The organism is Paenibacillus sp. EB106-04-04-XG159 (assembly GCF_058791835.1).
Genome location: NZ_JBYTDY010000005.1, coordinates 135405 through 193075 on the forward strand (window position 1 = coordinate 135405; position 57671 = coordinate 193075).

Consider the following 57671-nt stretch of genomic DNA (forward strand, 5'->3'; position numbering starts at 1 on the left):
CGTGTGTCCGCTAACTGCCCCCTCGACGCATCAAGCTACTTTCGGCTGTAGTTACTAAGATGGCAGCATAACTGCAAAGGCCATGCAGCCCACTCGAGCGGACATAGGAGCCGCTATTTCATGTTTTCGAGGTGTTTTTTGGGGTTTCGCGGACACAGGGGACGCTATTTGCTTCAAAACTTGCACTAAATTGCTTATTTGAGTCAAATAACGGCTCTACTGTCCGCTAGTATGCCGAAATAGTGGTTTTTGCTGCAAATAGCGGATCGTGTGTCCGCTAACTGCCCCCTCGACGCATCAAGCTACTTTCGGCTGTAGTTACTAAGATGGCAGCATAACTGCAAAAGGCCATGCAACCCACTCGAACGGACACAGGAGCCGCTCCCGGCCTCCTATACCCATCAAGCTCCCATCGGCTGCCACTCATACAGCCGATGGGAGCTGTCTTCTCCCGCACAGCTTCGCGGCAACACAAAAAGTCCCCATCGCATACCCTCTGCGATGGGGACTTCTATGCCAACAACGCTTTAGATCCCTGGTATCATCGAGCGCTTATGCTCCGTCTTCTTATACTGACGCTCAATCTTCTCCTGCGCCTCATCGGAAACCGGCTTGCCTTCGAGATAATCGCTGTTCTCCTCATACGTGATGCCCAGCTCTTTCTCATCGGTCTGCCCTTCCCACAAGCCTGCGGTCGGCGCTTTATCAATGACGCTCGCCGGAACGCCCATGTAACGAGCCAATTGACGTACCTGGCGCTTATTCAGCGAGCTAAGCGGCGTGATGTCCACCGCGCCGTCGCCCCACTTCGTATAGAAGCCTGTCAGCGCTTCTGAAGCATGATCTGTCCCGACGACGAGCAGGTTCAGGTCGAAGGCAAGCGCATACTGCGTTACCATGCGCACACGAGCCTTTACATTTCCCTTGCCTGGGATGCTGATATGGCGATAATTCTGCATCTGCTTGAAAGCCTGCTCTGTTTCAAGCACGACCTCATTAACAGCATCTTCAATATTCGTCTCCACTGTATGCTCCAGGTTGAATGCTTTCGCGGTCGCATAACTGTCTTGAATGTCCGCTTGCTCTCCGTAAGGCTGGAACACGCCCAGCGTCATATAGGGCTGTCCAGTCTCTGCTGTCAACTCATCTGTGGCAAGTTTACACAAGCCAGTTGCAACTGCACTGTCAATTCCGCCGCTGATGGCAATCAACAATCCCGTTGTACCGGACTGCTTCACGTATTGCTTCAAGAAATCAACTCGGGTGCGAACCTCCTCCGCCTCATCGATCTGCGGCTTCACGCCAAATCTCTTCACTATCTCTTCCTGCATGCTCATCATTCCACTCCTCCTATTGCTTAATATATATATCACTTGTTAGACAAGTCGAATAGCTCTTCTATGTATAACCCCGCCGCAGCATGGATCAATCATGCTAACAGCAGGGCACTGCTCTCTTCAGACAACAAACATTATTATACTCATATGCAGATGCATCATAATGGCTTGGATTTCTCCTAAGGGCCGAATATGCCCGATGGCGCAGCGAGAGGCTGCTCCATTCTTGATGGATGCAGCCCCCGGCTTCCTATTCCTTATCTTAACGGCAGAAACGATCGTAAGCTGCCGTCAGTTCAGCTGAGATCTCTTCAGCGGAACGGTTTTCTATACCGTGACGCTCGATAAAGTGCACGAGCTCTCCATCTTTCATCAGAGCGATGGAAGGAGAAGAAGGCGGATACGGCGCGAAGTACTCACGAGCCTTAGCTGTAGCTTCCTTATCCTGCCCAGCAAATACAGTAAACAGGTGATCAGGTGTCACCTCGAACTCCAGCGACTTGCGCGCGCCCGGACGGCAAAGTCCCGCCGCACAGCCGCATACAGAGTTAATCACAACAAGCGATGTACCTTTAGCTGTTGGAAGCTTCTCTTCCACTTCTTCAGGCGTCGTCAACTCGACAAAGCCCACTCTCGTCAATTCATCACGCATAGGCTGTACCATATCGCGCATATATTGCTCAAATGACATCGACATCTTTATTCACTCCTAATAAATAATATCCGATAGTAGACAGAACGCCCCTCCCGTTCTCTATCGTTATTATTGTATCTAGGCCAAGGAGGGAAATCAAGCAAACAAAGGGCTTTTTCCTAGGTGGAAGGACGGTTAGGTCCGTTCAGCTTCTTATCGACAGAACCGCCGCTGCGGTTAGCGGCGCCTGGTTTCTGCTTCTGCTGGCGCTGCTGTGCCTTTGAATCTTGAGACATGGGATTGCCTCCTTTCCGTCACATATTCATTCGTATTATGCGTACGGAAAGATTCCTTTATCCCATATGATTCTCTGCGTTCTCCAGCGGATCCGATATAGCTGGACCTTCTGCGGCGATCTGCTCCTTCGAGCGCAGAATGATATAACCGATCAGAAGCAGAGATACATAGCCCCACTGCAGCAGGGACAAGCCTAACCACAGTGATTCCTGCGCCGTTGCATAACTCAGCAGCATGCCGATCGACCCAACCGAGAGCGTGGTAATCAACGCATCCGAGTAGGTACCGATAGGACGTCTGCGAATCCATAAGCCCATAAGCAGCAGCAGAGCTAGGATCGACTCTACTGCCGGCAGCGACGCCTGCATCGTTGCCGGCAGCGGCACCGGCGTTAGACCAGGGGTCGGCGATCCCATGTAGGAATAGAAGAACCCGAATCCTGCAAGCCCCATCAACAGTCCATGCGACACTGTATCTGTGAACTCTGATATGGGGATGCGCGATCTTCGAATATACGATGCCGTCCAAGCCAGCAGTCCGATTGTTAACAGTACATTACCGCTCATCGAGGTTCCGCTCAAGAATAACAGCGCCTTCGGCTGCTCCCATATAACAGATGGACTCTCCCATAGATATCCGAACTTCAGATTAAGGACCAATACAATCATAACCGTAAGAGTCCAATCCAAGATCTGCCGCGGTGACTTGCTCTCCAGCTTAAGACGAAGCGCCATAGCAACAGCTGCTATGAGCACGCTCGCAATCACTGCCAATAAGTCACCCTGCAGCGTAAGCGGCCCTAGTTGTATTACATTCATGCATGATCCTCCGTTTATCCATCAATGATGCGCCAAGCTCCAGAACTTGCCTTTATTTTACCATAGTCCGATCATGTATACGTAACCTCACTCTGACACTAAGAACATATACTAGAGCCGTATGAAACTCCATGATCCTAATGAGCGTGAAATAAACTAAACGGTATGCGCCTGAAGCTGCAACAATTCAAGGTCGCCGCCAGCCGCCTCCACCTGCTGTTTACTCGTTCTAAACGCAACGATGAAACTAGTTCCCTTGCCAAGCTCCGATTCCACTCGTATCGTCCCATTATGCCGCTCTACTATACTTAGACACAATGGCAATCCAAGACCCGTACCTTTCGTCTTCGTCGTGTAAAATGGCTCGAACAGCTTCTCTCTGATCTGTTCTGATATCCCAGAGCCGGTATCGCTCACTATTAGCTCTACTGTGGACAATTTCTCATCGTATTGGGTGGCAATCGTCAATACGCCCTTTTCTGGCATGGCTTCCATCCCATTTCGAGCCAGATTCAGGATGAGCTGCTTCATTTCCTTCGGATTCAGCAACAGCTCTGGAACAGAATCTCCAAGCTCCAATACAATCTCTTGACCGCGAAGATGGGCATCCGCCCACAGCAATGGCGCTACATGGTGGATCAGCTCATGAAGCTGAGTCTCCTCTTTCTTGACGATGCGATCCTGAGCAAGCGACAGGAAATCGTTAATAATTCCGTTTGCCCGATCCAGCTCCTCCATCACGATGTTATAGTACTCTTCCATATGCCCGGGATTCTTCTCCTTCATTAGCTGAATAAAGCCGCGTACGACAGCCATCGGATTGCGAATCTCGTGCGTTATGCTGGCTGCCATCTGTCCAACGAGGCTGAGCCGTTCCATATTGCCAATCTCCGCTCGAAGCTGAGTTAGTTCTGTAATATCATGCAGCATCCCCACTGCGCCTACGATCTCTTCTGTCTCTGGATTCTTCATGGAATTCGTATGAACAAAATAGGTACGATCCCCGATAATGCGCACCTCACTCTGCTGCGGCTCTCCTCGAAGCACTCGAAAGATCAGAAGGTCATCCGAATCCCAAAGTCTAACCTTCTTGAATATATCCCGATATGACTGACCAATGAACTCTTTCAGCTCATATTGACCGCTATGTTCCTTAATAATATTGAGAAGTGTCTGATTCATATTGGTGATCTCGGCATTCGCATTGACTGCGATTACACCTAGAGGGGTTGTATCCATTACATGGTTCAGCTTCTGCATCTCTTGGCGATACTTATGCGACATATTTAAATATCCCAGCTGAAAATAAGCCTTCTCCCGCATACTTTCAATAAAATAAACGATAGAGCAGGCCGCAATCATAAATACGAAGCCAAACATAGCCATGAACAGAAATACGTTGGATTGAAAATGAATGTTGTTCTCCCATAGCTCCAAGGAATAGAAGGCGATATACAAGACCATTCCAAGCAAAGCGAAATTCATGATAATATAAATCCGCATGCCCAGATTAGAGGTTCGGAACCGATTAATATAGAAGAACAGGACTAGCGTAATATACAGCAACGGGTCTGTCCAAAGAGGCTGTGTGAGCTGCGCATAATCAAATCCATACAGGATGAGGATGTATAACAGTACGATACCCGCTCCTATACGATAACCGCCATACAAGATCCCTATAGCATACGGAATTAACCGAAAGTCGAAGGGATGTGCAGTGGTTTTATAATAGTAGAAAGAGAACATCATACACAGCAGCACAGAAATAACGGAGAAAAAACCGATGTAAATATGAGCCTTCGTAATTCGAGACGGCTTCATTAAATAAATCTGACACGCAAATGCTGGGAGGCAAGCGATAAAAACTTGCAGCAATGTTTCCTTCAGTGCAACTAACACGATCGCTATTCCACCTTCCAAATATGTCCACTATGCCTAGATTAAAACACAGAATAGAGTCGGAAACAATCGGTAACGGTCATATTTTCTCAAATATTATGGATCTACGGTTGCAATAGGATTAGTTAGGGCTACAATGATACAATCTATATTAAATACAATCGCTTAGGAGTTTATACTATGAAATATGATGTAATTGTAATAGGCGGAGGCTCGGCTGGATTAATGGCCAGCATCTCAGCCAGCAAGAGCGGCGCCAGTGTTCTTCTCTTGGACAAAGGCGACAAGCTGGGTCGTAAGCTGGGGATCTCCGGCGGCGGCAGATGCAATGTGACGAACAATAAAGAACTCGATGATCTCGTGAAGCATATCCCTGGCAACGGGAGATTCTTATACAGCACACTCACTCAATTTGGCAACAAAGAAATTATCCAATTCTTCGAGAATCTAGGCATTAAGCTGAAGGAAGAAGATAACGGACGCATGTTCCCTGTCTCTGACAAGGCCAAGACAGTGGTTGATACCCTTGTGAATCAGGTGCGCAAGCAGGGTGTGAAGATGATGCTGAACGCCCCTGTCGACAAGATCATCTATGAGGATAATCAAGTAGCTGGCGTGCGGCTTAGAAATGGGGATGTGATACGCAGTAAGAACGTCATCGTCGCTTCCGGAGGAAAGTCCGTCCCTCAAACAGGTTCAACCGGCGATGGTTATAAATGGGCTGAAGCAGGCGGTCATACGATAACGGAGCTATTTCCCACTGAGGTCCCTCTGACGTCCAACGAACCCTTTATTCAGAGCAAAGAACTGCAAGGGCTGTCACTTCGAGATGTATCGCTGTCTGTATGGAACCCTAAAGGGAAGAAGCTGATTGAGCATCAAGGCGATATGCTGTTCACTCACTTCGGAATATCGGGACCTATTGCGTTAAGATGCAGTCAGTTTGTCGTAAAAGCGCTGAAGCAGTTTCAGGTCGGCAATGTAGAAGTATCGATTGATTTTAAGCCGGATATGAGTGCAGATGAAGTCTATCAGGAGACGCTGAAGCTCACGAAGCTAGAGCCTAAGAAAGCGATCAAGAATATATTGAAGGTCTATCTGCCGGAACGAATCGTGCCGATTCTGCTGCAGCAATCCGGGCTGGACGAGCAGTTGACGTACGATCATATTCCGAAGCAAGAGTGGCTGCAGCTCGCTAAGCTGATGAAGCGATTCCCCATCCGGGTGTATGGGACGCTATCCATTGAAGATGCGTTCGTCACTGGCGGCGGTGTCAACCTGAAGGAGATCGATCCGAAGTCGATGCAGTCCAAGCTTATTGAAGGACTATACTTCTGCGGAGAAATACTGGATATACACGGCTACACAGGCGGCTACAACATTACAGCGGCATTCTCAACCGGATATGCTGCAGGCAAGCATGCATCCACTAAGCAACTATAATATGGAGCTGCTCTAGAATAGCAAGAAGAGGGACCCCTTTCTTAGGAGAAGGTGTCCCTCTTGCACTTCCGCTCGTGAATCAGATATGCACGCCGCCAGGAAAATGATTCGTGCTTTCCTCATCGTTCCATCCTTCGGCATCCTCATCCCGCAGCGATAGATCGTCAAAGGCAGCTGTCGCTCTGGCATATCCATCATCCTCCGCCCAATCCTCATTGACGAGATGAGCGGGAATTGGGATTAGATCCAAGCCATATGCTTCATCGTAGATCATTTGTTCGTTGACTTCTCCTTCCTCAACCAGCGAACCGCCATAAGCTGCGGCAATTTCCAGAGCGGAAGTTAAATCTTGACGATTCAGATGAATATGAAAGACATGGTCACCCGTTTCCATAACCGGCGTATAGTTCAATTCCCGCATCATCTCATAAGCTAACTGTGCATTTCCCGCATCTTCGAAACGGAAACGAATAATTGCTTCGCGCATGGTTGACACCTCCATTCTAGAGCATTCATTGTTAATATGCCCTAGAATGAGCCAATCAACCCAACTCGATGGTTTCTTTGACTTTCCAGCCTCTCATTTTCATGACTCGCGCGCATACCCAGACCGTTACGGCAATCCCTGCGGCAAACACTAACAATTTATCGCTAACCTCAGGCATCCAAACAGCAGCAGAGAAGGACCATATAATTGCGGGAACAACTGCATTGATTCGTATAAAATGAACGGCCCCCTCATGCAGATCAGCAGCTGAAAATACGTATAGGCTCCATGCCTCGCTAGACAGCAATTCACGCCAATAGCTGTTGAGCCAGTATCCGAGCACGACGCCCATCACAGGCAGCACGAGATATAATAGCGGCGCTGCCTTAAGCGTGCTGATTATGATCGCCGCGGCCCCTACCCCGGTCAACTGCAGGTAGAAGCTAATATGCGCTCCGCTGCGCCATAAGGTCTTGACCGCGATGGCTCCGATCGTGACGCCGCTCGTCTTCGTTTCCATTAGATAACCCGATTTGCGGAACAATAGAGGGCGTTTCCCTTTCCTCCTGCGCGGAGGCTTCTCCACAGCTTGAGACAACAGAAGGTTCGTCAGCTTCATCTTATAATCCGTCTCTAGATCGATATCGCGCTCGAAGGTATACGAAGCGCGCGTCCGCCATATGCAGCAAGGAATAAGCGCTCCTGCAAGCAGGATGACTGCCGTAGAGGTGCCTAATATCGTTTCACCTGCTGGTACCAACAGGAGGCGGAAGATGACTATCGCCAGCATCACCGTTAACGAGCTCGCAATCTTCATGGGCCAGCCGTGGAATCGAACTTGAATCTGGTTGACTGCCATCGCCTTCAAGCATGACCATAACCATGCCAAGAATGCCGTGCTTATCACAACAGCGGGAGATATGCCGAACGCCTTGAGCATCCATGGGAGCGCCGCGAGGGTCAAGAGCAGAACGATCAGCGCTTGTCGAAGCATCATTTCCACGATGCCAAAACGAATAAAGGAGCGCCACCATGCAGGCAGCTGACGCAGAAATAAGATATCCCCCGCTTCTTGCCAGGTTCGCAAGCGAGACCAGAAGATAGGCAGGAGAAATAGGTATACCCACAATTGCATTTCCTGCAGCATAGGCGGCACTTCCAACGGCTTAAGCCACCAATCGGCGTAGAACTTGCCGCCCAAGAGAAGCGCCGGCACGATGAAGTACAGCATCACCGTCCAATCAAGCACCGTGCTCGCCGTCTTCCACTGAAATGTCATATTGTGACGCCATCGGCGCAGCGCTAACCCTGCCGGCTTCACGTCAGCACCTCGAAGCAGTCCATCAAGCTTCCCTGCGGCAGCTCGCACTGGTTACGGATATCCTCGAAGGTTCCCTGAGCGACAATTCCACCTTGATGGATCAGAATGAATGTATCGCAGATCCGCTCGGCGGTATCCAATACATGCGTGCTCATTAACACACCTGCGCCCTGCTCTCGGGCGGCCTGCAGCATGTCGAGCAAGCGCCTTGTCGCACGCGGATCGAGACCGATGAACGGCTCGTCCACGATGTAGAGCGACGGCTTCAGCATGAAGGCTATGATCAGCATCAGCTTCTGCTGCATCCCCTTCGAGAAGCTTGTCGGATAGTGATGCACCACTTCCTCAAGCTGAAAGCGCTCGAGGAGCTCATGCGCCCGCCGTTCAAATACGTCTCTCGGCAGCTTGAAAGCCGCAGCCGCAAGCTCTAGATGCTCCCATAGCGTCATCGTTTCATAGAGCACAGGCTGCTCAGGCACGTATGCATAGCCGCCATCTCCGCCGACTCGAATCGTGCCTTTTACATGCCGCATCACACCCATTACCGTCTTGATCGTCGTGCTCTTACCTGCACCATTGGGTCCAATAATACCAACTAATTGCCCTGGTTCTACTTCGAACTGTATATTTCTAATCTTGATATCACCTTGATCATAGCCAGCTTCTTCTATGTTTACATCTAATACAGACATGCCTTTCCCCTCTCTTACGACAGCCGACCTGCAGTAGCTTTACTAGTTAATGCATTAATATAATCATCTTGCCGATGTTAAGATTGGCCTCCATTCGCTTATGAGCTTCGTTCGCTTCCTCCGCATCCCATACCGAATCAATAACGGGCTGCATCGCTTCAGACTTGAACAGCGGCATCGCCCACTGCACAAAGCTGCGCGTCAATTCCACCTTGCGCTCATGAGGCAATCCCCGCAGCGTACTAGCGATAATGTGAATTCGCTTGATCATAGCCGGCATGATGTCCAATTGTTCCACCTTCGAACCGCTTAACGCCCCAAACAAGATGATGCGACCGTCTACCGACAGCACGTCCATATTGTCCTGCCAGTAAGCTGGACCTACCGGATCCATAATCAGCTGCACGCCTTCGCCCTTCGTCAGACGAAGAACTTCCTCGCGGAAGGATTGATTCTGATAATTGATATCCGTATCAGCTCCAAGTCTGCTTACGACCTCGCATTTTTCATCCGTACCGGCAGTTGCGATCACGTAGGCTCCGACAGCTTTCGCGATTTGGATTGCCGCAGTGCCTACACCGCTTGCCGCGGCATGAATCAGAATTCGCTCGCCCGCCTTCAGCTTGCCAAGCTGAATCATATTGAGATAAGCCGTCAAGAACACCTCAGGGATTGCGGCAGCTTCTGTTAGATGGATCTTATCAGGAATCGCAATCGCCATATCCTCAGGAATGACAACATATTCAGCATAGCCCCCGCCATTCAGCAGCGCAGCTACATGATTGCCTGCTTCCCAGTTCTTGACGCCTTCTCCGACTTCCTCAATCACACCGGACATCTCGAGCCCCAGAATAGGAGATGCGCCCTTAGGCACTTCATACTTCCCTCTCTTCTGCAGCAAGTCTGCGCGGTTTACCGCCGTTGCATGAACTCGAACTAGAAGCTCGCCAGGACCGCACACGGGCTTCTCCCAAGTTCCTATGTACAATTTCTGTTCATCGTTCACTAATATTGCCTTCATCTGATTAGTCATCTCATTCGCCTCCCTTATCCTTACTAACAAGCTTACACAATACAAAGTTTTTAAAAACTTCAATTTTAATGCGTTCAAGCTTTCACAAATGTGATTAATGACATGTTATAAATTACAATTCCATAATATCATGAAATCATTATCACAGATTGTGACTAAAAAAGGTGGGATCAACATGCAAGAACGTGTAGATCATGAAACAGAAGCCTCCATGCACTTGTACCGCGTCTTGTCCAAAGCGTTCAAGAGCGTATCCGATCACTCTGCTGCCAATTGCAAAAATGAAGGCTTCAATCCAACAGACTTTGCGGTACTCGAAATGCTATATCACAAGGGTCCGCAGCCAATTCAACAAATTGGATCAAAACTGCTGCTGCAAAGCGGCAATGTTACCTATGTTATAGACAAGCTTGAGCGCAATGGCTATCTGCGCCGTCATCCTTGCAACAAGGATCGTCGCGTCATCTATGCAGAGATGACGGATGAAGGCAGAGACATCATGGATCGCATCATGCCTAGTCAAGCCAGCACGCTGAACCGTGCCTTAAGCGGACTGACGACAGAGGAGAAAGAACAAGCGATCAACTTGTTAAAGAAGCTTGGGATTCAAGCGGAGCGTTTATGTTCCAACAAAGCATCTCAATAAATGCTGCGAAATAGGGGCAGCCAGTTCAGGTTATGGACATCGTCTATAACACACAAGATTCACGTACTGTCTGGATTACTGTTGCAAGTTGTGGCAGGTACTCCCGCGTGGTTGCCCCTAACCTCCAATCTATTAGTCCACATGAAACTCCTCCCTCATATTGAGCTATATTGCGCTTACTATCTTCCCATTAGTCAAATAGTCAAAAAACCGACAGCACGAGACTATCGGTTCTTCAAGTTACCCTATAAAGTTATGAGCCTGTATTCTCTATCGATGCCTCTTGCGGTTTGCGTACTCCTTTAGGCATCAGCAGCGTGGACAACATGCTGACTGCAGCAATAATCGCCATCAGCACGAAGACACTATGCAGCCCGCTCTCCAGGAATCCACGCAGATGATTCATAACATCGGGAGCCAACTGCTGCGTCATTTCAGGATCGAGCAGCTTATTGAGGTCTTCCTTCCCGATCTTGCCTGCCACCTCTGGCCCGGCCTGCCGCGCCGCAGCCGCGATATGAGAGTTCAGATAGGTGCCAAATATCGCAATCCCAATCGTCTGACCGAGTGTCCGGATGAACGTGTTCAACGCTGTTGAGGCGCCGCGCACATTCCACGGAACAGAGGACTGCACGATGATCGTAAACGCCGTGAACGAGAATCCGAAGCCCAGCCCTGCCAAGGTCATCAGCAGTATAATCATCCAGACTGAAGACTGTCCTGTTATCAATGCCAACCATGTAGCACTGATCACGATAAAGGATGTGCCAAATGCCGTAGTCAGCCTGCCTCCACTCTTAAGAAGCATGCGCGCGCCGATAATCGAGCCAATAAGCCAACCAATGGACATTGGCGTAAGCGAGAGCCCCGAGCTCTTCGCGCTCTGTCCAAGAACGCCCTGTATCCAGAGCGGAAGATAAGAGTTAATTCCCATCAGCACTGCGCTTGCCAAGAATCCCACCAAGTTCGATACCGCAATATCGCGAACCTTAAACAGCTCAAACGGCACCATCGGTTCCGCCGCGCGCCGTTCAATGAACACGAACCAAGTCAAGAACACGACCGCAGTTGCAATCAATATATAAATAACCGGCGAATTCCACGGAATACTCTGTCCGCCAGCAATTAGAATGAATAGAAAGGCGGTCATCCCGACCGTAAAAGTCGCTGCCCCCGCATAGTCTACAGTCTTCTTTTTCCGCTCCACATTTTCATGGAATAATACTGCGATCATCCACACCGATATAATGCCAAATGGAACGTTGAAGTAGAAGATCCAATGCCAGGATAACGAATCAACGAAGAATCCCCCAACGAGAGGACCAACTAGTCCAGCAATCCCCCAGATTGAACTGAACAGCCCTTGAATCTTGGCTCGCTCCTCATAGTTATAGATATCTCCGACGATTGTAAAGGTGACGGGCATTAAGGCCCCGGCGCCTATCCCCTGAATCGCCCGGAATATGATCATTTGCGTCATATTTTGCGATAATCCGCACAGCATCGATCCTAACACAAACAGCACAGAGCCGAAGATGAATATATTTTTCCGACCGAACAAATCAGACAGCTTGCCGAACAACGGCGTAGATACCGCAGTCGTAAGCAGATAAGAGGCATATATCCAGCTAATCAACTCTAGACCGCTGAGATCTGCCACGATCTTAGGCATCGCCGTACTCACAACCGTAACCTCAATTGCCGCTAAAAATGTAGACAGCAGGAGCGCCAAAGTAACCATCTGCCGCGCTCGGCCAGGACGCATCGTTGCGCCATGTCCCTGCAGAGCCTTCTTATCGTCCATCTTGTCTATTCCAGCTCCTTCCCGCTGTTTATTATGCTTCATCTAGTGTCATCCCTCCTAGTTTACACGGGCTGAATCGATCCATTCTCAGCATGCCATTGCTTCCACATCGCATCCCCAAGCCATAGAGGGTCATGGGTTACGGCAATCACTGCCGCCCCTCGCGCACGTTCACGGTTGCACCATGAGATCACCTCTCGCGCGGCGATCTCATCTAGACCTGCTGTCGGCTCGTCTAAGAGCAGCAGTACAGGTCGATGAACAGCGGCAATCCAGAGACTCAGCCTGCGCTGCAAGGAAACGGATAAGTCATGCGGATGATAATGAGCGAACTCTTGCAGTCCCATGGCCTGCAGCTGCTCCAAACACCATGCCTCACCATCTATTTCAGATATAGCCAGCTCCCGATATACATCCATACACTCATCTACTACCCGTTCGGTCATAAATGAGGCAGCAGCACGCTGCGGTACATACCCGATCAATCCTGCCAGTTCATGCGGCTTGAGACGCTTCAAGTCTTGTCCGTGAATATGTATAGTTCCTTTATATTGGCGCAGGGCTCCGCTTAACACCTTCAGCAACGAGGATTTACCCGCACCATTGCTGCCGCGGAGTACAATCCCATCTCCAGGCATCGCCAGTCCATGGGCGTCTCGAAGCGCCATATATCCATTGCGATAACGCGCGGTTACTCCGTTGAATTTGAGAATTAGCGTTCCTGCAGAATCCGAAGTTATAGCGGTTGTAGGCAACAGTGCATCCCGTTCCGCATCTAACCGTTCAACAATATTATCAGCAGTACCAGCATCAACAGCAGAAGCGGACTCCATTTTACTCGGCAAATGCAAGCGACCGTCTTCCAATGTCCAATGCTCCGCTCTTTCCCAGAGTGGATGACTTGCATCCAGATCCGACTTGCGTGCCGTAGATACGATCAACGTCCTTGCTCGTAACCCTGATGGATCGCTGTGTGTTCCATTGAACCAACGATAGACAGCATCGGTGAAACGCAGTCGTCCATCCGTGTCCAATGCGCTCCATGCATCGTCTATTATGAGTACTTCCGGCTCCATTGTCCATACGGCGGCGGCAGCCACTCGCTGCTGCTGTCCCCCAGACAGATGCTCAACACGCTTGTCACGATAGCGCACCATGTTCACAGCATGAAGCTCGCGTTCTACCCGGCGATCGATCTCCTCTCGCGCCAAGCCAAGATTCTCCGGTCCGAACGCCAACTCATCCTCAACGGTGCCGATGACAAACTGCTGCGCGAGCTCGCCCCCGATATAGCCAATCAGTGGCTTGGGATCATCGCCCCGATGCAACGACCCGCTTATCGTCCCATCTAGCGGGGTCATCAGATCAGCTAACAATCGACACAGCGTCGACTTGCCGCTGCCATTGCGGCCGCTGATGATAACGACAGCTCCTTCCCATACTACACCCGAACAACAATCAAGAACAGCTTTAGTTTCACCAACATAGCTAAAGGTCACGCACGATAAGTGCATGACCTTCTGATTGGCATCCGTATGAAGCCGCTCCGTCTGAAGCGTTTGCTGTTGATTACGTTCCATTAGAGCGTCACCTCTCGATTACAATAATAGGGTTAATTAAGCCTAAATGAATGATTCAATCTTTACTTAAGTGTTGACCGATTGCAAATGAACGCACATAGCGTGTACCCGCAAGTCGATCTCCCAGCCACTTCGTCAACGCTCCACACAGCAGCATTCCGCTCAAGCAGCGTACAATTAACGTAATGACGAGCACACTCGGCGCATACGCAATATACCCGAACATGAAGGAAGCAACTATAAACCAGAGCGGCACCATCGCTGTTCCGATGAACATCATTCGCGTCCAAGTCAGTTGACGATATTTGTATAAGTAGAATAAGGGTTCCGCAACTACCGCATAACATGCTGCCGCTGCAATCGCAGACCAGGCGCCGTATGCATTTCCCATCATGATCTGAATAAGTGCTCCAATCGCATATGTAAACAACGATGCGCCAGGCTTACGAATGATATACATAGCCAGTACACCGTACACCACATAAACACCAACTATTGTTGACGTAAGAATAGGTCCTCCCCATACATTCAGCAGCTTATTGACATAGGCCAGCAAGGTGGTAGCTGCACCATTAGCCGCCGCCAGCAACGCCATTAGAACCCATTCGTTCATCGTAAAACGCTGTATTATTGAATTCCGACTATTCATTGTTCACCTATCCTTTATATATTATGGTTAACAATATATAAAATACTAGGTGCCATGATAAAATGCAAGCATTAATTGCTGGGCTGGATGAAGGCTAAGCCCATCACAGCATCCAGATCGAAGCGGCGGCGGCCAGCATCGAGGCCGCCGCCAGCCCGGCGCCCAGCGGCATAATGCGCAGCTGCCGCCACACGGTGCGCCGCCCGGCCGTGCCGAAGCGCTTCGCCTCCATCGCGGCGGATACGCCGTGGACGTGGCGCAGCGCGGACTGGGCCACGGCCGGCAGCAGTTGGCGGGCAGCGCTGAGCCGCCCGCCAAGCCCGCGCAGCGGCGTCTTGCGCCGCAGCCGCTGCGCGTGGCGAATCTCTTCCGCTTCGCCGATCAATAGCGGCACGAAGCGAAGGGCGATGGCGGCGGCATAGGCGAGCCGTTCCGGCACATGCAGCCGCCCCACCAGCGCGGCGACCACATCGCGGGGCTCCGTGGTTGTCGCGTACAGGATCGATGACGCAAACAGGGTCATCGATCTTAGCGTTAACGCCGCCGAGGCGACCATCGCCTCCTCGGTCAGCACCCCGCCGGTTACATCCGGCCATACTGCCGTTTCACCCGGCAGCACCAGCCATTGAAAGACGAAGAGCGGCACACCGAAGCCCAAGATCCATAGGCCGAGCATATTCCACTGCCGCCGGGACCATCCCGCGCCGCTCAGCGCCAGCAGCACGACCGACAGGAACCACACCAGTTGACCGAACAGCGACATCGTCAACATGACCGCCAAGCCCGTGCTCAACAGCCAGATCCCTTTCGTGATCGGGTCGATTCTAGTCAACCATGTCCACATGCGCATTCTGCCACCTCCTTCCTTATCATGTATTCCGGTTCAAGCTATGTATTCTTCCGCTTGTCTTGTATACAGTCAAGAGGCCTCCGTCATATTCATGGCGGAGGCCTCTCTGTCATTCATCTTATGATCCGCGTTTCATATAAGTCGCATGCCATAAGGCAAATACGTACAGCACCCACAGTTTGCGCGAATAATCGCCTTGTCCTGCCTTGTGCATGCGGAACATATTTTCCACCCGTGTCATATTAATGATCGGATCAATACCGCTCGCTGTCATCTGCTCCCACATAATATCCGCGCGCTCTGTCTTCAGCCAGTCGCGCATTGGCACAGGGAAGCCCAGCTTCGGACGGTTCAGCACCGAATCTGGAATGATGCCCTCCATCGCTTTGCGCAGCGCATACTTCGTCGTACCGTTGGCAATCCGATATTTCATCGGGATCGTGCGCGCTACTTCAAACACCTTGCGGTCGAGGAACGGCACGCGCAGCTCGAGCGAGTGCGCCATCGTCAGCTTGTCCGCCTTCATCAGAATGTCGCCCGGCATCCACAGATTCATATCGATATACTGCATACGGGACACAGGGTCCAGATGAGCTGTTCGATCATAATAGAGCTTCGCTTTATCAAATGGTTTCGTAAACGACGCCAGCTCCTCCGCACCAGCGCGCAGCAGCACCGGCTTCGCGTCATCCGAGAAGATGTTGGCGTTGCCCAGGAAGCGCTTCTCCAGCGGCGTAGTGCCGCGCAGCAAATAGTTGCGGCCGTAGAAGTTAGGCAGCTTGCGCAGAATCGCGTTCAACGAGCTCTGCATCCCCTCCGGCATCCAGGATAGGTAGCGCAGTGATTGCGGCTCACGATAGATCCGGTATCCGCCGAACAGCTCGTCCGCGCCTTCACCGGACAAGACGACGGTGACATGCTCCTTCGCCAGACGCGCTACTTCATACAGCGCAATTGCCGATGGGTCCGCAACTGGCTCATCCAAGTGCCAGATCGCACGTGGCACCGCATCAAAATACATTTCCTGCGTAATCATCCGATCATAATGCTCCGTATCGATCTGACGGGCTGTATCGCGAGCGATAATCGTCTCATTGTTCGCTCCCTCGAAGCCGACGCTGAACGTCTTGATCGGCTCCATCGAACGCATCAACGTTGAAGTAATTGTCGAATCAATCCCGCTTGACAGGAAGCATCCGCGCTCCACCTCGCTGTGAAGATGATTCTTCACCGAATCATGCATCACATGGCGAATCTCATCCAGCACTTGTTCCAGCGGACGATCCACAGGCGCAAACATCGGGTCCCAATATTTGCGGAGCTGCGGCTTGCCTTCGAATGGAATCGTGATGGAATGAGCTGGAGGAAGCTTATAGATGCCAGCGTACATCGTCTCTGGATCCGGAACATATTGGAACGTCAAATAATTGTACAATCCGTTCATATTAATGTCGCGAGGCATGCCTGGCACTGTCAGCAGGCTCTTGATCTCCGAACCGAACACAAACATATCTTGATCATAAAAATAATATACCGGTTTAATTCCGAAATGATCGCGCGCAATAAACAACTGCTGCTTGTTGCGGTCCCAGATCGCGAAGCCAAACATCCCGCGAAGATGATGCACGCACTCTTCTCCGTGCTCTTCATACAGATGTATAATAACTTCCGTATCAGTATGGGTCTTGAATTGGTGGCCGCGCGAGATCAGATCCTCACGAAGCTCCAGATAGTTATATATTTCTCCGTTAAATATAATCCACACGGAATCATCTTCATTGCTCAATGGCTGAGCGCCTACTGCCACATCAATAATCGACAAGCGTTTAAAGCCTAGTCCTACTCGATCACCAATCCACAGCTTACCGTCATTCGGTCCGCGATGGTGAATGATGTCCATCATGTTGCGAACAATATGTTCAGACGGCTGTTCGCCGTTGAAGTTTAATATACCAGCTATACCACACATGCGTACTCCAATCCCTTCGCTACATATAAGTCAGAGTGATACAAGTCATTATATACTTATTTTACACAAAACGACACATCTCACAGTCTGTTAACTAGCTATCCTCCATCATATAATAGATAGCTCCATCATTTCCACCATGATTATTACCAGTTGTAGGGCAGATAATGGAATCATGTCGATGCGTAAAATGAAGAATTGCGGAGCAACCTACTGTCACTAATGACAAATAAACCTCAAAAGCGATTGGAGGGATTAATTTGATTGCATGGATGTCAGCAGGCATATTATTATTTCTGGCGCTGTCCTTGTGGGTAATTCCGGTTTACGGCGTGCATCGGATGACACTCAGCAAGCGTCAATCGTATAAGAAATGCTTTGAATTAATGGAAGAGTTTCAAGTATTCACGAAGCAGGAATTTGACGAATTGGATAAAGAGGATGTACACATCAAGAGCAACGACGGTTTGAGACTGTATGGCACATATATCGAGAAATACCCTTATTCGAATCGAGTGACTATCATCGTCCATGGCTACACTGCTGCAATGCCCTGGTCATCGCAATTTTCTGGAATTTTTATGAATAAAGGCTTCAACATCCTGCTGATCGATCAACGGGCGCACGGTCAGAGCGAGGGCAAGTACGCCACTTTCGGCTACAAGGAAAAATACGATATCCAAGCCTGGGTCGATTGGGTCGTCGAGCGCAAGGGCGAAGACTGTGTCATCGCACTGCACGGCCAATCGCTTGGCGGCGGGACGGTATTGGAATATGCGGCTATCCACCGACCACAAGTAAGATTGATCGTTGCGGACTGTCCGTATTCTGATCTCACCGAGCTTGTTCGATATCAAGTAGCAAACCTCAACTTCATCCCTTCATGGCCGTTTATCAACCTGATCAATCGCAGATTAAAGACTAAGGCCGGCTTCAGAATGGAGGATGTAAGACCTATCCAAGTGATGGAAGCCTGCAAACTTCCTATTATGTTTGTGCATGGCGGGGCTGATCTATTCGTCCCGACGAAGATGAGCGTCGATCTGTATAATGCTAAGCTTGAGCCGAAGCGATTGCTTATTGTTGACGGCGCAACGCATGGCGTCGCTCATTGTCGGGATCGTGAGCGTTATGTTACAGAGGTTTGTGACTTTGTGGAACAAGTCGTCGGACCTGCAACAGCGGAGGATATGATCACTTTGGGTGAGGAAAGGGAGTTAGAGCATATCTCTACTACTGATAACACCGTGTTGGAGCCTCAATCAGCGCTGCTGAGCGGCGAACTGATCGCTCAGCCGTAGAATACAGCAAGAGGATGACGCTTGCCACAGCCATCCTATCGGTCTGTGGGTTCGACGTCATCCTCTGTTAGGTTGCAGCTTATAAGTGCGGCTCGTCCTTAAAGCTAATCGCGTTGCCCGCTTCATGCAGCTCGAATAGCACGATGCGATTAACGCCCCGCTTCAACAGCGGAGCAGGTACATACAATGACTGCGTCGGTCCCGCTTCCCAATATCGGCCGAGATTGAAGCCGTTGGCGAATGCCACGCCTTTCTTCCAACCGTCCAGATGCAGGAACGTATCTGCCGGTTCGTCTTCGATCGTCAGCTCCGCTTCATAGAACGCAGGCTGTTCTTTAAGCTGTTCATCTGTAGAATCCAATGCCGCTGTTGCTGAGATATCATAATTTACAAGTTCGATTGAATCTAGCGGTATGGTGCGTACATCCCAATGATAATGGAACTGGTAGTCGAGTCTGACTCCTTCTGTTATACCTTTTCGATCAGAAGCAAGCTTCGGTCCATAATTGATTCGTCCCATATTCTCCACTAAGATATCCAGCCGCGCTCCACCTTCTGGAATGTTCAATTGAAGCTCTTGCGGGTTCGTTCGCTCCACCACGCCTATATATTTCTGATCGAGATAGACAAGCGCGCGATCATGCACGTCTTGAAGCGTCAGGCTGCAAACTCTCTGCGCATATGGCAGATTAGAGGAATACATAATAAAGCCGTAATTTTGACCGTAGCTCTCCATAGGTTCAGGAGTCACGCTATGATGAAGCGTGGAGATGCTCGGAAGTGTATCGAACAGTTTCACACTCCGGCTGACAGGTATGTCGCCATAAGCTTGTTTGAGTGTGTTGGATGGCAATTCATCATTTGGTAGCTCCGTGTACTTGCTAATTACTTCACGGAACGCATGGAACTTAGGTGTCAGATCGCCCGCCTCGCTGATGGGAGCATCATAATCATAGCTGGTGACAGTCGGATCATATTGCTCGCCGTGATTGGCTCCATTCATGAATCCGAAGTTAGTTCCGCCGTGAGCCATATAGAAATTAACGGATGCGCCTTGTGCCAATATCTCGTCCAAGGCTTGTGCAGCATCCTCGCTGCTTCGAGTATGGTGCTCTTCTTTCCAGTGGTCAAACCAGCCATTCCAGAATTCCGCGCACATCAGCGGCGCATCCGGTTGATACTCAAGCAGCTTGTCAAACCCTTCCTCAGCGCGCGAGCCAAAGTTGACTGTCGCCCATACTCCTTCCGCCATGCCGCCTCGCAGCATCAGATCCGTCGGACCGTCGGAGGTGAACAGCTGCACATTTACACCCTGCTGAATTAACATGCTTCTTAACGCTTGCAGATACTTCTGATCATTGCCGTAGCTGCCGTATTCATTTTCAATCTGCATCGCAATAATAGGTCCGCCGTTCGTTATCTGCAGCGGTGTCAGCAGCGGCAGCAGATGCTTATAGTAAGCTTCAACCTTATCCAAGAAGCACGGATCACTCGTGCGCAGCTTTGCCGAAGTATTCAGCAACCAAGCGGGCAGACCACCGAATTCCCATTCTGCACATATGTATGGCGCAGGTCGCACAATAGCATATAATCCAACTTCCTCTGCTAAGCGGATAAACCGAGCGATATCCGTGATTCCTTCAAAGTTATATTCGCCTTCACGCGGTTCATGCAGATTCCATGGCACATACGTTTCGACCGTATTGCAGCCCATTGCTTTAATCTTGCGCAAACGATCCTCCCAGTACTCTGGTACACAACGAAAATAATGCATCGCCCCTGAAATGATGCGGAAAGGCTGGCCATTCATATACAGTTGACGATCTTCCCATGTTAATCCTGCCATCCAAGCTCCTCCTTATATACATCAAAGCACAGTTTGATTCCATCATACCCGTTCTGCACATTTTTGCCATACACATACTTGACCTGAACATGTACAAATGTAACTTTCCGCTCACCTCGCCTGAATTACCCGAGAGCACCTGCACGCTCCCGCTCCACACGTGCACTCGCACACCTGCGTCCGCACGCTCGCTATCCGTCCCACTCACCCGCGTAACGGGCTTTTTCCCCGTTATCTCCCCCATTCCAGCGCTTCCGCACCCTCTAACGGGGAAAAACCCTTTTATCTCGCGGACGCACGCTCGCTCGCTCCCGCTCCACAACAAAAAAAGCCAGCCAGAATAACCTGGCTGACCATATAACCTTTCACAACTTAGCTTCATCCTACGCCTTGAATATCGCAATCTGCGCATTCAAGCGATCGGCCTGTCCACGCAGCATTTCAGAAGATGCGGCCATCTCTTGCATCATAGCCGTCTGCTCCTGCGTCGCGCTCGCTACCTGACGCGTGCCGATGACTACATCTTCAACAACGGCGGCCATCTGCCGAGTCTGCTCCAGTGTCGCGGAGAACTGCTCCGTCTGCGTATTCACCGATTCTACGATCGAGTGAATCGCACTTGATGCCTGCCGTGTCGCGCTGGCGATATTGCTGAGCGCATCCGCCGCGCCATCCTTCTTGTCCGCTTCACGACTTACCGTCTCCACCTGCTTCGTTATCAGCTTCACAGCTTCATCCACTTCAGCCTGCATCTGCACGATTCGGCTATTGATGTCATCCACCGCGACCGCCGATTGCTCCGCAAGCTTGCGAACTTGCGACGCAATAACGGCAAAGCCTGCGCCCTGCTCACCTGCGCGCGCAGCTTCAATCGACGCATTCAGCGCCAGCAGATGCGTCTGATCCGCAATCTCTCTAACCGTATACGAGATGCTGCCGATCTGCTCAGCTTGCTCATTCAGCCGCTTGACCGTATGGATAGATGCCTGCCCTGATGCGGCAGCATCCAACATACCGTCAATGATCGAGGTCAGCATTCGCTCGCTTACTGACAGCGTGTCCAGCATATGAGCGGTAGTTCGTTCCGTCTCGTCCGCGCGACGTCGAACATCGTCCGCTGAAGCATGAACCAGCTCAACAGCCCGAGTCGTTTCGGCAGTCCATGCCGCCTGACGTTCCGCCCCTTGGTTCATATCATCGGCCGCTTGAGAGATCTGTTCAATCTGCCGCGCAGCCTGCGCCATAGCGTCGCCAAGCGACGATGTATTGCGTGTCGTGATCTCGATGCTGCTCTTCATCTCATTGATCATATGCTGCAAGTTGCTTATCATCGTGCCGAACGCTTGAATCAGAACCTGGATTTCATCATTAAACCGATACTTCGGGATCTCAACCTGCAGCTTGCCATGTGCAGCATCATGCGCTGCCTTGGTCAGTGCCATAAGCGGCTTCACAATGAAGCGGGCAGCTAACCAGCCAAGGAAACAAGTCCAGAAGATACCCAGCATGAAGATCAGTACTCCATACGTTATTTCATTCATATTCGGAGCTAAATACGGCTTAAGCACAAAGATAAAAAACGCGCTCGTCCCATAAGTCACAATGGATACCACAAGCATGCCGAGTACCATTTTCATCTGCAGTCCGAATTTCATCGTGTGATTCCCCCAAGTATCAATCTTCAATTGTATTGGTTTGCTGTTTACGGGCAATGAGCAGACAGATCGTAATGAGCACAAACGCAATAAGTGCAAGCAGCGGAATGGTAAACCAACCGCCATCCAAATAGTCATATTCACAAGGCACGCCTGCACGGCAAGGAACAATCGCGGCGAATCCAGGAATCATCTGTTTCATGTAATGATAAGTTGAAATAAGACCGCCGATAATCGGCAATGGCAAGGCATACTGAACTACGGTATTGTCATTCTTGTAAGCGCCTATGCCAAGCAGGATAACGAGCGGGTACATAAAGATTCGCTGGTACCAGCATAAGCTGCACGGCTCCCAGTGCAGGATTTCACTCATATACAAACTGCCGGCAGTCGCTACAAGAGAAACGATCCAAGCCAAGTACAACGCATATTTTCGAATAAATGTCACAAGAAGTTCGCTCCCATCCTCTTACTTAACTGCAGCCAGTTCTTCTTCTATTGCTTTCTTTATGCTCTCATATTCAGCTTCTACAGGCTTGCCATTGACAAACACTGCAGGAGTTCCCATTACATTAGCCTTTTTGCCTAACTCTAATTCTTTATCAACCTGTTCCTTATAAGTGCTGTCAGCAAGCTGCTGTTTGAATTCATCAACATTAAGATTCGGAACTGACTTTATCGCGATTTCAGTCAGATACTCCGGTGTTGCCCACTGAACACGCTCCTCTTGTTGAGAAATGTACAGCTCCCTATGAAAATCCCAGAATGCCTCAGGATACTGAGCTTGTATAATTTCAGAAGCCATAGCTGCGGTAATTGAATCTGGCCCTATAAATGGAAACTGTAAAAAAGTAAATTTCACTTTACCTGTATCAATGTAATCCGCTTTTAACTGCGGGAATACTTGTTCACCCCAATGCATGCAAGCCGGGCATTTGTAATCACCAAATTCTACAATGGATATCTTAGCATCTGGCGAGCCAAGCACGGGCTGCTCTTCAGCATTGATGACCGAAAGGGCGGATACTGACTCTTTCTGACCAACCTCCGCACTTTGATTATTAAGAACCGCAATAAGAACAATCAGTCCAATCAGAACGATCGGAAACAGAATTAACGGCAGCCGGCCGATGTTTTTTGTCTTGCTCTTAGAAGTACGTATGTTGCTTTTCGCCAATGAGTTCACCTCTTCTATAAAATGGAATGAAGTAGAAATATAGTATGGATATATTCTCCATATTATTTCAATTTCCTTTTCTTTAATTGTAAACCATATGCGACAGCAATTCTATTTTTTTATCATAAAGCCGCTGTTTTTGTGACATTTTTCGTTGCATTCTTGCATACCCCCCCCAGTTTCATTCACAACAGAAAAAGGACTGCTTCAGCCAGCATGCCAGCTTAAGTCAGTCCTTCCTATATAGCCTCAACTTAGAACTTAATTTAGAAATTTATTTCTTATCTTTGCCCAGCAGAATCGTCAAGCCCAGCAGTGTAACGATAATCGTCGCCCCCATATCGGAAAGGATCGCGATCCACAGCGTCAGCCAGCCTGGAATCGTGAGCAGAAGAGCAAACAGCTTGAGACCAAGCGACAAGCCGATGTTGAGACGAATGATACGGTTAACCTGCCGTGATACACGGATCGCCGCAGGCAGTTTGCCCAAGTGATCCTGCATCAGCACGATATCCGCTGTCTCTACAGCACTGTCCGTACCTTTTCCCATCGCGATGCCCAGCTGTGCGGATGCAAGCGCCGGCGCGTCATTGATACCGTCACCGACCATAGCGACTTTGTACTGTCCAGCGAGACGCTTTACTTCAGCCACTTTCTGCTCCGGCAGCAGGCTTGCGCGATATTCACTAACACCTACCGCTTCCGCCACCCGCTTCGCAGACTGCTCATTATCGCCGGTCAACATGATCGTATGCGTGACACCGGCTTGATGCAGCGCAGCTATCGTATCTCGGCTTTCTTCGCGAATCTCATCAGCTAGGCCGAATACGCCCAGCGGCCCTTGCTCATCTGTCACCGCGACGATCGTATAGCCTTCAGCCCTCATCGCCTCCGCATCCGCTAATGCTTGGCGGAAGGCTTCGCCTTCTCGCATAAGCGTGCGCTCGCTGCCGACTACATAGGCTGTGCCATTCACAACAGCCTCGATCCCTTGCCCAGCCACCGTCTCGGAGCGAGTCGGCTCTGCAAAGCTGTTCATGCCCTGCGCCTCCAAGTGACGCATCATCGCTTTGGCAAGCGGGTGCAGCGATGATTGCTCAATGGCGCCTGTGACTGCGTAGCAGCGCTCTGCGTCATACACTCGCTCTGCCATAACGGCAGGCTCACCCTTCGTTAAAGTACCCGTCTTATCGAAGGCAAGCGCATTGATCTTGCCAAGCTGCTCTAAGTGAACACCGCCCTTAACGAGTATCCCTTGCCGTGCGGTGCGTGTAATACCGCTCACGATAGCAATTGGCGAGGAAAGGATCAATGCGCACGGACAGCCGACAATCAATACGGCGATCCCTTGGTACAGCCACTTGGACCAATCTCCGTCCAGGAAGAGCGGTGGAACGAGAATGACGAGCGCCGCGATGATCATAATGAGCGGCGTATAAATGCGAGCGAATTTATCAATAAACAATTCTGTAGGCGTCTTCGTATCTTGAGCTTCTCTAACTAGATGAAGTATCTTCGCTAATGATGAGTCCTCATAGGCCTTATCTACTCTAACCTTCATAATTCCCGATGTATTCAAGCTTCCCCCGAATACGGCATCGTTCACGTTCTTGCTGACCGGCAGCGATTCCCCAGTGATGGCTGCTTCATTGACCGCGCTTTCCCCTTCAAGCACTGTCCCGTCAGAAGGAATCTTCTCGCCCGGGCGAACAAGCACGGTGTCGCCTACGCGCAGCTCCGCGATCGGAATGACGACCGTTGCGCCGTCTCGTATCACATTCGCCTGTTTAGGGGCTACTGCAAGCAGTGCGGCGACGGAACGTCGTGCGCGTTCCATCCCGTAGCCTTCCAGTATTTCATTAAGACCGAACAAGATGGCGACTAGAGTTGCTTCCTTCCATTCCCCCATCAAGACGGCGCCTGTCAAGGCGACTGTCATTAACGTATCCATGTTGAACTTCAGCCGCGCCAAATTCTTCAAACCCTGTATAAAGGTCGAGTATCCGCTAATAACAATGGCAGTAAGAAACATCGCAATCAGCGCCCACTCCGGAATGAGACCTTCAACGAAGAAGGTAGCGGCATACAGCACCGCCGAGAAGCCAAGCAGCCACTTCATCACATTCATGCTTCCATGCTCATGGCTATGACCGTGGCTATCGCCATGCGCGTGACCCGCATGATCGTGTTCATGCGAGGCGCTGCTTGAATCTGCACTAGGCTGGTCTGCGCTCAGCAATCGCGCTCCATCCTTCTTCAATATGCGTTCGACCTGTTGACGATCCACATTCGGATGGAGCTTCAAGGTCCCGCTGTTGAACATTAGCTCCGCGCTTTCGCCGTTTGGCAGCTTGCGGATCTCCAGCTCGCATTCACGCGCACAGTTCGCGCATGACAAGCCTTGAACTTGAACTATCATTCGATCATCTCGTTTAGCACTCGATGTATTAGCAGTCATGACAATGCTCCTCTCTCATGTGCTCTTGTGTCATTCTGATAAGCGTGCGGATATGATGGTCCGTGAGGGAGTAGAACACATTCTTGCCCTCTTTGCGTGACTTCGCGATCCCTAGAGACCTCATCAAACGCAAATGATGCGAAGTTGTCGCAGTGGACTGCCCAGTTAATATGGCTACATCGCATACGCACAGCTCTTCACCCTGATCGAGGTAGGATGCCATCTTCACTCGAGTTGGATCGGACAGCGCCTTAAATATTTTTGCCATATCGGTCACTTCATTATCATTGACCGTTCCTTGCAGCGATTGGATCTTCTCCGCGTCATAGCATATAACTTCACACATATCATCCTGTGTGCTTGAATTGTTCACCTCTATCTCTATATCTTGCTTAGCTGCCTTCTCTACCATTCCTAATATTCCTCCTTCCAATATCCTATATATTGTTCAACCTCATTCACTTACATCATGTTAATTACGTTTTTGATTATTCAAACATTCGTTTGATTGTTTGATTTCTTTCATTGTAGCACGACACATTACAATATTCAAACGAATTTAATAATGTTCTTCACACTTTTTTCATGCACTTCCTGCTATTAAAAAAAGCCAAAGCGCAAACCCTATTCGGATTCGTCCTTGGCTATATGATGCATATGCTCATCTTCCTCCATGCGCTTAGCAATTGACAGCGGCACAGCTTCTTTGTATGCCACCGACACGTATGGATGTCCCTTTATATAGAAACGCCATAGCTTATCCGCATATTCTTCCGCATACGGTATCCCAATGCGCGGCGCGCATACGATCCGCGACGGCTCCACGGGCGTTCCTGCTTCGAGCCATATATCCTCTCCGTCGACCAGGTCCGCGCCGTCAAGCTCCTTGCCGATCGCCAGTGCGCGGCACAGCTTGCCCGGACCGTTGCTAAGCTCAGCGGCTTTGCGCGACTTCAACGGACGGAGCTGCTGCATCAACCTCTCATCTTCAGCGGACAATGGCGCCACACCTCGAATCAGCACCGCTTCCGCTTGGTCCGTTGATGCCGCTACAACGTTAAGGCAGTGGTACATGCCGTATATAAGGTACACGTAGGCGACGCCTCCGTCCAGAAACATCGTTTCGGTCCGTTTCGTGCGGCGGTTGCCGTAGGCGTGCGAGCCTTTATCATGCGGGGCAACATAGCTTTCCGTTTCCACAATCATCGTTCGGATGATGCCGCCCTCTACACGGCGAGCCAACGTTCGCCCAAGCAGCTGAGGTCCAAGCTGCAATGCGCCTTGGCGGAACCAGCTTCGCGGCAAACGATGGCCAGATGAAGCCGCTTCAACGACTTGTGGCTTCGATGAGTTCCTGTCATGATGCATCATAGCCGTACGCTTCCTCCTCTTGGTCCTCCTGTAGTCTCGGCTTCGCTCTTTCACACATCTCACGAAATGAGCAGCGGCGGCACTTGCGCTCATCATCCGTCACTTCGAAGAACTGCAACTCTTTCGGTGCATTAAGCGCCGTGTCCAGCATATAACTGCGCATGGCGGCGATGCTTTGCTCCGCATAAGCTACCAGATGTTCCATCTCTTCTTCCGCTACCACATCCACCTTGCACTGACCGCTGAGCAAATATTCTGTGCGAATATCTATATGCTCGTACGGCACGCCATAGTGCTCATGCACGTACCAGCCATATAAACGAAGCTGAGTGTCGTTCCGCTCATCTTCCTGACCCGTCTTCCAGTCCACGATAATATATCTTCCCGCTTGCCGGTACATAAAGTCGAGCTTGACGTAGACCATCGTATCGCCAAGATCGATCGTGTTAAGCTGCTCGAGTTCCACCAGATGGCATTCATCCGCATGCATGTAGTGCTGCATGCTCTCACTGTCGAGCAGCCGCTCCGCTAGAATCGGGATCCGGCGCTTGATCGTATCCGTCGTCGAATCCTGCAGTCCGCCGTAGTAATACATCTCCTGCAGCATCGTCCGCTGCTTCGGCTGCAGCTTCCAAGCCTCCACATCGCGTGAATCCTTGTAAGCTTGATTCAAGAGGGCGCGAATGCGACGCTTCATTTCTTCCACATCCATAATACGACCGTAGTTATGATACAGCTTGACAGCTTCTTCAGCCAGCTTATGCACGGATTCTCCAAACACTAGATAGAGGTTCGTCATCTGCTTAAGACGATAGGCATGGCGCGCCATTGGAGGAGCATCCATATACCAGCCGTTATGCGCGGCATAATAATGATAATAGTACTTGCGTCGGCATTCCTGAAATAGATTGTGTCGTGAAGGTGACCACGACCAATCCGGGTACGGTCTAGGCGGCATGTCATCAACTCCTCTGTTTATCCCGATTGCGGAACAATACGGATAACCGCATCCAGCAGATGCGGTTCATCTCTTGTAGAGCTAATTATAGCATACAGCCGCCTAGCTTAAAGGTATTGCTGATTGCACGCAGTCTCCTCAGAAGATTCCATATTTAAGGCTTAACCCAAGCCTGCTTCTTATCCCACTCCGCAATACAAGAGGCATCATCCAGATTCGCATACTGAATAGCAGGTGATACAGGATACATCCGCATGCGATCCTCTTGCAGCGGCTTCAGCATCCGTGTCAGGTAATCCACCTCCAGCGAGTCTGGCTGCAGCCATTTGCCCAGATCCTCAGGTTCAAGAATCGCAGGCATGCGCGGGTTGAATTCTGCAAGCATCGCGTTCGAACGCGTCATGACCATCGTGCACGTTCGATGCACCTGCTTCTGCGCATTTTTCCACATTTCATATAAGCCTGCTATGCCAAATATTCCATTCGTACGCAGCACCACTCGCACCGGATGCTTCCGCTTGCGATCAACGCGCCAATAGTACAATCCATTGCACGGAATGATGCAGCGCTGCCGTTCTACAACCTTATAATAAGCTTCATTGTCATTCACCGCGTGAATGTCAGCATTAATCGCATCGGGAGCCCAGAACGGCACCATTCCCCATCGAAATGAATCCAGTACCCGCTTCCCCTGCTCCATTCTCACAACTGGAGCCGAATAAGTCGGTATGACATTGTAGCGCGGTCGATACGGTGCTGCTACTTCCTCTATGCCAAAGTAAGCCAACGTTTCCTGCAGCTCGGAACTAAGCGAATATTGATGACACATCGTTCCACCTCCTGTACCGATAGATTGCGCACAGAAGGAAATATTATACATGCTGCCCGTTCAGTTAACCGCCTGCCATTTTAGAGGAGTCCAACTTGAAGTCATACTTCTTCTCAATCATATGTATAAAGGCATCTGCACATACCGGATCAAACTGGCTGCCCGAGCAGCGCTTCAGTTCTTGGATCGCTTCATCAAATGTCTTGGTTGTCTGATACGGCCTTTCCGTTGTCATGGCATCGAACGAATCGATAACGCTTAACATTCGCACGATCTTCGGGATCTCCTCGCCCTTTAATCCATGAGGGTACCCCTTGCCATCCATTCGCTCATGATGCAGCTCGATCAGCGGTAGCAGATCAGAATATTTGCTGATCGCGGATACGATCTCTTTTCCCCATTCAACGTGCTTCTTCACGATCATCCATTCCTCAGCATCCAGCTTGCCTTGCTTCTGCAAGATATGCTTAGGGACTTCCAGCTTCCCAATGTCGTGAAACAAGGCCCCTAGAATCAGCGACCTCTTTTCCATTTGACTGAAAGGAATGTACTCACAAACGTCCATCGCATAGCTGTAGACCCGTTTGCTGTGCTGGAACGTATAGATGTCTTTCGACAGAAAGATCTTGAGCTGTTGCTCGATCTCTGCAACTTCTTGTTCAATGTCAATCGACTTCGGAATTAGCGACTGCTCATTATAGATATGAGCCAGATTCTTTCCCTGAACTTTAGCATAGTACATCGCTTGATCCGCCTTATCCAGCAGCTGTGATTTGTCATGAATTTCTTTGCGATATTGCGCGATGCCAGCAGAGAAGGTTAGACAGCCATGCGGAAGAATCTCAACTCCCTCGAAATATGTGTCATTTACCTTTTTACGCACATTATTAATGAAGGAGAATGCCTCTTTCTCTGTCTTGCCCTGCATCAGGATCGCAAACTCATCTCCTCCATATCGAGCAACGATACAGTCAATTGTCTTGCACGCATCTGACAGCATGCCGCCGAAGAATCCAAGCAGCTTATCCCCCTTCATGTGTCCGAACGTATCGTTATACGTTTTGAAGCTGTCGATATCCATAACAATGAGACTGAAGATGTTATCCGCATCCTTAGCCTGCTTAAGCTCCTTCTCCAAGAACTCTTCAAAGTAACCGTGGTTATACAGTCCGGTTCTCCGATCCCGTGTCGCTTTATCGGAAACTTGCTGATATAGATAGTAGAATTGCTGAAAAGATAGTGATAGCATCACGCAAATAACTAGGAACAAGAACAAGCCAAAGTAGAGATCGGTTGGTATGATCATGCATAATACAAGCGAGAGCAGCAGCATACTGACATATTCAGCAGCCGTTTCTTTTAACATACTCTTAAGCAGAACTAGGAAATTTCGCTTCAACAAAATATAGAAATACAGAGCGAACGTTATCGAATTTATTAAGAAATAGGTGAATAACGAGATGATATAGATGAGAATGTCTTTGGAATCCAGAGGGCCCACTTCGCCGCCAAGCAGGGTGAACACATTATAAACAGCTGTAATCATAATGCAGTACACTGAGAAATTAAACAGATGCTTCCACCATTCAAGCTTACGCTTATATAAGGCATAGATTACCGTGCTTAACAGCAATACCTCCAACGCTAACTGCAATCCAAATGTAAAGATACATGCCAGATAAACGGCTGAGTCCATGGATTGGTTGTTGCCTTCAGGCGGCAATTGGAATACAACTTGATTTAATAACAGTACAGACCCTACCAGCGCCAATAACAGCACCCATTCTGAGGTAGTTCGAACTTGATAATCCATATTTAAGATAAAGACAGCCACGCCAAGAACAGATATTGCGATTAAATACAAATTGATCGGTACCTTTATATAATGCCTTAGCCTAGTCCTTAGATTCATCAAGAATCGTTCCTTCCTATTGTGACTATTCATTATGTAAGTTCATATCCGACTTAATTCTAGCGGGAAGGTTTCCCCGCGCTTTAATATATGCAAGGCGCTGCGGTCAGAATAGACTTCGTCCCATTGATTCAGCAAACGATCGAGCGCTTCCCTTGGTGTATCATCCGCCAGTCGATAGGCATCATAATGCATCGGTATAAAATGCTTCCCACCAAGCTCATCAAACGCGCGCACTGCTTCCTCCGGTGTCATGTGCTGCCTCTTCATAAACCATTCCGGCTCATAGGAGCCGATCGGCATGAGTACATGCTGAAGCTGAAACTGCTCCCCTATTCTTCGAAAATGATCGTGATACCCTGAATCGCCAACAAAGTAGACAGACTGCTGATCGGCTCCCTCCAGCACCCAGCCGCCCCATAAGGAGCGATTCGTATCCCACAGCGTGCGCCGCGACCAATGCAGCGATGGAACGAAGGTGATGCGCAGCGACTGATGCTGTATGCTGTCCCACCACTCGAACTCCTTCACTTGGCGCAAGCCCTTTCGTTTAAAGCTGTTGCCTAGCCCCTTCGGCACGAGGTAGAGCGGTTGACCCTTCAATCTGCGGATCGAGCTATAATGCAGATGGTCGTAGTGGTTATGCGAGATCAGCACGATATCGATCTCCGGCAGATCCGTGATCGCGACATTGGGCTGCGACATGCGCATCTGGAATCCCATTCGCATAGCCCACACCGGGTCAGTAATGATATTGAGCCCGCCTAACTGGATTAGGAAGGTACAATGCCCGATAAACGTAATCGCCGCCTCGCTGCGATTGTTCTGCAGGTATTCTCGCTTCACCTCATCCACGGTCGGGACGACATAGGACAAGTCCTTCACTTTACTGCGCCGTTCCTTCTGCCACTGCAGCATATCTTGATAGCGAATGCTCTTAACGGCAGTAAGCTCGTTCAATTCATCTATCTGATTCACTTCGTGTTCACGTCCTTTAGTTGGAAACTTCTTAAAGGTGATTATAGTATAGATTTTCCTGCAAACATAACAAAAGAGTAAGTTGGCTTAACCAACCGTTACGCTGTCGATAGCACTTTTTGTCTAAAAACCATATAAAAAGGAAGTAATTTACTTTTTATATATGACATTTGTCATACTCGCCACTTGACGTTTATGACTACTTTGATTCCAGTGTATTTCTTACAATTAATCTAACCAATACTATCGCTGACGTTCGGAACGTTCTCCATGCGTCATATGAAGGAGGAATACAGAAGATGTCTCAATCCAAGCAAATCCAGCTCAAGAAAAGTATCGCCCCCTATGAGAAGACGAACCTGAGAATCAGCATTAGACAATTGCTTAACACCTTAATTCCATTAGTTCTGTTCTGGTGTGCTGCCTACTTTAGTTTGGAGATATCATACTGGCTGACGCTTGCCTTTGGACTCATCACAGCCGGGTTTGTGATCCGGGCATTTATTATATTTCACGACTGCTGCCATCAATCCTTCTTCAAGAGCCGTCTGGCGAATGAAATCGTTGGAACGATCACGGGCGTCATTTCACTAAGTCCTTATCAGCAATGGAAATACAGCCACTCCGTTCACCATGCGACGAGCGGCAATCTGGATAAGCGGGGCATCGGCGATATCTGGGTACTAACTACCGACGAATATGCTGCGGCTACTCCATGGCGCCGTTTTATGTATCGACTGTATCGACATCCGATCGTCATGTTTGGGCTTGGTCCGATCGGCATATTTCTTATTGTATACCGTTTTAACCGCAAGGGAGCGAAGCGCAAGGAACGAATCAACACGTACGTAACAAACATCTCTATCGTTGCCCTCTATACCTTGTTAATCTGGTTAGTCGGATGGCAGGCATTTCTGCTCATTCAAGGCCCTATATTCCTCGTATCGGGGATGCTCGGGATCTGGCTGTTCTATGTACAGCATCAGTTCGAGGACTCATACTATGAGCATGGGGATGAATGGAGCTACGTAAAGGCGGCCGTTGAGGGAAGCTCCTACTATAAGCTGCCGAAGCTGCTGCAGTGGATTACAGGCAATATCGGCTTTCACCACGTTCATCATCTGAGCCCAAGAGTGCCGAATTATTATTTGGAGGAAGCGCATGATATGACACCTCCGCTTCAACAAGCAACAACGATTACGTTGCGCACAAGCTTGAAGTCGCTGCGTTTCCATCTATGGGATGAGAATACGAAGACATTTATCAACTTTAAGGAGATGAAGAGACGGCTTCGCGACCAGGATGGCGCAACAGCGAAGATCAAAATTCCTCGCCCAGGCTTAGAAGGAAAGTAGACGTCTGTTCTTTCATTTGTGATAAAATAAAATTTAATATAGGTTTGCGGAATATAGGGAGGCACCATGCAGAAGTGGTATCAGATATTTCAGAAAAATACTGGTCTTAGTCTATATGTATGGGGTGTATTCTACATCCTCCCTTTCTATTTCATCTTCCGGTCATCCTCAACCTATGAGGTCGTGTCCGGCTTTGTTATGGTTATTCTCTTCTTCATCTGCTATGTGCTCGCATTCGTATCGAAGGGCTGGCAGGTCTATTTCTGGACCAGTGTGCAGATCATCATCTCTATTGCCATGACCTTGATATTCGGTTATGTGTACTTCTCCATCTTCCTTGCCTATTTTATCGGTAATATTCAGAATAGGATTGGCTTCTTCGTTCTCTATACGATCCATCTTGTCAGTATGATCATCGCGATCAACTACGGCTTTGTCACACGCAATCCGATTCTTATTGCACAGTTTCCATTTGTGCTGATGAACTTAATCGGAGTGATCCTCCTTCCCGTCAATACGTACAACCGCAACAAGCGTGAGAAGCTGCAGGGGATGCTGGAGGATGCCAATAAGCGTATCTCCGAGCTTGTGAAGCTCGAAGAACGGCAGCGCATCGCGCGTGATCTTCACGACACGCTGGGTCAGAAGCTGGCGCTGATCGGATTGAAGAGTGATCTAGCCGGCAAGCTGATGAGGAAGGATATAGAGCAGGCTCAAGCGGAGATCAACGATGTCCACCAGACCGCTAGGACGGCTCTTAAGGAAGTTCGAGAGCTGATTACCCAGATGAGAGGTACAAGGCTGGAAGATGAGATGCACCGGATCAGGCAAATCTTAAAGGCCGCTCATATCGAGTTTACGCTCGAAGGAGATCCGAAGCTGCACAACACCTCCCTGCTGAACGAGAATGTGCTTAGCATGTGTTTGAAGGAAGCCGTCACGAATGTGGTCAAGCACAGTCAAGCAACCGCTTGTTGGGTCTCGATTGAGCCAACGAATTCAGAGCTTGTGCTTCGTGTGAGGGACAATGGCATTGGAATTGACGAACAGAATCGCTATTATAGAGGAAACGGACTACGGGGGATGAAGGAGCGTCTGGAATTCGTGAATGGCAGCCTAGATATCAGTTCCGATCAAGGAATGATCGTCACGATGCGAATTCCGAACGTCGTCTTTCAGCCAGAAGAGGAGGCAGAGCTATGATTCATATCGTCATCGCAGAGGATCAGCGGATGCTGCTGGGCGCTCTTGCTTCCCTGCTGGATATGGAAGAGGATATGAAGGTTGTCGGTCGGGCAAGCAATGGTGAAGATGCGGTCGCATTAGTCCACCAGCACAAGCCGGATATATGCATCATGGATATTGAGATGCCTGTTAAGAGCGGCTTGGAGGCTGCGGAGGAGATCAAAGATACGGGCTGCAAGGTCATCATCTTGACGACATTTGCCCGCTCCGGTTACTTTGAGCGCGCCTTGAAAGCGGGCGTTCGAGGCTATCTGCTGAAGGACAGCCCTAGCGAAGAGCTCGCCAGCTCGATTCGGAGCGTGATAGCTGGACGACGCATCTATGCGCCGGAGCTGATCGATGATGCCTACGGTGAGGTGAATCCGTTAACGGAACGAGAAAATGAAGTTCTCGGGCTCATCGCAGACGGCAAGAACACGAAGGAAATTGCGAACGAGCTGTACATCACGACAGGCACCGTACGCAATTATATCTCGGTCATTCTCGATAAGCTGAATGTCAGCAATCGAATTGAAGCCATCACCCGCTTCAAGGAGAAAGGCTGGTTTAAATAAGTTGAAGCGCCTTGCACGGCCGTGACGTCACCCTTGGACATCCCGCCCTCGTGCAAGGCGCTTTTTTTGTGCCCGAGACGTCCCGTGCATGACGTCTCGGGCTTCTTTTGCACCGCCGCGAGCTCGCTTCGCTCATCACACTTCACAGTACCTATACACGCTCCTCAGTGGATTCTAACCTCTGCGCTGCCCCATCCGTGCGTCGGCCTCGGCTCTGTAACACGGTTTTCCCCCGTTATCTCACCTTACTTGCGTGTTTCGCACGCTGTAACGGGGTAAAAACCTGTTAGATCGCTCAAGCACCCCACCCGTGCGGCAGACTCGCCTCTGTAACACGGTTTTTCCCCGTTATCTCATCCTACTTGTGTGTTTCGCACGCTGTAACGGGGTAAAAACCTGTTAGATCGCTCGGGTCACCCCATTCGCGTGACACCAGCACCCTTAACTAGGGACGCATCTTCACAAAAAAAAGGCAAAGCGATTGCGATCGCTTTGCCTTTTTTTTATTGCCTATTTTAAAATTGATAGCGCCACATGCGTTCCCGCTTATAACGCTCTTTCTTCTCTGGACTATAGTCGCCCAGCATCAATTGAAATTGTGACTTGTGTGCCTTAATAGCTTGCACCTTCTGATCCACCCACTCACTCACATCGTTTACGATATGAGGCGGCCCGAGCACATCCTTGCAATTGCTAGTCATCGCCACACAGCGAACCTCCGGTCTGCTTGCAGCAGGCATGCTCTCTACACCACGGATAACGATCTCTCCGCAAGCGTCATGATCCGGATGAACACTGAGTCCTGGGTAAAATGTATAAATGATATCCGGCTTCAGCTCTTCAATAATCTGGCTCATCTTCTGCGCCCATAGATCCAGATCCTCAAACTCTACCATCTTGTCATGCAATCCTAAGCGACGCACATCCTGAATGCCGAGTGTTCGGCATGCATCTGCCAACTCACGCTGCCGAATAAGCGGCAGGGTGACACGACTTGCAAATGGCGGGACCCCCATATTCCGTCCCATTTCTCCCAACGTCATGCAGACATAGGTTACGTGCGCACCTTGCTTAATATGTTGAATCAGCGTTCCTCCGATGATGGTCTCATCATCAGGGTGAGCAAATACAGCTAATATTCGTTGCTGCTCCATTACCTTCACCTTCTGCTTCTCTTAATCAATTCATTTCCTATTAAAATGGTTCTCGTGACAGCTGCAGCGCAACAACGAGCTTGCCATCGCCATCATGACCTGCTGCGATAAGACGATCCTGCTCCGTCTCTTCCCAATGCGTAAGCCCTTGTGCGTACACCCATCCAAGCTCGGTCTTCAATCCGATACGGTAAGGACCATCGCCTGCGATAGAGCCCTGCCCGTAGCGAATCTTGGCATTGCTTAAAAATGCCGAAGCCGTCAGCTTAGATTGATCACGCTGACTAGCGTATGCTCCAGTGGTCATTTCGAGATGTATATAAACTTCCTGATCCTTCAAGCGATCCAGAAGCTGCTGAACAGCCCCAGGTTCGATTGTTATCATGTGCATCCTCCTCTGATGACTGGAATAGTCATGGTATATGACATTATTCAGTCAGCGCCTACTTTATTTTAGCACCCTGCTTACCATTTTACAGTTATCTCTATTGTAGGCTGTTTGCGTTAAGAAATCACCTGTTCATTTAAATTTAAACATTGCTGCACTTACTATTATAGTAGTAATTGTTTACAACATGGGCATGAACTTTGATATTGACTAGCACATGGAATGCTAATATAGTTACGTCAGTTGAGAGGCAGGAAGATCGACCCAACATATGATTGTATGAACAACGACCCGACACACGCCATCATTTTATATATCAAATCACTCTAGCTGCATAAGGAAAGGATCGTGAATAACCATGCTCGACAAGTCTATTCCATTTCATCGGATTATATTGCGGCGCAAGACCGGAACAAGCCTCCCCGAGCCTCAATTGCCCGAAGGTTACACCTATTGTCTCTTTCAACCTGGAGATGAACATGCATGGGCTGAGATCGAAACTTCTGTAGGAGAGTTTGAAACCACCGATAAGGCATTGGCTTATTTTCAGCGAGAATACCTGCCCCTTCTTCCTGAGCTAAAACGGCGCACGATGTTCATCGTCAGCCCTGAACACGAAAAAGTCGCGACATTAACAAACTGGTGGGCTTACTCTTCCGAAAGACGTGACCCGTGGCTGCAATGGGTTGCCGTAAAACCTAGCTGTCAAGGCTTAGGGCTCGGCAAAGCGATCGTATTCGAGGGAATGAAGCGCATGCTAGCAATCGAAGGGGATCGAGACATCTACCTTCCTACTCAGACTTGGAGCTACAAGGCGATTGGAATCTACCTGAAGGCTGGCTTTGAGTTTCTCACAGAACCTGACATCGGCAGATACCATAATGAGTATGAGAAGGCGAGACCCATTTTAGAACAAGTGTTGAAATAAAGTCAGTGATTTCTATTATCGGAGGATATTCATCATGAATTCAGGCCAAGAGCTAACGAATAAACGCAACCGCATGCTGCTGATCATCATCGTATTCACGGGATTCCTAATCTTTGGCTTCTCGGAAAATGTTAAAGGTCCCGCCATTCCCCGCATGCAAAGCGACTTCTCGCTGGATGAGATGCAGCTTGGCCTGCTGCTGTCTTTGAATTCATTGGGGTATCTGCTTGCGTGCAGCTTTACGGGAATATTGAGCAGGAAGCTCGGTCTGAAGACCACCACGCTGCTCGCCTTCGGCTCCATGACCTTATCAGGCATATTGATCTATTTTTCGGTAAACTACACCTTTCTCTCGGTCTCCTATTTCTTCATGTACATAGGCAACGGGATGCTTGAGATCGGCTTAGCGCTGCTTGCTGCAAGGGTATTCACACGCAACACAGGGACGATGATGAACTTGTCCCATTTCTTCTATGGGCTGAGTTCCATGGTTGCACCGATCATCGCAACATATCTGATGGGCGTATCCGTGGGAGGCGCTGAGCTCGGCTGGCGCGGTATGTATCTGATTATAATCTCGCTTGCCATCATTCCGATGCTTCCATCCATAGGCGCAAAGTTCCCTAAGAGCACGGTTGAAGGAAGCAAGCCTATCTCAATGAAGGAGTATGTAAGCGACCCTGCAGCATGGATCATTGTGATGATTCTATCGTTTGGCGTCGTATCTGAATTGGCGGTCGGAAGCTGGTTGGTCAATTATTTAGAAAAAGCTTATCAATGGGAAGCTTCGGCTGCCTCTGGAATGCTGTCTTTATTTTTCTTTTTCTTTATGATGGCTCGACTCGTATTCGGGCCGATTATCGACAAGATCGGTTTCACCAAGTCGTTAATCATCTTCCCCGTCATCTCAGGTGCATGTTCGCTGGGAGGCATTCTGATCGGACCATCTGGCGCCTTCCTATTTGCGCTTGCTGGTATCGGTATCGCCCCGATCTACCCGACAGTTATGGCGCTCCTTGCAAAGCGTTACCCGCATGGTACAGATATGGCCATTACGTTTACGGTTACGATGATGGGCATTGCCAGTGTTATCGGCAACTTCCTCATCGGGTGGACTACGGATACATTCAAGCAGATCTTCACATCAATGCATGGTGCCGAGAGAGGTCTCCTGATCGGGCTTCAGGCAGGGTATGCTTTTATCGCGATATGTGCGTTCATTTGTTCTGTCGCAGCGATTATCCTATATCGATATGACCGCAGAACACGTCCGGCAGCAGTTGTAATGTAGTTGCCACAACAACAATAAGCCGCAGCGATCCAAGCGATGAACCACTTGACTGTGGTGCTGCATAGCAGGTATCAGCTAATAATTGCTGCGGCTCCTGCATTGACGGTGTCTCCACTCAAACTGAAAACCTACCGTACATAGCCATCACGATCGCTACATCAACTTCGATTCTACAGCGCTTCAAGGAACTCCAACCGATTGCCAAATGGATCATTTACATAGAATCGCTTAATCCCCTCCTCATGACGTGCATCATCGTCAATCACCGCGCAATGATGGGTCACAAGATGCTCTCGAAGTTCGTCCAGATGAATAACCTGAAATGCCGGATGCGCCTTCTTCGCAGGGACAAAGTCCTTCTGGACTCCAATATGCACTTGATGCACACCACACTGGAACCACACGCCCCCACGTGCGCGCAAGCTCTCCGGTTTCGGGATTTCAACCCAACCTAGCATGTCAGCGTAATATTTCCTAGCCTCTGCTTCACACCCTTCTGGAGCTGCCAATCGAACATGATCAATCCCTGCAAATGAATAACTCATAACGAGCCCTCCTTCTCGATTGCAGTTCTACAGAGTGAAACTAAGTTTCATAATACTTCTAATTAACATTATACAATGTTGTTTCCATATATGTGTAATAACGTTTGATTAACTTCTCACCCCCTCGCCCCACCACTGCGCCTGTGTAAGACGGTTTTTACCTGTTATCTCGCTCCCAAAGCCCACTTCGCACGCTGTAACAGGGAAAAACCCCGTTAGCGCATCCGATCCGGTCTGTTCACCCTCCTCCGCGCTTGCGTAAGACGGTTTTTACCTGTTATCTCAGCCCCGAGGCCCACTTCGCATGCTGTAACTGGGAAAAACCGCGTTAGCGCATCCGATCCGGTCTGTTCACTCTCCTCTGCGCCTGCGTAAGACGGTTTTTACCTGTTATCCCACGCCCCGAGGTCCACTTCGCACGCTGTAACAGGGAAAAACCCCGTTTGCGCGTCCGATCCGGTCTGTTCACCCTCCTCTGCGCTTGCCTAAGACGGTTTTTACCTGTTATCTCACGTCCGAAGCCCATTTCGCACGCTGTAACGGGGAAAAACCCCGTTTGCGCGTCCGGACCACTTAGAGGTGAGACATACCCAGAGCATCAGAGCAAAATTAACCGAACAAGTTAACATAGCCGAGCGCAAAAAAGCGATGCACTCTCGATACCCAAGAGTTCATCGCTCTCTTTCCAAGAAATCAGTAGATCCGGTGCACGACGTCTTCGAACGCGGGCTCTTCCATATGAACATCGTTCATGTCGCCCCATTCACTGACGACGCGCAGCACATCCATCGCGGTCAGCTCGTTGCGGTTGCAGTGGATGACGAGCTCGCGCCCATTTGCGCTCTCCACGCGAAAAGGCTGCTCCCATGCCGCCGGAACACGCACCGCGCCGTGGTAGCTGATCTTCAGCACCGTCGGCAGCCCAATGCGCGCGCGCAGCTCATCCAGCGTGCCGTCGAAGCCGAGCGCACCGTTGTTAATGACGATCACGCGGTCGCACAGCTCCTCGATATCGTCCATATCGTGCGTCGTCAGCAGGATCGTCTTGCCCTGCTCTTGATTGAGCCGCTTCAGCAGGCCGCGAATGCTGCGCTTCGCGATCACATCGAGGCCGATTGTCGGCTCATCAAGGAACAGGATGTCCGGGTCGTGCAGCAGCGCAGCGGCCAGGTCAGCCCTCATTCGCTGACCAAGCGACAGCTTGCGCACGGGAGTGTCCATGATCTCTTGAAGCCCAAGCAGGGCCTCAAGCTCCTGCAGCCTGCTGCGCTTCCGCTCCTCATCCAGCCGATACATCGCGGCTAGGATGTCATAGGAATCGCGCACAGGCAGATCCCACCACAGTTGGCTCCGCTGACCGAACACCACGCCCAGGTGGCGCACCACCTGGCGGCGATTGCGTTGCGGACTCAGCCCGTGGATGAGCACTTCCCCGCTCGAGGGGTGCAGAATGCCGGTGAGCATCTTGATCGTTGTGGACTTGCCCGCTCCGTTCGGACCGATATAGCCGACGAAGTCCCCTTGATTGATGGTGAAGCTAATGTCCTTCACCGCTTCCTTCTCGCGATACTCACGGGACAGCAAGCTCCTTATGCTGCCGAGCGCCCCCTCCTTCACCACCGGAATCCGAAACGATTTATGTAATTGTTGAACGGATATCATCATGTCCCCCCATTTTCCAATATGATCGCTCTAACTCTAAGTACCCGTACTCTGATAGCGAGAAATGCCGAACCTCCAGAACCAGAGCCCGAGCAGCAGAAACAGCACCGCAAACACAATCACCGCGCCAATCAGCCACAAGCCATACTGATCCCGCAGGATATACAGCGCGGGCACGTAGTTAGCGATCCCGACTGGTATGAATACAATCAGCGACATCTTCAACCAGCCTGGGTACAGATCAAGCGGATACTGTGCCGCTGTGCGCGCCGCATCCTCTGTGATGTTCTGCAGCTCTTCAATACGCGTGATCCAGAAGCCGAAGGTCGCGGTCACCAATCCGATCGAGAATAAGATGACCGACCCCGATAAGATCACGATGATCGTGAGCGGTATCGATTCCCAACCGATCTGCCCCGACTGCATCAGACCGTTCATGGCCAACGTTAAGATGATGATGCCCTGACCGAACTCCCCGAACAGAATGCGATAATTCTGCGTCATGAGTGCAAGGAGCACTGGCACCGGTCGAATAAGCAGCGCGTCTAGGTCGCCGCTAACCAAGTATTTTTCCAGATGATGAACGTCTGAAGCCAGTGAACGGTAGATTGCCTTCGACAGCATGATAACCGAGTATAGATAGCCCACCTCATAGATCGACCACCCCTTGATGCTGCCAAACTTGGCAAGCACGAGCGCCACCATCAGAAATTCGGACAGATTGATAAGCGCGGCCATCAGCGTTGAGATCAGGAAGTTGAACTTGTACTGCATCCCGCTCCGCAAGCTGGCGCGTATGAGCAGCACATACATCTTGAGCGCGTGATTCATCCGCCCTGCACCTCCAATCGGCGCCGCATCATCGCTGTTCCGAGCAAGCACACGCCTGTCAAGCAGACAGCCCACACCACGGAACCCCACAACACACTGGCTGATTCCATCTGCATATAGATGCGGTTTGGATAGTAGAGAAGATACGGATAAGGCGATGCTAAGCCAATAGCTTGGAGCCAGTCCGGCGTCCATTCCAATGGAATGAAGAAGCCCGACAGCAGCATCGTCAACGCGTAGTTGACCCAGTAGAGCCATCTAGACTCAGTCGTCCAGAGCGAAGCGATACCAATCAGGAACTGGATGCTAATCGAGATGTACGCCCCCATCAGGATAGCGATTGCTGTCCATACATAGACGGTGAAATCATTCGGAAGTTGAAGTGAGAAGATAAAGAAGTAGAGTGTGTAGATCGGCAGAAATTTGTAGATCAGCTGGTAGAGCAGCTGCCCCCATTCGCGGCTCATTCGTTCATAGAACAGATGCACAGGCCGCATCATATCAAATGCGATCTGTCCTGTTCGCACAGAGCCCGCGATACCAAGACCGTTGCTCTGAAACAGCGTTAACCAGATGACGCATTGGTTAAATGCGATGTACGACGTCATGCCATGCACCCCGTACTCGCCAAGTGAGTTGTCTGCCCCAACTCCAGCCCAGATCGATACGTAGATAAATCCAAACATAAAGCTCGCAATGTTGTGCACCATATGTGCGCCGCGGTACTGTAGATTACGAGCATATGCCTTTCTTGCCAAGACCGTAAACAGCACATTACACCTCCTAGAGTCGACTTTAGATTGGTGTATGCGTAGAGAGAAGGAATAATAGGATATCAGATTTCTACATATATTGGCAATGGTTATTTTACGAGATTTGACATTCACATGAAAAATGGCGACCCTCCCCAAGCCTTGCTGAGAAGCGATCGCCACTTAATATGTTTAAATTAATTATGTGTAACTACTGCGCCAGAACCGCCGTACATATCAAGCTCACCGTCAAGCTCCAGCTTGAGTACAGTAACTCGATCGTGCGCATCTTCCTCTGTCATGTTAATCCAGGTTGTGCCCGGAATGTTGAACCAAGGTACTCCGCCATGAATCTCATGCGTAAGCTCTTTGCCAGAGTGGAGCACTGTGATCTTGTTGATCTTGTTGGACAGACCTTTTAGGCATAGGCATTCTGTTGGCTTGTCATAGACGAACAGATACAGTGTCTTCTTATCTTTGGATACGGTGCTGCCACCCAGGAAGTAACGTGGAAGAATTCCCTCATCTGTGCCAAATACCGCTTCTTCATGCGTCTTGATCCACTCGCCGAGGCCAAGCAAAATAGCTTCTTGACGCTCATCGATCGTACCGTCTTCTCGAGGTCCGATATCAAGCAGCATGTTGCCGCCCAGCGTGATGCAATCACAGAACATGCGGATAATTTGATTCAAGGATTTGTAATCATTATCGGCATGCTGATAGCCCCAAGAGCTGTTGATCGTCGTACAGAATTCCCACGGACCCACAGGACGCGTGATTGGAATACCTTGCTCAGGCGTTTTGTAGTCGCCGTGACCTTGTAGGCGCGAGTTGATAATAAGATCCTTATTGAACGTTAAGAGATAATCTTTGAATTCAGGCAATCCCCATTGCTTCGCGCTTCTCTCCCAGTCTCCGTCGAACCAGAGAAGGTCAACTGTGCCGTAATTGGTCAGAATTTCTTTCAACTGGTTGTTGTTGAACTCCAAGAAACGCTTCCAAGCCTCTTCATCCTGTACACCGTCAGTAGGATAAGCGAACTTGTTCATCTGGCTTGGATCTTCCGGCACGTTGCCGCTTTCGTATACACTTGGATAGTCCGGATGGGACCAATCAATAAGGGAGTAATACATCCCTGTTCTAATACCGCGCTTCTGAATCGCCTCGGCATATTCCTTAATGATATCTTTCTTAGCAGGCGTCTTCTTCACGACGTTCAGATCACTGTACTGGGTATCGAACAGCGCTACACCATCATGATGCTTCGTTGTCAGAACCGCATATTTTGCACCGGACTTCTCGATTAGATCTGCCCACTTGTCTGCATCAAAGTGCTTGGCTGTGAAGCCATCCAGCTGTTTCATGTAGTCTTCATAAGAAACTCTTCCATTGTAAAATGACCAAGACTCCGAAATCCCATCAACCGCGTAGATGCCATAGTGAATAAAGATACCCAGCTTGGCTTCTTCGAACCACTTTTGTACCATACTCAAGCTCTCCCCTGACTATTAATGATTAATCTCGCATTATCATATCTTTTTACCATTGTATTGAAAATCTCCTGCTAGTATCACCCAATAACTATTGGATGAAGCGGTTACATATGCGATAAGCGTGCCGCATTTACATCTCTGGTCAGCACACCACTATCATAGAATACCTAGTTCATATAATCAAGTTATCGATAACATTCTTAATTATGGAAAATAATTGCTTGATCAACCTGCACTGGGTCTAGCGTGTTAGCGCGTGTTAGTCGGTCTGATCAGCGCGGTTCCCTTCTCGGAAATAAAGCCAAGCAGAGCTCCGAATATAAGCCCGGATATCGCGCCGCTTAAGTCGCTGCCAGTCGCAAAGAAAGTAGAGCTGCCGATAAACGCTCCCGGTATATATCCTAGTAGCTTCCAACGGGACTGCAAGCACATCGCTCCCGCGCCGATTGCCGTTGCGAGCCCTAGTCCCAGCGCGTCTCCAATAACGAGTATAAACAGGTCCGTCATCTGTACGATGAGGAACCCCCATAGGACACCGCTGAAGTTCGTCGCGAGCGCTGTCTGGAGTCCTTTCGTTCCACCGCCCGCCGCAAAGTATGTTGACCATCCGAGGAATCCCGCGAACGTGATGAGCTCCAGCGACATGCTGAACACTGCCCACACCCCGGACAATAACCCTGTACTGATTGCGATTGCAAGTAATAATGGCATATGTATACCTCCAAGCCTATGAGCGCCGAGTCTATATAGATAGCAGGACCATGATGTTCACACCTAATGCTCTTCATTTCGTCCCGCTGCGTCGGGTTAACTGTAATAGGCTTGGCTAAACGCCTGGCAAATATTCGACTAACAAAAACAGGTCAATTATGGCGGCAACTAACCATAATCAACCCGTTAAGATTTATTCTGACTTATAAGTTATCTTTATCATATCCCAGTATTTCAGCTTCGGCAGCTCAAGAGATACTTGATCGTCCTTTTGTTCAAACTTAAGCTCTATAGGCGATCCGTTATAATAATCCGGGGAAGCGAACGTAATCCGATCCACTTTCCCACTGGTTTGAACCGTAATCTTCACGTTGCTGCGTTCAGTCGGCTCGGCTTGAGTCCCTTCGTTATCATTCCAGTTCATCGTCACCGCGTCCGTAAAATTAATAAAGTGAACGATGTCGCTTCCATCCTTGTTCTTGGTAAAAGACCATACCTTGCCTTTCGTCGCGTACGGGGCTATTTGCACATCGCCCGCTCCTTGAGCCTTTACCTTGGAGTTTTCCAGTCCGTCGCGCAGCAGATTCTGATAGGCGACCATGAAGTCATAGTATCGAACCAACTGCTGCTCCAGCTCCTGTGGAATCTTCAGGTTACGGTTCGGAAAGTATTCACTGCACAGCATATTCTCGCCAAGCTCCAAATGAGCACCGCCGGAAGCAAAGATCACCGCATCCGTGAGCAGAACTCCCGGTGTATTGAACTCTCCCTTTGAGCTGCCCTTCCCATAGTTCATATACGCGGCGAGCACCGTATTCAATTTATTCTTGCTAAATATCTTATTCTTATCGATGATTTCCTTGAGGTTGTTGTAATCTGGATGTCCCCCCCATACCTCGGTATAGAGGAAATTTAACGGCGCTTCCATAGCCAAGTCGGTCAGAGCATACTGGTCTACCGCATTCATGACATAATCCACATCCAGCTTCTGCTTGGCAGCCTGTAGAAATGACACATACCCTGTAGGAAGCGAGGCCTTTTCCCCTTTGGCAGTCCACAGCGGTCCCCGATCACCCAGTTGATCCACATGCCATCCATCAAAAGGAAGCTTCTCAAACACCTGTTTCTCCTGTTTGATCAAATAATCTTGCCATTCCGGGTTCGCTGGATCATAAACCATAATGTCGCTCGGCCAACTATCCGGAAGCGGATGTTTGTCCTGCTCGGTGGCGTTTGGATCTTTATACAGCGCCCACTCGCTCTTCACTCCGTCTTGCTCCGCGTCTTCATACGCGCCAAATATCAAATTATAATTCATCGCTTTGATATTGTGTTCATGGGCCAAATCGATATAGCCTTTGACTGTACTCGAAGCAACGGGCCGGTTCGCAATATCCTTCCATTGTTCAGCGAGCTCACCGTTCTCTAGCTTAACCGGCGTATGATGCTTATACTGCCAGTCATAGAATTGTATACCGTTAATATGGAAACGATTCAGACGGTTTATAACCTTAGCCATATCCTCCGTTCTCATCTCATAAAAATCAGCCAGATAGCCATAACGAGGGAACTTGCTCCAGTCGGAGGAGACGTCCACGGCGATATTATGATGATCCTGTACTTCGCCCTTCACGGATAGGAACACCTCGACCATATACCCTTTGAAGTCCGCCTCAGGCGGCGTCCAGTCCCAAATCGCCTGTTCTCCTTCCAAGTGCAGCTCCTGCTGCCCGATAAGCTCATCAAGATGACGATACTGCACATTCAGTGTAGCCCCGCTTACCTCTTGGTTCATCTGCAGTGTGAATTTTACCGGATCACCCGGTGCATAAGCTGCCTTGTCTGTTGCGATCGACTTTACCATATTCTGAACCTTCACCTCTTCTGCTTTGATGCTGGTTTGTTTGCTGCATCCCGCTGATATGAGCATTAGGCAACCCAGCAGAATAATCATGGACCTGCCGTACTTCTTTCGATGAAATAACATGTTCATGCGCACTCCCAACTTGTTTTAATAGGGATAAGCCTTTAAACAATGACACGTTGAATTTCTTGGTTATGATACACTACTCACCGGTGATGCCGGTCTTATCGATGCTTTCTACGAACCATCTCTGTACAACCAAATACATGATGGCTAGCGGAAGAATAGATAGGAGGGTCCCTGCAAAAGCTTTGGCCTCCGTATAGCTTAAGTTCGGATTCTTACTGATATCGCCCGCACTGCTTTCCTTGATCGCTCCGCCGAGATTGTTGCCCAATTCTCCTAACAGCATAGGAACGGTCTGAATCTTGCCATCCAAATAGAAGGAAGTTAAGAACGTCTCATTCCAATAGATAGAGAATCCGTAAACCCCTACGATAATAAAAGCCGGACCAACCATCGGGATCGCAATCTTCCAGAACGTTCTAAAGGCACCTGCTCCATCGATATAGGCGGCTTCCTCCAACGACTTAGGAATCATTTTGAAAAACTGATAGAAGATCAGGATAAAAAGTGCCGCTTGCTCTCCTTGACCGCTTAATGCAGGCACCACAAGCGCCCCAAGATTCCCTTTCAACCCTAATTCCGTAAAAATCTGAAATCTAGGAATGAATAGCAGCGTCTTTGGAACGATGTAGGTAAACAGCAGCAAGGCAAACACGATATTCTTACCTCTAAATTCGAAACGTGCCAAACCGTAGCCTATGACCGCAGAAGACACAATGACACCTATCGTCGAAGCACCGGCTACTAAAGCGGTCGTTACGAACGCGTTCGGAAGCTTGAGCGCCTTCCATGTCAACTCATAGTTCAACGTATATAGAGTGGATGGAATCCACTCTACACTGTTGTCAACTAGGTCCAGGTTAGACATAAGGCTTGCCGATAGCATGTAGAGCAGCGGATATAAGAACACGAACCCAAAGATCGTCAGAATCGCATATGTTGCTGCTTTATAGGCAAGACCGTCGCTTATTTGCATCCCCAAGAGATGCTTCTTTAACGTTGGTATGTGCTTTTTCGCTTCTTTCTTGACACGTGGAAACATGCTGGACAATGTGATCACCTTCCCTTCGAGTCCTTAACGCGAGTTGTATAGTACAGGATGAATATAAGTGCGATCTGAACAAAGGAGTACAGAATCGAAATTGCGGAAGCATACCCTTCGCGCCTGGACCCGTCGAACTTCGACTGCATAATAATGGAATTGATCGGGTTCGCTTCAAAATTGGCCAGGAATACAACCACATAGATCATACATACACCTACCAACGGATATATAGTAGGCAAGGTGATCTTCCAGAAAGAAGTCCACGGAGAGGCTCCGTCGATTGAAGCTGCCTCGTACAAGCTCTTGCTGATCTTCTGCAGCGCCGCCAGGAAGATCAGAATCGGGATGGCGCTATACCACAGCAATTGAACGATGAGTTCAAAGACGTCGACGATCAACAGCACGACACCTTTAGAAGGAATTACCATAAAGAGCATTTCCAGAATAAAACGATTCTCAAGGATCGACATTCCTCCGTAAGTGCTCATATTCTCCATCAGCTCACCATTTAAAATAATGATGGGCAAGAAGAATAGCAGGCGATAAAACGCCTTCCCTCTTATTTTTTGATTGAGCAGTACGGCGATAATGATCGACAAGGCTATAATGACCGGAACATACAGCAGTGTGCTGACAAAGTAATTTTGAGCTTCGATGACAAAGTCGATATCTTCAAACAATATTCTCCTGTAATTGTCCAATCCGAGCCATTTATATCTCCATCCCGTTTTGAATCCAAAGGAAACATTATTGAAGCTCATGAAGATGGTCCGATACAACGGGTATGCAACAAATGCAAGGAAACCGAAAATCCAAGGGCTGATGAAGAGTAAGCCAGTTAAGCCTTGTTTACTCCTCATGCTCAGTCGAAATTTTTTGGGCTTAACGTTTCCTGTTTCCGAATTACCTTTAGCGGTAATAGTCTTCATAGAATCTCAAACCCTTTTGATTTAATTTTCACATCTTCGTAGATATAATCCGAATTGTTGTAATTGATGAGTATCTTCTTGCCATTGTCATACTCAACCAGTACCACCCCGGTATCAATAATCCGATGATCGATCATTTCGCTGCCTAATACCTCACTCAACGCTGTACGAATAGAGGTGTAATAATAATCGATACGATCCTCTAAATACTTCAACTCCGAGGTAAAGATATCATTAGATGCGGTATATTTAATGTCATACGTCGACTCGCCTGTTAATACAAAGGACGGATAGATTCCATATTCAACTAACCGCAGCATGGTATCGGCATCGTTGGAGGATAGATTCATGTACGGTGAATACATATCCGCATAACCGCTCAAGACAAGCGGTACCAAAGGAACGGTAGCATCGATGAATATGAGTTCCGAAGAAGTGATCGGCGCGTCGTAATAATCGCTGATGTATTTATACAGATAAGCATCAGGCTGATACATGCCAGTTTCGATGCCGCTATCGTTTAGAACCTGCAGCACATTTTCTGTGTACGCCATTCCCTCGTTCGAATAACCAATGGTTCCATGATCATAATGAGTGAATAGACCTGTTCCGAATCCATCCAATGCCAGCGATCCAATGTTATGCTTTTTATAAGCATCGAGATCTTTTTCGGCTAGAGTCTTATAATATTTCGGATTATTCAAATAGTTAAATAGCCCTTTATTATCATTTATCACTTCTAGATCTTTTCGATTCATTTTGCTCGCTGTATATTTCGTTTTTTCGAAATAGGATCGGGCGTAATCAACGTAATAGCTAAACTTAATCCCGTTGGAGGTGAAGTAATCCATCGTTTCCTTAAAATCTTTGCTTCCGCCGAGGTTGCTCATGACGTTGAAACGATAGGAAAAGTCATCTGCGATGAAGGTTTTGAATATCACATTCAAATTATCGTAACCTTTATCTACTAGTGTCTTTACAATCTCTTGAGCCTGCTTATACTTCGTCGCCGGAATATTTTCAATCCCCAGCGTTCCCCAGGTGATTTCGTTATTAATAAAATCAATTCTCATCGGGACCTTATCATGCGCAAGCTCGGATTTCTTCAACCCGTCTTTCTTGACCAGGAAATCACGGAAGCCCTTTGCTACCCCAACATAGTTTGCTTGCTTGTCGTTTAGAAAAACATAACGCTGGACCAGTTCAAATTGATTCGGGTGCTCCTGAAAACCTAGGATACTCTGATCTTTTTTAACCCGGCTTTGGAACTGAGCATATGCCGTACGGTAGTTATACGTGAAATACGATTGATAATATTGGGATTGCAAGTCCCTTGATTCATAATTGTAGGTCGCGTAGCTAGAGCCGTTTTCCGCGATGACCAACACGCCGGCATGATCAACATCATGAATAATTCCGTAAATCGGCAGGGACACTCTTTCCAGAGGCTTTACCGTAATTCCTCTAGAATTCATCTCCGCAGTGCCTTCATATCCTGGATCTTGGCCATATACAGGGGCTGAATATCCGGTTGCGTACTTCGGTACTTCATCCAGCTTCACAATCGCTCCGGATCCGTCAGGAATGACGATATATCCATCTTCTTTGTGAGTTGTGCTTCCGAAGAACGGATACACAATAATATCGCTTAATGAAATATCGTTGTTGCCGGCCTTCCATAACTTCGGGTTATATTCCTGAATGCTCTCACGTGGAATATTGACGATTACATCCCCTTGCTGCAGAGTGACAACCACATCAAATTTGATCTGAGCCCTCGTAAAATCAACCGACGCGATAAATCCATCCTCTGTTTGCTGAAACGTCTTTTCCACCCGATCGCCCAGTATCGTTCTCCGCCCCGGCGTAAATTTATCGTACGTTATGATGGAGATACCCGACTTGATGTATGCGATCATATCAGCGCTGTATCCTGCCCCTTTCATATCCATACCGACGTCATAGGAGAACCAGGTATACCCATTGCATTTATCCTTGACCGCTATTGCAACAGTCTCTTCCTCAAGATAAAGTTCTAACTGTTCATTGTCGGCTACCTTTTTGAAGGTAGCCGGAATTTTTACTGCGGAGGCTTTGATTGCACATGTGTTCGGCGTATCGTTAACAGCAAAGCTATGAGGGTTGCTCTCCGCTGCAGCGATCCCATATTCAACATCCTGGACATCGCTCAACAAGTAGTTCACACCGAGTGCTGCCAGTATGAGAAATACGATTCCGAATTTCAAATATTTTTTTACAACCATCTTTTGCTCGCCTCCGTAACCACATCTTGCACAAAACCAAGTAATTGACTGCCGATCGAATAGAGGACAAATAGTAACAATCCGATAATCAGCATGGTAAACAAGCTTCTAAAAATGACGCCAACTGTTTCGCCGACCTCATAATTGTGAATATCCTTGATCATAAAGAACATTAAGAATACGACCCAGATCAACATGGCCTGAATCGGCAAATGATAAAATACCGACTGCTCCAACGTTAATCCATTGCTAAACAGAATGAGTGGCGGCATGATGACAAGCACCGGACTCAAGGAGTATGCCGTAGCGTTATAGACGTCCCTAAATTTCCCTTCACCATCAGAGATGGAGCAGATTAAGTAATTGGACACCATCCATAATGCGGCAAGCCCGATAAAGACCCATAATTCATACACAATATATCCTTGATCGGATACAAATAATGGATTGGTGTATTCATAATGCAAGATGAATAGGACGATGACCAGAAGGTATATAACGGTTGACGATTTCCTTGAGACCCTTTTCTCAGACTGTATCTGATAGAATCCTTCCAACGGCTGCTTCAAGAAAGTAAACACATAGAGCAAATCGTCGACGATCTTAACCTTTTTCACATATTCTTTTAGCTTGCCGGTTATCTTTGAACCGTACGTATAGCGTTTATTTAATATTTTATGAGCGTAACCAATCAGCAAGATGGCAAGGAGGACACCAAACACGATGTTTAAGTTGTTTTGCAGCCATACTTGGCGAATCTCATAAAAGGCTTCCGATATACCCGTCTTATATTTTGCATAGCCAAATTCCTCACTGGCACCAGCAGTATCACCTTCACGGAGGAATGCATCACCTAAACCGATGCGGGCTTTGTCAAACTTCGAGTTATATTGGAGCGTATACTTCCAAAGGTCTCTACTCTTTGCATAATCACCGTCTTGGTATGCATCCATTGCGTTATGAACGGCGTCAGAGAATTCGGTTGAGCGATAGTTTTGAATCAGCTTCGTACCTTGATCAACGACTATTAGTTCATCTGAAGAGTTGGACGCGATGCTTATAGGTCGATTCAAGAGACCTAACCGGCTGGAGTTGAAGTCTTTCCCTCCAAACAAAAACAATAGCTTCCCATTCGTGTCGTACTCGAATATCCAACCGTCAGAACTAACGGAGAACACGTTATTATGCTTGCCGATCCACACGCTCTCCATCGAAAATGATCCAACGATACGATCCGGAAAATAATTGGATCCCGATACGTTAAACTTCTTGATCGGATTGGTCTCGATCGAGGAAGTAACCGTATAAATAAAGCCTTTCTTATCGATCGCAAGATTGTTCGGCACATCAGAGAATACCTTCTGAATCTTCGCTTCCTGTACTTCTGTCAGGAAGATGGACCGCACTTGGTCCAGCAAAGGGACATTTAACGGGTTAGCACCGAAGAAAGTAATAAACTCCCCGTCTCTGTTTAACATGACCAATCCGTTTACAGAACCTGTGCTTCTCACATAAATATTGCCCCTGATATCAACCGCGACGTGAGTCGGTGTAAATTCATAGCCTTCCTTGAAGATCGGCGAGTCTGGTTTACCGATCTCTAGCACCAAGGTATGTGACGGCTTGTCGAATATTAAAATGGTATTCTTCGCCGTATCCACCACATAGATGTACTGTTCGGTGACGAACGTACTTTTTATGGCTGAGAACTTATCGCTGGTCAGCTCTTTATAAAAGCGAAAATCCTGATCCAAGATAAACACTTTGTTTAAGGCGCTGTCCGTAATATAGACGTAGTCCTGATCATCAACAAATACATGCTCAGGCATCCCTAGCCTCTGACCGTTAATCACGCTGATCTGCGTGGTCGGTGTATAAGCGGTCTGCGTCTTCTGAGTAAAGCCATCGCTGTCACTCGTGTAAGTGAAGTATGGAGCCTCGGCGGCAGCGTAGGCATTATACGTAAAGAAGAACAGAAGCACAAATGACGTAAAAAACTTCAGTGTTTTCCTCATATTACTTAATCCCCGTATGCGCCATGGAATCCATGACTTTATTTTGTAAAATAATGAATAATATCAAGTTAGGAACAAACATCACCAATCCGGCCACAGCAGACAATCCCGCACCGGCTACAATATTGCCTGACGACCCGATTAAGGTACCCAAGTAGAAAGGAAGCGTCCGCAAGGACTCGTCATCCATAAAGACGGACGAACTCTCGCCATTGCCCCAGCTTGCCTGGAACGTTAGAATCGCAACCGTAACAAGAGCCGGTTTGACAAGCGGTAGCATCACATTCCAATAAACTCGCCAATTCCCTGCCCCATCCATCTTGGAAGCCTCGATCAGATCGTCCGGAACTTGATCCATAAATTGTTTGATCAAGAAGATGCCGATCGGCATCGCCAGCATCGGAATGATGTGAGCGAGATACGTATTGTATATCCCCAATTTCTCAATAATTAGGAATCGAGGAATCGCAACCGCTACTGGAACGAGCATCAACGACAACGTATTGACCTTATTGAAGGTATGCTTACCTTTGAATTTCAGCTTCGACAATGCGAAAGCCGCTAGTGAGCTAATAAGCAAGGTAAGCAGAATAACCAAGGTGGTCGTCACTAAGCTGTTGAACAAGTATCTGGATGCCGGTATTCCCGATTCCGATGAGAATTGAAATAACAGACGGAAATTCTCGAGCGTCGGACTTTGAACGAAAAACCTTGGCGGATACGCAAACAGCTCAGTGAATGGCTTGAACGCATGATTCACGATGAAAATGATGGGAAGCCCCATAAAAATACTCATCGCGGTTAAAAACAGATGAAAGCCTAATTGATCCTTATGAAGTTTCCTCGGGTTAATCTTGACCATTCTTCTCACCACGCTAATGGGAAATAGTGCGACTAATCCTTGTCGCCAAACAATTTGTAGCTGATCTTGTTGAATAAAATAACGATGCACAACAGAACAATGGTAACTGCAGATGCATATCCCATCTCGTAACGAACGAATCCAAAGTCGTTAGCATGGTCGACGATCAACCATCCGGCATACTGTGGTGGAGGTGACCCACCGCTGAGTGTTGCCGCGACCCCCGATGCGTTAAAGGTGCCGATGATAGCCATAACCGCTCCGAACAGCATCTGGGGCTTCATCGACGGAATCGTGATAAAGAAGATTTCCTGCCAGCGGTTTCGAATACCGTCGATATAGGCAGCTTCATATAGCGCTTTATCAATGTTCAGCAAGCCTGCCAACATGGCCAGAAATCCTACACCCATGCTTCCCCACAGTCCGATAAAGATCATGATCGGAACCAGCAGATCTGGTGATTTCAACCATTGCAGCGGCTCCTGAATCATGCCCATATCTAAGAGCCAATAGTTTAAGTAGCCTGTGCGGTCTCCGCTGAACAGTACCCTCCATACAATCCCCATCATAACGGGCCCGGTAACTGATGGAGAATAAATAATGACGGTATAGATGGTTCTGATTCGATGGGGAACTTGCGATAGCATCCAAGCCAGCAAGAACGCCAGCATATATCCGATAGGTCCTACAATGATGGAATATAATAATGTATTGGACACGGCATGCTGCAGAAACACCGTATCGCCTGTGAATAGATCGATGAAATTTTGAAATCCGACAAACTTAGGAAATTCAACCGTATTAAAATAAGTTAAGGATAACCCCGCCGCAACAGCTACCGGTAAAACGATCAGCAGCGTAAAGAACGCAGCATACGGAAAGATAAACAGATAAGGAGAATCTGTCAGTTTATAAAGTCTTTTTTTCGTTTGCCGGTTTACCTCGACGTTTATCCTAACGTTACTTTCCATTGATTCTCACCCAATCCTCTACATTTTCAATCGTTGGAACAACGTAAGGTTTGATCGATTTACCGTTCTCGATATAGCCAAACTCTTTCAATTTCCGTTCGAGTTCCCTGTTGACGGTTTTTACGGCATTGTCGATTGCGCTTCGCGGGTTTTGTTTGTCGAACACCACTTTGTTCCATGCATTGCTGATTTCACGTTCCAGCACATAATCTCCAGGAACTTTTCCGGTTGCCTGAATCCATTTCCATTGCTCCAAGATCACGTCTTTAGAGTCGGAAGGCCATGCGCTCTTTTCGAACCCTTCAACGTTTGCCGTCATGTATAAGAATTTATCTCCCAGAGTCGCTTGAATGTTATAGGAGAACGCGCTTTGCGTCTCAGCGCTCGCCCACCACTTGATAAATTCCCATGCCGCTTCTTTTTTGTCGCTGCTTTTGAAGATGATACTTGTGCTTCCGTAGGTTGGATCCCAGCGTTCAATAACTCCGTCTTCATTTTTAACACCAGGTATCGGGAGTATCCCCCACTGTCCGGCAAGCTCAGGTGCAGCGTACTTTAATTGAATATAGGTATTGGCATCACCGATACCGACCGGCGTTTTTCCGTCTCTAAAGCTTTGGAAAAATTCCGAGGTTGTGATCGGGATGTTGTACACCGTAAAGAGGTCTGTCATAAATTCAAATGCCTGATAGGCTCCGTCTTTGTTAATTACCGTCTTACTTCCAGTAGAGTCATACAAATTTCCGCCAAATTGATAGATGAACGGCTGGGTAACGTCAAATCCCTTGTACGCACTATCCGAGCCAAGCGGCGTATAGAAGTTCATATCATATTTTTGCAGCATCGGAACGAGACTGGTGACATCCTCCCATGTTTGCGGCGGTTCTTCTCCAATAAACTTCAAGATATCTTTACGGTAAAATAATAATTTGACGCCTTGTGTTTCCGGAATGGCGTACACACCATCGTCATAGATAAAGGGCACGAATGTGCTGGGATTGAATTGTTCAGCTAATTCGTAGAATCCGTCATACGTCCTTAAGTTTTCGATAATACCTCTGAGCGCCAGCTCGAAAGGTTTTCCATGGCTGACCCCTAAGGCAGCATCAGGAGTGCTGTCCGCCGCATTCGATAACACAATCTTGTTTTCATCCGGCAGGAGAGACAATTTGACTTTGATCCCCGTTTCAGGCGTAAACCCCTCGTCAATCATCCGCTGCATGATTTCGACATACAGTCGGGATTGATTAACCCATACATCAACCGTGTCATCGTCTACTGTCGCAGCGTTCGCATATCTAGGATTCGTAAAGGAATAGAAGAAAGCTTTGGTACTTTCCACAGCGCTGGTTATCATACCGGCTTGAGGCGCAGGGAGCTCGCCTCCATCATGGACGTATATCTTGTCTAGGTGCATCGGATTATAGATCAGCATAGGAAGTATCGTCTTGATCTTGCCGTATGCTGATGATTGCCCTTCACTAAACCTGTTCATATAATGCGGCAGATCTTCCGGATCTTCGATAAAATCGCGAATAAGATCTTCAGCAAGCTCCAGTTCTGAAATGATCGGCAAATCATCCGTCTTGGTCTGCTCAATCAAAGCTAATTTTTGATCATGGATATTGCCTGCGATCACTTGCAAATAAGCAGTAATCTCAGGTATGTACTTTTCGATCTTCCACTTCCGTTCTTTGTCGACAAGGCCGCCGGTTAACCGATGCACTTCTTGAGCTGTAGAATCGATAACCTTCAATGTCTTCAGCAGCTCATGATAGATGTCTCTCATATCCGAGTTGTATATAGATAGCGTTAGGGTATGATCGCCCTTTTCCAAGTAGATTTGATAAGGTTCCCCGTTTTCATCCTGCAGCGTTTCATTCTTCCAGCCGCTCGAATAGTCAAATGAATAGCTTTCTAATTCCTTGAACGGGACTTCTCCATCCATTTCAATCCTTCTGCTTGTCGGCATCCCATTATTGGTATTTTGTGAATATTTGAACGTTAGATTATAGTATCCGCTTTCATTCACAGCAAACTGATAAGAAACCCTGTCTCCGCTTTCCCCGAATGAATAGCCGTCCAATACATTCATCACTCGATGCTTGTAGGAATAAGGCGTAACTTGTGGATCTCTGACATATTTGGTTCGAATACTTTGTCTGCTCTTGTGAGAAACATCTTCAGCTTCGATCGTAACGAGGTCGTTGGCGCCCTCTTCCGTTCCCCTTTTAATCGTGCGGTATTCTTCATATGCCGGAGGGGAGACTAACGTATTCTTAAGCTCAATCTTACCGATTAGAATATAACCTTCGTTCAGCGTGATGCTGATCGTATTTTTCCCTTTGTTCAAATGAAACTTCAACGGTTCGGAGAAGAAGAAGTTAGGATCAGTCAATCCTTCTTGCTTCCATTGCGGCATGAGTTCCGACTTCGGAGTCAATTCGTCGCCGTAACGGTCAACCTTATAGCCAGCCGCTTCTATCTGCCAATCCATCGCGAGCCTAATTTCGTTCATCTCGTTGTACTGATTCTTGCCGTTCACATCGACATCAAGCTCGGGCATCAAAGATGTTTTGGCTTTTATGTTGTAATCAAGCCAAATTTCATACAGCCCTTGGTCAGAAACATCTACATCAAAAGTTAAGACATCTTTGGGTGCGAGATAGACGACATCGCCGCCATACCCTTCGCTTTTCGCATTATTGTATACTTGGCCGCCGCTCATTTGTGCAACTAGAA

The 57671-nt window shown here is 48.6% G+C and carries 49 protein-coding genes (1 of these 49 only partly in view); 8 read left to right on the forward strand and 41 right to left on the reverse strand.

Annotation, left to right across the window (positions count from 1 at the left end; genetic code table 11):
- Positions 1–527 precede the first annotated feature (527 nt).
- The 5 genes from nadE to AC3WTP_RS08110 form a co-directional block, all read right to left on the reverse strand.
- The gene (nadE, locus tag AC3WTP_RS08090; RefSeq protein WP_492394191.1) at positions 528–1337 is read right to left on the reverse strand and encodes an NAD(+) synthase; all 810 of its coding nucleotides are present in this window, start codon (positions 1335–1337) and stop codon (positions 528–530) included.
- Between the two features lie 262 nt (positions 1338–1599).
- Positions 1600–2034 carry a BrxA/BrxB family bacilliredoxin gene (locus AC3WTP_RS08095; RefSeq protein ID WP_492394087.1) on the reverse strand — a complete coding sequence of 145 codons (435 nt, stop codon included), beginning with the start codon at positions 2032–2034 and terminating at the stop codon, positions 1600–1602.
- A gap of 116 nt (positions 2035–2150) precedes the next feature.
- On the reverse strand, positions 2151–2267 hold the full coding sequence (locus AC3WTP_RS08100) for an acid-soluble spore protein SspM (protein WP_492394088.1): 117 nt from the start codon (positions 2265–2267) through the stop codon (positions 2151–2153).
- 57 nt (positions 2268–2324) lie between these two features.
- Complete coding sequence (locus tag AC3WTP_RS08105) at positions 2325–3086, reverse strand: hypothetical protein (protein WP_492394089.1); 762 nt, start codon at positions 3084–3086, stop codon at positions 2325–2327.
- A gap of 156 nt (positions 3087–3242) precedes the next feature.
- Positions 3243–4985 carry a two-component system sensor histidine kinase NtrB gene (locus AC3WTP_RS08110; RefSeq protein ID WP_492394090.1) on the reverse strand — a complete coding sequence of 581 codons (1743 nt, stop codon included), beginning with the start codon at positions 4983–4985 and terminating at the stop codon, positions 3243–3245.
- Between the two features lie 180 nt (positions 4986–5165).
- On the opposite strand from AC3WTP_RS08110, the gene AC3WTP_RS08115 reads away from it, so the two are divergent.
- Positions 5166–6428, forward strand: coding sequence for a BaiN/RdsA family NAD(P)/FAD-dependent oxidoreductase (locus tag AC3WTP_RS08115; RefSeq protein ID WP_492394091.1), 1263 nt, complete (start codon positions 5166–5168; stop codon positions 6426–6428).
- 79 nt (positions 6429–6507) lie between these two features.
- Here the strand turns inward: AC3WTP_RS08115 and AC3WTP_RS08120 are convergent, their stop codons facing one another.
- From AC3WTP_RS08120 to AC3WTP_RS08135, 4 genes are read right to left on the reverse strand one after another with little or no spacing between them, the layout of a single operon-like run.
- A complete protein-coding gene (locus tag AC3WTP_RS08120) occupies positions 6508–6915 on the reverse strand; it encodes a DNA/RNA helicase (RefSeq protein WP_492394092.1) in 408 nt (135 codons plus the stop codon).
- Between the two features lie 55 nt (positions 6916–6970).
- Entirely contained in the window at positions 6971–8284 is a 1314-nt protein-coding gene (locus tag AC3WTP_RS08125) for an ABC transporter permease (RefSeq protein WP_492394093.1), read from the reverse strand.
- A complete protein-coding gene (locus AC3WTP_RS08130; RefSeq protein ID WP_492394094.1) occupies positions 8233–8928 on the reverse strand; it encodes an ABC transporter ATP-binding protein in 696 nt (231 codons plus the stop codon). The genes AC3WTP_RS08125 and AC3WTP_RS08130 overlap by 52 nt, the downstream gene beginning before the upstream one ends.
- A gap of 46 nt (positions 8929–8974) precedes the next feature.
- A complete protein-coding gene (locus tag AC3WTP_RS08135; protein WP_492394095.1) occupies positions 8975–9961 on the reverse strand; it encodes an NAD(P)H-quinone oxidoreductase in 987 nt (328 codons plus the stop codon).
- Between the two features lie 175 nt (positions 9962–10136).
- Here AC3WTP_RS08135 and AC3WTP_RS08140 point away from each other — a divergent pair, with 175 nt between their 5' ends.
- A complete protein-coding gene (locus AC3WTP_RS08140) occupies positions 10137–10607 on the forward strand; it encodes a MarR family winged helix-turn-helix transcriptional regulator (RefSeq protein WP_492394096.1) in 471 nt (156 codons plus the stop codon).
- 253 nt (positions 10608–10860) lie between these two features.
- On the opposite strand, the gene AC3WTP_RS08145 is transcribed toward AC3WTP_RS08140, so the two are convergent.
- The 5 genes from AC3WTP_RS08145 to asnB all read right to left on the reverse strand — a co-directional run bounded on the left by AC3WTP_RS08145 (position 10861) and on the right by asnB (position 17459).
- Positions 10861–12372, reverse strand: a complete 1512-nt coding sequence (locus AC3WTP_RS08145) for an MDR family MFS transporter (RefSeq protein ID WP_492394192.1) — start codon at positions 12370–12372, stop codon at positions 10861–10863.
- A 101-nt stretch (positions 12373–12473) separates the two neighbouring features.
- Positions 12474–13991, reverse strand: coding sequence for an ATP-binding cassette domain-containing protein (locus AC3WTP_RS08150; protein ID WP_492394097.1), 1518 nt, complete (start codon positions 13989–13991; stop codon positions 12474–12476).
- Between the two features lie 55 nt (positions 13992–14046).
- Complete coding sequence (locus AC3WTP_RS08155; RefSeq protein ID WP_492394098.1) at positions 14047–14640, reverse strand: ECF transporter S component; 594 nt, start codon at positions 14638–14640, stop codon at positions 14047–14049.
- 103 nt (positions 14641–14743) lie between these two features.
- Positions 14744–15490: an energy-coupling factor transporter transmembrane component T family protein gene (locus tag AC3WTP_RS08160; RefSeq protein ID WP_492394099.1), complete on the reverse strand. Its 747-nt coding sequence runs from the start codon at positions 15488–15490 to the stop codon at positions 14744–14746.
- A 118-nt stretch (positions 15491–15608) separates the two neighbouring features.
- Positions 15609–17459 carry an asparagine synthase (glutamine-hydrolyzing) gene (asnB, locus tag AC3WTP_RS08165; RefSeq protein ID WP_492394100.1) on the reverse strand — a complete coding sequence of 617 codons (1851 nt, stop codon included), beginning with the start codon at positions 17457–17459 and terminating at the stop codon, positions 15609–15611.
- 260 nt (positions 17460–17719) lie between these two features.
- On the opposite strand from asnB, the gene AC3WTP_RS08170 reads away from it, so the two are divergent.
- A complete protein-coding gene (locus AC3WTP_RS08170) occupies positions 17720–18760 on the forward strand; it encodes an alpha/beta hydrolase (protein ID WP_492394101.1) in 1041 nt (346 codons plus the stop codon).
- A gap of 79 nt (positions 18761–18839) precedes the next feature.
- On the opposite strand, the gene AC3WTP_RS08175 is transcribed toward AC3WTP_RS08170, so the two are convergent.
- The 11 genes from AC3WTP_RS08175 to AC3WTP_RS08225 all read right to left on the reverse strand — a co-directional run bounded on the left by AC3WTP_RS08175 (position 18840) and on the right by AC3WTP_RS08225 (position 31884).
- The gene (locus AC3WTP_RS08175) at positions 18840–20606 is read right to left on the reverse strand and encodes a glycoside hydrolase family 35 protein (RefSeq protein ID WP_492394102.1); all 1767 of its coding nucleotides are present in this window, start codon (positions 20604–20606) and stop codon (positions 18840–18842) included.
- Between the two features lie 383 nt (positions 20607–20989).
- Positions 20990–22261 (reverse strand): methyl-accepting chemotaxis protein, encoded by a 1272-nt coding sequence (locus tag AC3WTP_RS08180; protein ID WP_492394103.1) that lies wholly within the window; start codon positions 22259–22261, stop codon positions 20990–20992.
- 19 nt (positions 22262–22280) lie between these two features.
- The gene (locus AC3WTP_RS08185; RefSeq protein WP_492394104.1) at positions 22281–22709 is read right to left on the reverse strand and encodes a disulfide oxidoreductase; all 429 of its coding nucleotides are present in this window, start codon (positions 22707–22709) and stop codon (positions 22281–22283) included.
- 21 nt (positions 22710–22730) lie between these two features.
- Positions 22731–23438 carry a DsbA family protein gene (locus AC3WTP_RS08190; protein WP_492394105.1) on the reverse strand — a complete coding sequence of 236 codons (708 nt, stop codon included), beginning with the start codon at positions 23436–23438 and terminating at the stop codon, positions 22731–22733.
- Positions 23439–23712: 274 nt separating this feature from the next.
- The gene (locus AC3WTP_RS08195; RefSeq protein WP_492394106.1) at positions 23713–25896 is read right to left on the reverse strand and encodes a heavy metal translocating P-type ATPase; all 2184 of its coding nucleotides are present in this window, start codon (positions 25894–25896) and stop codon (positions 23713–23715) included.
- Complete coding sequence (locus tag AC3WTP_RS08200; protein WP_492394107.1) at positions 25886–26308, reverse strand: ArsR/SmtB family transcription factor; 423 nt, start codon at positions 26306–26308, stop codon at positions 25886–25888. Before AC3WTP_RS08200 ends, AC3WTP_RS08195 begins: the two co-directional genes overlap by 11 nt.
- A gap of 212 nt (positions 26309–26520) precedes the next feature.
- Positions 26521–27267, reverse strand: a complete 747-nt coding sequence (locus AC3WTP_RS08205; protein WP_492394108.1) for a DNA-3-methyladenine glycosylase — start codon at positions 27265–27267, stop codon at positions 26521–26523.
- Positions 27254–28225: a PD-(D/E)XK nuclease family protein gene (locus tag AC3WTP_RS08210; protein WP_492394109.1), complete on the reverse strand. Its 972-nt coding sequence runs from the start codon at positions 28223–28225 to the stop codon at positions 27254–27256. The genes AC3WTP_RS08205 and AC3WTP_RS08210 overlap by 14 nt, the downstream gene beginning before the upstream one ends.
- 154 nt (positions 28226–28379) lie before the next feature.
- Entirely contained in the window at positions 28380–29054 is a 675-nt protein-coding gene (locus AC3WTP_RS08215) for an SOS response-associated peptidase (protein WP_492394110.1), read from the reverse strand.
- Between the two features lie 64 nt (positions 29055–29118).
- On the reverse strand, positions 29119–30966 hold the full coding sequence (locus AC3WTP_RS08220) for a bifunctional diguanylate cyclase/phosphohydrolase (RefSeq protein WP_492394193.1): 1848 nt from the start codon (positions 30964–30966) through the stop codon (positions 29119–29121).
- A 42-nt stretch (positions 30967–31008) separates the two neighbouring features.
- Positions 31009–31884, reverse strand: a complete 876-nt coding sequence (locus AC3WTP_RS08225) for an MBL fold metallo-hydrolase (protein ID WP_492394194.1) — start codon at positions 31882–31884, stop codon at positions 31009–31011.
- 359 nt (positions 31885–32243) lie between these two features.
- Between AC3WTP_RS08225 and desA the strand changes: the two genes are divergently transcribed.
- The 3 genes from desA (at position 32244) to AC3WTP_RS08240 (ending at position 35098) form a co-directional block, all read left to right on the forward strand.
- Positions 32244–33299, forward strand: coding sequence for a Delta(5) desaturase DesA (gene desA, locus AC3WTP_RS08230; RefSeq protein ID WP_492394111.1), 1056 nt, complete (start codon positions 32244–32246; stop codon positions 33297–33299).
- 66 nt (positions 33300–33365) lie between these two features.
- Positions 33366–34502 (forward strand): sensor histidine kinase, encoded by a 1137-nt coding sequence (locus AC3WTP_RS08235; protein WP_492394112.1) that lies wholly within the window; start codon positions 33366–33368, stop codon positions 34500–34502.
- Positions 34499–35098, forward strand: a complete 600-nt coding sequence (locus AC3WTP_RS08240; protein WP_492394113.1) for a response regulator — start codon at positions 34499–34501, stop codon at positions 35096–35098. Before AC3WTP_RS08235 ends, AC3WTP_RS08240 begins: the two co-directional genes overlap by 4 nt.
- A 515-nt stretch (positions 35099–35613) precedes the next feature.
- Here the strand turns inward: AC3WTP_RS08240 and bshB2 are convergent.
- Positions 35614–36252 (reverse strand): bacillithiol biosynthesis deacetylase BshB2, encoded by a 639-nt coding sequence (gene bshB2 / locus AC3WTP_RS08245; protein ID WP_492394114.1) that lies wholly within the window; start codon positions 36250–36252, stop codon positions 35614–35616.
- A gap of 40 nt (positions 36253–36292) precedes the next feature.
- On the reverse strand, positions 36293–36637 hold the full coding sequence (locus AC3WTP_RS08250) for a YojF family protein (protein WP_458569093.1): 345 nt from the start codon (positions 36635–36637) through the stop codon (positions 36293–36295).
- Positions 36638–36998: 361 nt separating this feature from the next.
- Between AC3WTP_RS08250 and AC3WTP_RS08255 the strand changes: the two genes are divergently transcribed.
- Together AC3WTP_RS08255 and AC3WTP_RS08260 are read left to right on the forward strand one after the other, a co-directional pair.
- On the forward strand, positions 36999–37568 hold the full coding sequence (locus tag AC3WTP_RS08255) for a GNAT family N-acetyltransferase (protein WP_492394115.1): 570 nt from the start codon (positions 36999–37001) through the stop codon (positions 37566–37568).
- A gap of 34 nt (positions 37569–37602) precedes the next feature.
- Positions 37603–38859 (forward strand): MFS transporter, encoded by a 1257-nt coding sequence (locus tag AC3WTP_RS08260; RefSeq protein WP_492394116.1) that lies wholly within the window; start codon positions 37603–37605, stop codon positions 38857–38859.
- Between the two features lie 170 nt (positions 38860–39029).
- On the opposite strand, the gene AC3WTP_RS08265 is transcribed toward AC3WTP_RS08260, so the two are convergent.
- The 14 genes from AC3WTP_RS08265 to AC3WTP_RS08330 all read right to left on the reverse strand — a co-directional run.
- A complete protein-coding gene (locus tag AC3WTP_RS08265) occupies positions 39030–39404 on the reverse strand; it encodes a VOC family protein (RefSeq protein ID WP_492394117.1) in 375 nt (124 codons plus the stop codon).
- A gap of 693 nt (positions 39405–40097) precedes the next feature.
- Positions 40098–41066 (reverse strand): ABC transporter ATP-binding protein, encoded by a 969-nt coding sequence (locus AC3WTP_RS08270; RefSeq protein WP_492394118.1) that lies wholly within the window; start codon positions 41064–41066, stop codon positions 40098–40100.
- Between the two features lie 36 nt (positions 41067–41102).
- On the reverse strand, positions 41103–41897 hold the full coding sequence (locus AC3WTP_RS08275; protein ID WP_492394119.1) for an ABC transporter permease: 795 nt from the start codon (positions 41895–41897) through the stop codon (positions 41103–41105).
- Complete coding sequence (locus tag AC3WTP_RS08280) at positions 41894–42670, reverse strand: ABC transporter permease (protein WP_492394120.1); 777 nt, start codon at positions 42668–42670, stop codon at positions 41894–41896. Before AC3WTP_RS08280 ends, AC3WTP_RS08275 begins: the two co-directional genes overlap by 4 nt.
- A gap of 176 nt (positions 42671–42846) precedes the next feature.
- Positions 42847–44136 carry an alpha-L-fucosidase gene (locus AC3WTP_RS08285; protein WP_492394121.1) on the reverse strand — a complete coding sequence of 430 codons (1290 nt, stop codon included), beginning with the start codon at positions 44134–44136 and terminating at the stop codon, positions 42847–42849.
- Positions 44137–44391: 255 nt separating this feature from the next.
- Positions 44392–44853 (reverse strand): DUF1097 domain-containing protein, encoded by a 462-nt coding sequence (locus tag AC3WTP_RS08290; protein WP_492394122.1) that lies wholly within the window; start codon positions 44851–44853, stop codon positions 44392–44394.
- 193 nt (positions 44854–45046) lie between these two features.
- Positions 45047–46840, reverse strand: coding sequence for a glycoside hydrolase family 66 protein (locus tag AC3WTP_RS08295; RefSeq protein ID WP_492394123.1), 1794 nt, complete (start codon positions 46838–46840; stop codon positions 45047–45049).
- A gap of 79 nt (positions 46841–46919) precedes the next feature.
- Complete coding sequence (locus AC3WTP_RS08300; RefSeq protein WP_492394195.1) at positions 46920–47885, reverse strand: carbohydrate ABC transporter permease; 966 nt, start codon at positions 47883–47885, stop codon at positions 46920–46922.
- Positions 47886–47899: 14 nt separating this feature from the next.
- On the reverse strand, positions 47900–48817 hold the full coding sequence (locus AC3WTP_RS08305; RefSeq protein ID WP_492394124.1) for a carbohydrate ABC transporter permease: 918 nt from the start codon (positions 48815–48817) through the stop codon (positions 47900–47902).
- Positions 48814–51081 (reverse strand): DUF5696 domain-containing protein, encoded by a 2268-nt coding sequence (locus AC3WTP_RS08310; RefSeq protein WP_492394125.1) that lies wholly within the window; start codon positions 51079–51081, stop codon positions 48814–48816. Before AC3WTP_RS08310 ends, AC3WTP_RS08305 begins: the two co-directional genes overlap by 4 nt.
- Positions 51072–53096: a YIP1 family protein gene (locus AC3WTP_RS08315; RefSeq protein ID WP_492394126.1), complete on the reverse strand. Its 2025-nt coding sequence runs from the start codon at positions 53094–53096 to the stop codon at positions 51072–51074. The genes AC3WTP_RS08310 and AC3WTP_RS08315 overlap by 10 nt, the downstream gene beginning before the upstream one ends.
- A 1-nt stretch (position 53097) precedes the next feature.
- Positions 53098–53958: a carbohydrate ABC transporter permease gene (locus AC3WTP_RS08320; RefSeq protein WP_492394127.1), complete on the reverse strand. Its 861-nt coding sequence runs from the start codon at positions 53956–53958 to the stop codon at positions 53098–53100.
- Positions 53959–53990: 32 nt separating this feature from the next.
- A complete protein-coding gene (locus tag AC3WTP_RS08325) occupies positions 53991–54929 on the reverse strand; it encodes a carbohydrate ABC transporter permease (RefSeq protein WP_492394128.1) in 939 nt (312 codons plus the stop codon).
- Positions 54919–57671 carry the 3' portion of an extracellular solute-binding protein gene (locus tag AC3WTP_RS08330; protein WP_492394129.1) on the reverse strand. It continues 253 nt past the right edge of the window, so only the last 2753 of its 3006 coding nucleotides appear in the window; its start codon lies beyond the right edge, outside the window; its stop codon occupies positions 54919–54921. The genes AC3WTP_RS08325 and AC3WTP_RS08330 overlap by 11 nt, the downstream gene beginning before the upstream one ends.

Coding starts and splice junctions, on each gene's coding strand:
- AC3WTP_RS08220 (WP_492394193.1), bottom strand. CDS start 30,966: ATGAATCTAAGGACTAGGCTAAGGCATTATATAAAGGTACCGATCAAT.
- AC3WTP_RS08145 (WP_492394192.1), bottom strand. CDS start 12,372: ATGCGTCCTGGCCGAGCGCGGCAGATGGTTACTTTGGCGCTCCTGCTG.
- AC3WTP_RS08155 (WP_492394098.1), bottom strand. CDS start 14,640: ATGAATAGTCGGAATTCAATAATACAGCGTTTTACGATGAACGAATGG.
- AC3WTP_RS08275 (WP_492394119.1), bottom strand. CDS start 41,897: ATGAATCACGCGCTCAAGATGTATGTGCTGCTCATACGCGCCAGCTTG.
- AC3WTP_RS08250 (WP_458569093.1), bottom strand. CDS start 36,637: ATGATAACAATCGAACCTGGGGCTGTTCAGCAGCTTCTGGATCGCTTG.
- AC3WTP_RS08115 (WP_492394091.1), top strand. CDS start 5,166: ATGAAATATGATGTAATTGTAATAGGCGGAGGCTCGGCTGGATTAATG.
- AC3WTP_RS08215 (WP_492394110.1), bottom strand. CDS start 29,054: ATGTGTCATCAATATTCGCTTAGTTCCGAGCTGCAGGAAACGTTGGCT.
- AC3WTP_RS08300 (WP_492394195.1), bottom strand. CDS start 47,885: ATGTTTCCACGTGTCAAGAAAGAAGCGAAAAAGCACATACCAACGTTA.
- AC3WTP_RS08295 (WP_492394123.1), bottom strand. CDS start 46,840: ATGTTATTTCATCGAAAGAAGTACGGCAGGTCCATGATTATTCTGCTG.
- AC3WTP_RS08285 (WP_492394121.1), bottom strand. CDS start 44,136: ATGGTACAAAAGTGGTTCGAAGAAGCCAAGCTGGGTATCTTTATTCAC.
- AC3WTP_RS08320 (WP_492394127.1), bottom strand. CDS start 53,958: ATGGTCAAGATTAACCCGAGGAAACTTCATAAGGATCAATTAGGCTTT.
- AC3WTP_RS08255 (WP_492394115.1), top strand. CDS start 36,999: ATGCTCGACAAGTCTATTCCATTTCATCGGATTATATTGCGGCGCAAG.
- AC3WTP_RS08315 (WP_492394126.1), bottom strand. CDS start 53,096: ATGAGGAAAACACTGAAGTTTTTTACGTCATTTGTGCTTCTGTTCTTC.
- AC3WTP_RS08270 (WP_492394118.1), bottom strand. CDS start 41,066: ATGATATCCGTTCAACAATTACATAAATCGTTTCGGATTCCGGTGGTG.
- nadE (WP_492394191.1), bottom strand. CDS start 1,337: ATGAGCATGCAGGAAGAGATAGTGAAGAGATTTGGCGTGAAGCCGCAG.
- AC3WTP_RS08105 (WP_492394089.1), bottom strand. CDS start 3,086: ATGAATGTAATACAACTAGGGCCGCTTACGCTGCAGGGTGACTTATTG.
- AC3WTP_RS08200 (WP_492394107.1), bottom strand. CDS start 26,308: ATGGTAGAGAAGGCAGCTAAGCAAGATATAGAGATAGAGGTGAACAAT.
- AC3WTP_RS08100 (WP_492394088.1), bottom strand. CDS start 2,267: ATGTCTCAAGATTCAAAGGCACAGCAGCGCCAGCAGAAGCAGAAACCA.
- AC3WTP_RS08140 (WP_492394096.1), top strand. CDS start 10,137: ATGCAAGAACGTGTAGATCATGAAACAGAAGCCTCCATGCACTTGTAC.
- AC3WTP_RS08305 (WP_492394124.1), bottom strand. CDS start 48,817: ATGAAGACTATTACCGCTAAAGGTAATTCGGAAACAGGAAACGTTAAG.
- AC3WTP_RS08240 (WP_492394113.1), top strand. CDS start 34,499: ATGATTCATATCGTCATCGCAGAGGATCAGCGGATGCTGCTGGGCGCT.
- AC3WTP_RS08130 (WP_492394094.1), bottom strand. CDS start 8,928: ATGTCTGTATTAGATGTAAACATAGAAGAAGCTGGCTATGATCAAGGT.
- AC3WTP_RS08095 (WP_492394087.1), bottom strand. CDS start 2,034: ATGTCGATGTCATTTGAGCAATATATGCGCGATATGGTACAGCCTATG.
- AC3WTP_RS08195 (WP_492394106.1), bottom strand. CDS start 25,896: ATGACTGCTAATACATCGAGTGCTAAACGAGATGATCGAATGATAGTT.
- AC3WTP_RS08210 (WP_492394109.1), bottom strand. CDS start 28,225: ATGCCGCCTAGACCGTACCCGGATTGGTCGTGGTCACCTTCACGACAC.
- AC3WTP_RS08260 (WP_492394116.1), top strand. CDS start 37,603: ATGAATTCAGGCCAAGAGCTAACGAATAAACGCAACCGCATGCTGCTG.
- AC3WTP_RS08235 (WP_492394112.1), top strand. CDS start 33,366: ATGCAGAAGTGGTATCAGATATTTCAGAAAAATACTGGTCTTAGTCTA.
- AC3WTP_RS08135 (WP_492394095.1), bottom strand. CDS start 9,961: ATGACTAATCAGATGAAGGCAATATTAGTGAACGATGAACAGAAATTG.
- AC3WTP_RS08290 (WP_492394122.1), bottom strand. CDS start 44,853: ATGCCATTATTACTTGCAATCGCAATCAGTACAGGGTTATTGTCCGGG.
- AC3WTP_RS08225 (WP_492394194.1), bottom strand. CDS start 31,884: ATGCTGCAGTGGCAGAAGGAACGGCGCAGTAAAGTGAAGGACTTGTCC.
- AC3WTP_RS08205 (WP_492394108.1), bottom strand. CDS start 27,267: ATGATGCATCATGACAGGAACTCATCGAAGCCACAAGTCGTTGAAGCG.
- AC3WTP_RS08150 (WP_492394097.1), bottom strand. CDS start 13,991: ATGGAACGTAATCAACAGCAAACGCTTCAGACGGAGCGGCTTCATACG.
- AC3WTP_RS08160 (WP_492394099.1), bottom strand. CDS start 15,490: ATGCGCATGTGGACATGGTTGACTAGAATCGACCCGATCACGAAAGGG.
- AC3WTP_RS08325 (WP_492394128.1), bottom strand. CDS start 54,929: ATGGAAAGTAACGTTAGGATAAACGTCGAGGTAAACCGGCAAACGAAA.
- AC3WTP_RS08180 (WP_492394103.1), bottom strand. CDS start 22,261: ATGAAATTCGGACTGCAGATGAAAATGGTACTCGGCATGCTTGTGGTA.
- AC3WTP_RS08310 (WP_492394125.1), bottom strand. CDS start 51,081: ATGGTTGTAAAAAAATATTTGAAATTCGGAATCGTATTTCTCATACTG.
- desA (WP_492394111.1), top strand. CDS start 32,244: ATGTCTCAATCCAAGCAAATCCAGCTCAAGAAAAGTATCGCCCCCTAT.
- AC3WTP_RS08175 (WP_492394102.1), bottom strand. CDS start 20,606: ATGGCAGGATTAACATGGGAAGATCGTCAACTGTATATGAATGGCCAG.
- AC3WTP_RS08120 (WP_492394092.1), bottom strand. CDS start 6,915: ATGCGCGAAGCAATTATTCGTTTCCGTTTCGAAGATGCGGGAAATGCA.
- asnB (WP_492394100.1), bottom strand. CDS start 17,459: ATGTGTGGTATAGCTGGTATATTAAACTTCAACGGCGAACAGCCGTCT.
- AC3WTP_RS08265 (WP_492394117.1), bottom strand. CDS start 39,404: ATGAGTTATTCATTTGCAGGGATTGATCATGTTCGATTGGCAGCTCCA.
- bshB2 (WP_492394114.1), bottom strand. CDS start 36,252: ATGGAGCAGCAACGAATATTAGCTGTATTTGCTCACCCTGATGATGAG.